At 62.4% G+C, this 49032-nt stretch carries 45 protein-coding genes and 1 tRNA gene; 24 read left to right on the top strand and 22 right to left on the bottom strand.

The genetic code is table 11. The annotated features are described in order from the left end of the window. Positions 1–137 precede the first annotated feature (137 nt). Positions 138–2756, bottom strand: coding sequence for an ATP-dependent chaperone ClpB (clpB, locus tag GY725_11615; GenBank protein ID MCP4004834.1), 2619 nt, complete (start codon positions 2754–2756; stop codon positions 138–140). 207 nt (positions 2757–2963) lie between these two features. Between clpB and GY725_11610 the strand changes: the two genes are divergently transcribed. Together GY725_11610 and GY725_11605 are read left to right on the top strand one after the other, a co-directional pair. After that, positions 2964–3040 (top strand) — tRNA-His (locus GY725_11610). A 179-nt stretch (positions 3041–3219) separates the two neighbouring features. After that, on the top strand, positions 3220–4008 hold the full coding sequence (locus tag GY725_11605) for an SDR family oxidoreductase (GenBank protein MCP4004833.1): 789 nt from the start codon (positions 3220–3222) through the stop codon (positions 4006–4008). 85 nt (positions 4009–4093) lie between these two features. Here GY725_11605 and GY725_11600 read toward each other — a convergent pair whose 3' ends face one another. Next, a complete protein-coding gene (locus GY725_11600; GenBank protein ID MCP4004832.1) occupies positions 4094–5764 on the bottom strand; it encodes a formate--tetrahydrofolate ligase in 1671 nt (556 codons plus the stop codon). A gap of 167 nt (positions 5765–5931) precedes the next feature. Here GY725_11600 and GY725_11595 point away from each other — a divergent pair, with 167 nt between their 5' ends. The 4 genes from GY725_11595 (at position 5932) to GY725_11580 (ending at position 8060) form a co-directional block, all read left to right on the top strand. Beyond that, positions 5932–6393: a Spy/CpxP family protein refolding chaperone gene (locus GY725_11595; GenBank protein MCP4004831.1), complete on the top strand. Its 462-nt coding sequence runs from the start codon at positions 5932–5934 to the stop codon at positions 6391–6393. Positions 6394–6544: 151 nt separating this feature from the next. Continuing rightward, on the top strand, positions 6545–7111 hold the full coding sequence (locus GY725_11590) for an RNA polymerase sigma factor (protein MCP4004830.1): 567 nt from the start codon (positions 6545–6547) through the stop codon (positions 7109–7111). After that, positions 7104–7502: a hypothetical protein gene (locus GY725_11585; GenBank protein ID MCP4004829.1), complete on the top strand. Its 399-nt coding sequence runs from the start codon at positions 7104–7106 to the stop codon at positions 7500–7502. The genes GY725_11590 and GY725_11585 overlap by 8 nt, the downstream gene beginning before the upstream one ends. 27 nt (positions 7503–7529) lie before the next feature. Further along, positions 7530–8060: a periplasmic heavy metal sensor gene (locus GY725_11580; protein MCP4004828.1), complete on the top strand. Its 531-nt coding sequence runs from the start codon at positions 7530–7532 to the stop codon at positions 8058–8060. Between the two features lie 10 nt (positions 8061–8070). Here GY725_11580 and GY725_11575 read toward each other — a convergent pair whose 3' ends face one another. The 4 genes from GY725_11575 to GY725_11560 all read right to left on the bottom strand — a co-directional run bounded on the left by GY725_11575 (position 8071) and on the right by GY725_11560 (position 14039). After that, positions 8071–9543, bottom strand: coding sequence for an acetyl-CoA acetyltransferase (locus GY725_11575; protein MCP4004827.1), 1473 nt, complete (start codon positions 9541–9543; stop codon positions 8071–8073). A gap of 90 nt (positions 9544–9633) precedes the next feature. After that, entirely contained in the window at positions 9634–11940 is a 2307-nt protein-coding gene (locus tag GY725_11570) for a hypothetical protein (GenBank protein ID MCP4004826.1), read from the bottom strand. A gap of 50 nt (positions 11941–11990) precedes the next feature. Then, entirely contained in the window at positions 11991–13067 is a 1077-nt protein-coding gene (locus GY725_11565; protein ID MCP4004825.1) for a dihydrodipicolinate reductase, read from the bottom strand. Positions 13068–13277: 210 nt separating this feature from the next. Further along, the gene (locus GY725_11560; protein ID MCP4004824.1) at positions 13278–14039 is read right to left on the bottom strand and encodes a hypothetical protein; all 762 of its coding nucleotides are present in this window, start codon (positions 14037–14039) and stop codon (positions 13278–13280) included. 78 nt (positions 14040–14117) lie between these two features. Between GY725_11560 and GY725_11555 the strand changes: the two genes are divergently transcribed. Beyond that, positions 14118–15605 (top strand): hypothetical protein, encoded by a 1488-nt coding sequence (locus GY725_11555; GenBank protein ID MCP4004823.1) that lies wholly within the window; start codon positions 14118–14120, stop codon positions 15603–15605. Here the strand turns inward: GY725_11555 and GY725_11550 are convergent. Next, positions 15594–16370 carry a tyrosine-protein phosphatase gene (locus GY725_11550; protein ID MCP4004822.1) on the bottom strand — a complete coding sequence of 259 codons (777 nt, stop codon included), beginning with the start codon at positions 16368–16370 and terminating at the stop codon, positions 15594–15596. The genes GY725_11555 and GY725_11550 overlap by 12 nt on opposite strands. A gap of 248 nt (positions 16371–16618) precedes the next feature. On the opposite strand from GY725_11550, the gene GY725_11545 reads away from it, so the two are divergent. The 3 genes from GY725_11545 (at position 16619) to GY725_11535 (ending at position 20754) form a co-directional block, all read left to right on the top strand. Next, positions 16619–17917 (top strand): FAD-dependent oxidoreductase, encoded by a 1299-nt coding sequence (locus GY725_11545; protein MCP4004821.1) that lies wholly within the window; start codon positions 16619–16621, stop codon positions 17915–17917. After that, a complete protein-coding gene (locus GY725_11540) occupies positions 17671–18861 on the top strand; it encodes a sigma-70 family RNA polymerase sigma factor (GenBank protein MCP4004820.1) in 1191 nt (396 codons plus the stop codon). The genes GY725_11545 and GY725_11540 overlap by 247 nt, the downstream gene beginning before the upstream one ends. A gap of 96 nt (positions 18862–18957) precedes the next feature. After that, a complete protein-coding gene (locus GY725_11535) occupies positions 18958–20754 on the top strand; it encodes a DUF885 domain-containing protein (protein MCP4004819.1) in 1797 nt (598 codons plus the stop codon). Positions 20755–20763: 9 nt separating this feature from the next. Here the strand turns inward: GY725_11535 and GY725_11530 are convergent, their stop codons facing one another. The 4 genes from GY725_11530 to GY725_11515 all read right to left on the bottom strand — a co-directional run bounded on the left by GY725_11530 (position 20764) and on the right by GY725_11515 (position 25099). After that, a complete protein-coding gene (locus tag GY725_11530) occupies positions 20764–21393 on the bottom strand; it encodes a VOC family protein (protein ID MCP4004818.1) in 630 nt (209 codons plus the stop codon). A 13-nt stretch (positions 21394–21406) separates the two neighbouring features. Next, entirely contained in the window at positions 21407–22267 is an 861-nt protein-coding gene (locus GY725_11525) for an SDR family oxidoreductase (GenBank protein ID MCP4004817.1), read from the bottom strand. 61 nt (positions 22268–22328) lie between these two features. Further along, entirely contained in the window at positions 22329–23660 is a 1332-nt protein-coding gene (locus tag GY725_11520; GenBank protein ID MCP4004816.1) for an alkaline phosphatase family protein, read from the bottom strand. After that, on the bottom strand, positions 23657–25099 hold the full coding sequence (locus GY725_11515) for an MFS transporter (protein ID MCP4004815.1): 1443 nt from the start codon (positions 25097–25099) through the stop codon (positions 23657–23659). The genes GY725_11520 and GY725_11515 overlap by 4 nt, the downstream gene beginning before the upstream one ends. Before the next feature lie 148 nt (positions 25100–25247). Between GY725_11515 and GY725_11510 the strand changes: the two genes are divergently transcribed. From GY725_11510 to GY725_11500, 3 genes are all read left to right on the top strand, one after another. Continuing rightward, positions 25248–25397, top strand: coding sequence for a hypothetical protein (locus GY725_11510; protein MCP4004814.1), 150 nt, complete (start codon positions 25248–25250; stop codon positions 25395–25397). Positions 25398–25519: 122 nt separating this feature from the next. After that, positions 25520–26401: a MoxR family ATPase gene (locus GY725_11505; GenBank protein MCP4004813.1), complete on the top strand. Its 882-nt coding sequence runs from the start codon at positions 25520–25522 to the stop codon at positions 26399–26401. Positions 26402–26462: 61 nt separating this feature from the next. Beyond that, the gene (locus GY725_11500) at positions 26463–27656 is read left to right on the top strand and encodes a VWA domain-containing protein (GenBank protein MCP4004812.1); all 1194 of its coding nucleotides are present in this window, start codon (positions 26463–26465) and stop codon (positions 27654–27656) included. A gap of 55 nt (positions 27657–27711) precedes the next feature. Here the strand turns inward: GY725_11500 and GY725_11495 are convergent, their stop codons facing one another. Continuing rightward, positions 27712–29517, bottom strand: a complete 1806-nt coding sequence (locus GY725_11495; protein ID MCP4004811.1) for a hypothetical protein — start codon at positions 29515–29517, stop codon at positions 27712–27714. Between the two features lie 129 nt (positions 29518–29646). Beyond that, a complete protein-coding gene (locus GY725_11490) occupies positions 29647–29922 on the bottom strand; it encodes a hypothetical protein (protein ID MCP4004810.1) in 276 nt (91 codons plus the stop codon). Between the two features lie 184 nt (positions 29923–30106). Between GY725_11490 and GY725_11485 the strand changes: the two genes are divergently transcribed. The 3 genes from GY725_11485 to GY725_11475 are packed head-to-tail and all read left to right on the top strand — an operon-like array spanning position 30107 to position 33912. Next, positions 30107–32104: an MBL fold metallo-hydrolase gene (locus GY725_11485; GenBank protein MCP4004809.1), complete on the top strand. Its 1998-nt coding sequence runs from the start codon at positions 30107–30109 to the stop codon at positions 32102–32104. Positions 32105–32149: 45 nt separating this feature from the next. Continuing rightward, the gene (locus GY725_11480; GenBank protein MCP4004808.1) at positions 32150–33175 is read left to right on the top strand and encodes a GHMP kinase; all 1026 of its coding nucleotides are present in this window, start codon (positions 32150–32152) and stop codon (positions 33173–33175) included. Further along, a complete protein-coding gene (locus GY725_11475; GenBank protein ID MCP4004807.1) occupies positions 33172–33912 on the top strand; it encodes a nucleotidyltransferase family protein in 741 nt (246 codons plus the stop codon). The genes GY725_11480 and GY725_11475 overlap by 4 nt, the downstream gene beginning before the upstream one ends. Before the next feature lie 22 nt (positions 33913–33934). Here the strand turns inward: GY725_11475 and GY725_11470 are convergent, their stop codons facing one another. Genes GY725_11470 through GY725_11460 form a run of 3 tightly spaced genes read right to left on the bottom strand, consistent with a single transcriptional unit; the run spans position 33935 to position 35589 of the window. Then, on the bottom strand, positions 33935–34153 hold the full coding sequence (locus GY725_11470; protein MCP4004806.1) for a hypothetical protein: 219 nt from the start codon (positions 34151–34153) through the stop codon (positions 33935–33937). A 21-nt stretch (positions 34154–34174) separates the two neighbouring features. Continuing rightward, positions 34175–34453 carry a hypothetical protein gene (locus tag GY725_11465; GenBank protein ID MCP4004805.1) on the bottom strand — a complete coding sequence of 93 codons (279 nt, stop codon included), beginning with the start codon at positions 34451–34453 and terminating at the stop codon, positions 34175–34177. Between the two features lie 50 nt (positions 34454–34503). Continuing rightward, entirely contained in the window at positions 34504–35589 is a 1086-nt protein-coding gene (locus GY725_11460; GenBank protein ID MCP4004804.1) for a Zn-dependent alcohol dehydrogenase, read from the bottom strand. A gap of 193 nt (positions 35590–35782) precedes the next feature. On the opposite strand from GY725_11460, the gene GY725_11455 reads away from it, so the two are divergent. Together GY725_11455 and GY725_11450 are read left to right on the top strand one after the other, a co-directional pair. Next, on the top strand, positions 35783–36373 hold the full coding sequence (locus GY725_11455; protein ID MCP4004803.1) for a uracil-DNA glycosylase: 591 nt from the start codon (positions 35783–35785) through the stop codon (positions 36371–36373). Further along, positions 36370–37251: an alpha/beta hydrolase gene (locus GY725_11450; protein ID MCP4004802.1), complete on the top strand. Its 882-nt coding sequence runs from the start codon at positions 36370–36372 to the stop codon at positions 37249–37251. The genes GY725_11455 and GY725_11450 overlap by 4 nt, the downstream gene beginning before the upstream one ends. Before the next feature lie 22 nt (positions 37252–37273). On the opposite strand, the gene GY725_11445 is transcribed toward GY725_11450, so the two are convergent. The 3 genes from GY725_11445 to GY725_11435 are packed head-to-tail and all read right to left on the bottom strand — an operon-like array spanning position 37274 to position 39810. Then, a complete protein-coding gene (locus GY725_11445; protein MCP4004801.1) occupies positions 37274–37837 on the bottom strand; it encodes a class I SAM-dependent methyltransferase in 564 nt (187 codons plus the stop codon). Between the two features lie 2 nt (positions 37838–37839). Next, positions 37840–38649 carry a crotonase/enoyl-CoA hydratase family protein gene (locus tag GY725_11440; protein MCP4004800.1) on the bottom strand — a complete coding sequence of 270 codons (810 nt, stop codon included), beginning with the start codon at positions 38647–38649 and terminating at the stop codon, positions 37840–37842. A gap of 3 nt (positions 38650–38652) precedes the next feature. After that, positions 38653–39810 (bottom strand): phosphoribosylaminoimidazolecarboxamide formyltransferase, encoded by a 1158-nt coding sequence (locus tag GY725_11435; GenBank protein ID MCP4004799.1) that lies wholly within the window; start codon positions 39808–39810, stop codon positions 38653–38655. A 395-nt stretch (positions 39811–40205) separates the two neighbouring features. Between GY725_11435 and GY725_11430 the strand changes: the two genes are divergently transcribed. Continuing rightward, positions 40206–40346: a hypothetical protein gene (locus tag GY725_11430; GenBank protein MCP4004798.1), complete on the top strand. Its 141-nt coding sequence runs from the start codon at positions 40206–40208 to the stop codon at positions 40344–40346. Positions 40347–40399: 53 nt separating this feature from the next. Here GY725_11430 and GY725_11425 read toward each other — a convergent pair whose 3' ends face one another. Beyond that, positions 40400–40687, bottom strand: a complete 288-nt coding sequence (locus GY725_11425) for a PilZ domain-containing protein (GenBank protein ID MCP4004797.1) — start codon at positions 40685–40687, stop codon at positions 40400–40402. 160 nt (positions 40688–40847) lie between these two features. Between GY725_11425 and GY725_11420 the strand changes: the two genes are divergently transcribed. Further along, positions 40848–41288 (top strand): hypothetical protein, encoded by a 441-nt coding sequence (locus GY725_11420; GenBank protein ID MCP4004796.1) that lies wholly within the window; start codon positions 40848–40850, stop codon positions 41286–41288. Here the strand turns inward: GY725_11420 and GY725_11415 are convergent. Then, a complete protein-coding gene (locus GY725_11415; protein MCP4004795.1) occupies positions 41285–41791 on the bottom strand; it encodes an N-acetyltransferase in 507 nt (168 codons plus the stop codon). The genes GY725_11420 and GY725_11415 overlap by 4 nt on opposite strands. 58 nt (positions 41792–41849) lie before the next feature. On the opposite strand from GY725_11415, the gene GY725_11410 reads away from it, so the two are divergent. From GY725_11410 to GY725_11395, 4 genes are all read left to right on the top strand, one after another. After that, positions 41850–43232 (top strand): phosphatidylserine/phosphatidylglycerophosphate/cardiolipin synthase family protein, encoded by a 1383-nt coding sequence (locus tag GY725_11410; GenBank protein MCP4004794.1) that lies wholly within the window; start codon positions 41850–41852, stop codon positions 43230–43232. Between the two features lie 104 nt (positions 43233–43336). After that, positions 43337–44083: a rhomboid family intramembrane serine protease gene (locus GY725_11405; protein MCP4004793.1), complete on the top strand. Its 747-nt coding sequence runs from the start codon at positions 43337–43339 to the stop codon at positions 44081–44083. A gap of 72 nt (positions 44084–44155) precedes the next feature. Next, on the top strand, positions 44156–45061 hold the full coding sequence (locus GY725_11400) for a hypothetical protein (GenBank protein MCP4004792.1): 906 nt from the start codon (positions 44156–44158) through the stop codon (positions 45059–45061). Between the two features lie 106 nt (positions 45062–45167). Next, complete coding sequence (locus tag GY725_11395) at positions 45168–46259, top strand: hypothetical protein (GenBank protein MCP4004791.1); 1092 nt, start codon at positions 45168–45170, stop codon at positions 46257–46259. Positions 46260–46287: 28 nt separating this feature from the next. On the opposite strand, the gene GY725_11390 is transcribed toward GY725_11395, so the two are convergent. Next, a partial coding sequence (locus GY725_11390; protein MCP4004790.1) for a hypothetical protein occupies positions 46288–49032 on the bottom strand: 2745 nt, incomplete at its 5' end.

Here is a 49032-nt window from a genome sequence, read left to right as displayed (position 1 = left end):
GGGTCGCACGCAGGCCTTGCTCACCGGAGCTTGGGTTTCACCCAAGTGAGGATGAGCGCGGTCGAGTACGACCGCGAAGCGCGTGCTCGGGCGCGAGCCGAAGGCGGTTTTCGCCGAGGCGGTAGGACGGATCAGGGCTAGACCTCGGCCTTCGTGATCTCAACGACGAGGTGCCCATCTCTGGCATCGACGTGCACCTGGGCGCCGTCGACCGCATCGCCGGCGATCAGCGAGCGGGCCAGCCGGGTTTCCACCTCTCGCTGAATGAAGCGGCGCAGAGGACGCGCTCCGTACACCGGATCAAAGCCCTCGCGCGCCACCAGCTCGCGGGCCGCGTCGCTCAGTTCGAGCTTGATCTTGCGCTCATCGAGTCGGCGCCGCAGGTCGGCGACCAGCAGGTCCACGATCTGCTCGATCTCTTCGAGTCGAAGGGGCTTGAATAGCACGGTGTCGTCCACGCGATTCAGGAACTCCGGCCGGAAATGTCCGCGGAGTTCGCCCATCACCGCATCGCGCACATCGGGGGCGAGTTCGCCCGTCGCGCTGAGCCCTTCGAGCATCAACGGAGAGCCGATGTTGCTCGTCATGATGATGACCGTATTTCGGAAATTGACCGTTCGGCCCTGCGAATCCGTCAAGCGGCCGTCGTCGAGAATCTGCAGGAGCACGTTGAAGACGTCGTGGTGGGCCTTCTCGATCTCGTCGAACAGGATCACCGAGAATGGCTTGCGACGCACAGCTTCGGTCAGCTGACCGCCCTCCTCGTAGCCGATGTATCCCGGAGGTGCGCCGATCAGTCGAGAAACGGCGTGCTTTTCCATGTATTCGCTCATGTCGATGCGAACCATGTTCTCTTCCGAGTCGAATAGCGACGCGGCGAGGGTCTTCGCGAGCTCGGTCTTGCCGACTCCGGTGGGTCCCAGGAAGATGAAGGAACCGACGGGGCGATTTGGATCCTGGACTCCGGCTCGCGCCCGCAGGATCGCATCCGCGACGGCCTGCACCGCCTCGTCCTGGCCGATGACCCGCTCGTGCAGCACCTGGTCCAGACGCAGAAGCTTGGCGCGCTCGGTCTCCACGAGCTTGGACACCGGGATACCGGTCCAGCTCGACACTATGTCGGCAATCTCGGATTCGGTCACCTCTTCGCGCAGGAGTCGTTTGCCTTCATTGGCGGATTCGAGCTTGGCCGTTTCCTCTGCCAGTTCGCGCTGCAGACGCGGCAGGTCGCCGTGCTTGAGTTCGGCCACGCGGTTCAGATCGTAGGCGCGTTCGGCCGCCTCGATCTCGTGACTGGTCTTCTCGATCGTTTCGCGCAGCGTCTGCAGTTTGCCGAGTTCGGACTTCTCTGCTTCCCACCGGGCCTTGAACGCATCACGACGCTCGCGGTTTTCCGCCAGCTCGCGACGCAGGTCTTCCAGACGCTCCTTCGAAGCCGCGTCGGTCTCCTTCGCGAGTGCCGTCTCTTCGATCTCCAGTTGCAGTACGCGCCGGTTGGTCTGATCCAGCTCGGAGGGCATGGAGTCGATCTCGGTGCGGATGGTCGCGCACGCTTCGTCGACCAGGTCGATGGCCTTATCGGGCAGGAAGCGGTCGGTGATATAGCGATCCGAAAGCCCGGCGGCGGCGACGATCGCGCCGTCCTGGATGCGCACGCCGTGGTGCAACTCGAAACGCTCGCGCAGGCCGCGCAGAATCGAAACGGCGTCTTCCACACTGGGGGGCTCGACCAGTACGGTCTGGAAGCGACGCTCGAGTGCGGCGTCCTTTTCGATGTGCTTGCGGTACTCGTCGAGCGTTGTGGCGCCGATGCAATGCAGTTCGCCGCGCGCCAGCATGGGCTTGAGCAGATTGCCCGCATCCATGGCGCCTTCGGCCGCACCCGCCCCCACGATCGTGTGCAATTCGTCGATGAACAGGAGAATCTGCCCATCGCTCTCGGTGACTTCGTGCAGGACAGCCTTGAGTCGCTCTTCGAATTCCCCGCGGAATTTTGCACCGGCGATCAACGCACCCATGTCGAGCGCGAACACGCGCTTGTTCTTCAGTCCTTCGGGTACGTCGCCGCGCACGATGCGTTGCGCCAGGCCTTCGACGATGGCCGTCTTGCCCACACCCGGTTCACCGATCAGGACCGGATTGTTCTTCGTGCGACGCGACAGAATGCGAATCGCCCGCAAGATCTCGTCGTCGCGTCCGATCACCGGATCGAGCTTGCCTTCGCTCGCCATCGCGACCAGGTCGCGCCCGTACTTGGTCAGCGCTTCGTAGGTGCTCTCCGGGTCCTGACTCGTCACGCGTTGTTTCCCTCGCACTTCTCCGAGTGCGGCCAGCAGGCGATCGTCATCTACGCCAAACTCCGCGAGTACGCGACCGGCTGCCGTGTCCTTTCCTTCGGACAGAAACGCGAGCAATAGATGCTCGACCGAGACGAACTCGTCGGTCAGTTGCGTCGCGTGGTCCTGCGCGGTCGTCAGAAGACGCTGCAGGCGCTGAGTGACGTAGATCTTCCCCTGCTCCAGGCCCGGCCCGGAAACGCGCGGCTTGCGCTCGAGTTCCTGATCGACGCGTTTGAGCACGGGTGCGACGGGGATGTCCATCTTCTCGAAAAGGCGCGAAGCCAGACCCCCGTCCTGGGACAGAAGGGAGTGCAGCAAGTGCTCGGCATCGACTTCGGTATGCCCATAGCGAGCCGCGGTGCTCTGGGCGGTCTGCATCGCTTCCTGACTCTTCTGCGTCAACCGGCTCAAATCCATGAAAATCCCTTTCCGCAACGTTTTCCAACACTTGCCGCTGCCTAAAGTCTGGGCACGGACTCTGATCTGTCAAATCGTCGCCGCCGCGCAGCCGGATCGAAAGTCGGCGAAAACTTACATTGCGGCATTCGGGGCGTAGCCCTAAGATGGTCTTCCCGTGTCCACCGGGAAGCGCCCCGGCGCAGAACAACGGACACATTCCTCGCGGTGGGCGTAGCTCAGTTGGTTAGAGCGCCGGGTTGTGGTCTCGGAAGTCGGGGGTTCGAATCCCCTCGTCCACCCCAGGAGTCCGGCGTAGAACCCGGTCGATCCGAATGACCGGCAAGATCACATGCAGGTCCGGAACCGATCCGCGTAAGAGGCTCCGGGCGGGCGTAAGAGGTTCTGTCGCCCGCCTTGTCGAGGCCCCTGCTGATCTTGGCTCCGCAGGCAATTCCATCGCTCCCCGAAGAAAGGGCTTGATATGACTGACGGAGCTTTAGGTGTTGAAGGCAAGACCATTCTTGTGACCGGCGCAGGAGCGGGAATTGGTCAGGCCCTCGCAAGAGGGTTCGCTGCCGATGGTGCCAATGTCGTCGCGTGCGACATGAACGAAGCCGGGCTTGCGGAAACGGTCACCGAGCACGAAGGCACATTTCTGGTACAGCGCTGCGACGTCGCCAATGCAGAAGATGTTCACGGCCTTGTACGCGCTGCCATGGATCGCTTCGGCTCCATCGACATCCTCATCAATAATGCAGGCATCGCGTGGCAGGCGCCCTTTCACGAGGTGGACTTCGACAAGTGGCAACGGGTCATTGATGTCAATCTGATCGGCCTTGCACGTCTCACTCATGCGGTCTTGCCGCATATGATCCAGGTTGGTTTTGGCCGTATCATCAATGTTATTTCGCGCGCCGCAGAGGGCACAGCGCCCGGGACGTCACCCTATGGCACCTCCAAGGCGGGTGCAGTCATCCTGACGCGCACGGTGGCCAATGAAATGCGGGCGCTCGATCTCGATATCTTGTGCAATGGCATCATTCCCGGCATGACAAACTCGAGTATCTGGGGGCGCGACATGCTCCATATGCAGCCTTGCGAAGCGGTCTATCCGCACGCGAAGTTTGTGGCGACACTGCCAAAGGGCGGCCCCACCGGCCTGACCTACTGGAACTCACACCCCTACCCAATTTTCAAACATTTCTCTCGAGAGGTTGAGTGGGACAGGGCCTGGGAAGAAGGCGGCAACGCGGGTATGCCGAAGGGGTAGAGTGTTCACCTCAACCCTGTCATCCCGAACAGTGCCTCACCCAGAAGCACTATGAAAAAGCGGACCCAAGACTCCGGTTCCTCGGCTAGGAGAGACCTTCGATGCGACCGTTTCGCACGTCGATGCTCTCGGCCAGTGGACGACCCGGCAGTCCCGGCATGCGCATGATGTCGCCGGTCAGGACTACGAGAAAACCGGCGCCCGCGTTCACCCGGATACCTCGAACCGTGATGTTGAAATCGCGGGGCCGCCCGCGAAGCCTGGCGTCGTCCGAGAGTGAACCCGGGATCTTGGCGATGCACACGGGCAGTCCCGCGAAACCGAGGGACTCGATCTCTCGCAGGTCCCGTTTGGCGTTCTTCGTGTACGAAACCGCATCGGCGCCGTACATCGCCTGGGCGACGGCCGAGATCTTGTCTTCGACGGCATCGCTCCAGTCGTAGAGCGGGCGAAAGGCTTCACCCGTCGTCTCCGCGTGTTGCACGAGGGTTCGGGCCAGACCTTCCGCCCCTTCGCCGCCACGTGCGTGGTGATCGGTGGCGGCCACGGGAACTCCTAGCGCCTCACAACACTCGCGCACGACGGCAACCTCCTCAGCCGTGTCCTGGGCAAATCGGTTGATGGCGACGACCGGGCGCTCACCGAAACAGGCAATACTCTCGAGGTGCTTCTCCAGATTGGGAAGGCCGCGACGTACCGCGTCGGGATCGATTTCGCCCAGTTCACTGCGCTTGCGCCCGCCGTGCATCTTGAGTGCGCGAATCGTGGCCACCAGAACGACCGCTGCGGTGTCGAGTCCGGCACTCTGACACTTGATGTCGAAGAACTTCTCTGCGCCGAGATCGAAACCGAACCCGGCTTCGGTCACGCACCAGTCGGCCGTGTGCAATGCCATTCGCGTGGCGAACACGCTATTGCAGCCGTGGGCGATATTGGCGAAGGGTCCGCCGTGAATGAGCGCGGGTGTGCCTTCGAGGGTCTGGACCAGATTGGGTCGCAGAGCTTCGTGAAGCAAGGCGTGCATTGCTCCACTCGCGCCGAGATCCCGCGCGGTGATCGGGTTTCCCGTACGACTAAACGCGATGAGTGTGCGATCTAGGCGCTCGCGCAGGTCGTCGGCATCCTTTGCGAGGCAGAGGATCGCCATCACTTCCGAAGCCGCCGTGATATCGAAGCCCGCCTCACGTGGGACGCCGTGTGTCGGGCCGCCCAGACCCACGATCGCGTGACGCAAGGCCCGATCGTTGACGTCGAGCACTCGTCGCCAGAGAATCCGGCGCACGTCGATGTCGAGGCCATTGCCCTGGTGGATGTGGTTGTCGAGCATCGCAGAGAGCAGATTGTTGGCCGCAGTGATGGCGTGAAAATCTCCGGTGAAATGCAGGTTGATGCGCTCCATCGGAATCACCTGGCTATGGCCCCCGCCCGCAGCGCCGCCCTTGACTCCCATGCACGGCCCCAACGAAGGCTCGCGCAGGGCCAGACACACCGACTCTCCAATCCGTGAGAGCGCATCGGCCAGCCCGATGCTGGTTGTCGTCTTGCCCTCGCCCGCTGGCGTTGGCGTGATGGCCGATACCAGCACGAGCCGCGACGCACTCTTGCGTCGTCGCGGACGATCGAGAACATCGAGGTCGATTTTCGCGACGTCCCGGCCGTAGTGGTGCAGATCGTCTTCGCCGAGTCCGAGTTCCTGCGCAACTTCGCTGATCGGCCTCGGTGTAGCCGCTCTGGCAATTTCAACATCGGTCTTCATCGGGCCCCCTTCAGATTCCAAGCTCACGCGAAGATAGCATCGAGCCCGCGGAAGAAATGTCACGAGCGATTGTAGGCAAGCGGGCTTTGGGCCTGACCTGCGGTAATCCGAACCGGACTCATCGGGTTCCAAGTAGACGAGTCCAAAATCTTTCCAGGAGAACACCCATGATCCCTTTCCCTTCCAAGATCGGCTTCACGGCACTCGCAGTTGCGACGTTGATCGTCCTGCCCCTGGTCGCTTCCGCGCGGCCCGGCGGAGGCCACGGCATGGAGCAGGCCATCGAGCAACTCGGCCTCGATGAGCAGACGCGCACATCCGTATTCGAAATCCTCGACAGTTCGCGCACCGAGGGACGAAACCTGCGCCAGAAGGTGCGCGAAGCCGAAGATCAGATGCGCAGCCTGCTCGAGGCCGATACCCCCGACGAGGCTGCCGTGATGGCGGCCGCCGATGAAGTCGGTCTATTGAAGACGGCCGCCAATAAGCAACGCCTGCGCACGATGCTGGCCGTATCGGCGCTACTCACCCCTGAACAGCGCGCTCAGCTCCGCGAACAGCACGAGCAGAAGCGCGCTCAGCGAGGCGAGCGGGGAGAGCGGGGCAAAGGACCGCGCCGGGACTTCTGACCCCTCCCCCCCCCCCGGGGACCCTCCCTGGCCTCCCAGATAATACTCCCGGCGCTCTGCGCCGGGAGTATTATCCTGATCCCAGACGGGAATGCCGTGCAACCCGAACCGGCTCCTGACGGTTCAAACAGGTATGGGAGCGGCAACGCAGGTGGCCAGGAGCCAGATCGATGCAAAAGAGCCAGCGGGCACGAGAACCGCGCAGGAGCGGCAATTCGACGACCTGGTCGCCACGCAACGCGACCCCGCGGTCCGGCTTGCGTGGCGCCTGCTCGGTGGGGATGGCAGCGCGGCAGAGGACGTCGTCCAGGAAGCCTTCGTCCGCGCCCATCGCGGGCTTCGCCGCTTCCGCGGCGAAGCCAAACTATCGACCTGGTTCCATCGCATCCTCCTGCGCGAAGTCGCGCGTCATCGCCGCTGGCAGGCCATTCGCCTGCGGGTCGCAGGAGCCATGCCGGATGAGAGCGCGGATCCAAACCCGGCCGCACCGAGCGATCACGGGCTGCAACGCCGCATCGCCGCCGCTCTCGAAAAACTACCGCGCGGCCAACGCGAGGCTTTCGTATTGATCCACATAGAAGGATTCACTGTCTCGGAAACCGCAGAGATCGCTGGACGCGCACCGGGCACGATCAAGAGTCATCTGCACCGCGCCTTGCGCGCGTTGCGAAAGGAACTGGCGGACCTGCAACCCACCTCGGGAGAGAACCTTGAGTGACGAAAACCCTCTAAACGAACTCACGCCGGAAGAAGCCGCGTTCGTTGAGCGGCTGCGCGGGGGCTACACGCCCGAGCCGATGTCCCCGGCGCGGCGCGTCACCTTTCGCGAGGAACTCGACGCGCGTCTCACTCGTCGTACCCTTGGCTGGCGCGCACCTCTCGGTGCAGTGCTTGCGGCCAGCGCTGCACTCGCACTCTGGTTTGCGGTTCCGAACGTCATCGAACAGCCCGGCCTCGGCGCGCCGCTTTCGGAAACGGCAAGCGCGCAATCAATCGAAGAAGTGCTTCTGACTCTGTCCGCTTCGGCCCTGGACGAGACGGAGTCGGACAATGCCGAGCTACCGGATGACTACGCGGCGATCGCAAGCTTGCTGCTCGACGGTGTATAAGCCCGGAAGCTTGGAGGAATGAAAGACATGAACCTGACCCGAATCGAGCGCATCTCCGCAGTCCTGCTGCTGATCGCGCCGATCCTGCTGGCGAACATCGCCAGAGCAGAGCCGCCGGGACGCGGACAGGGGAGACACCGAGGACCGCCCCCACTCGAGCGTGTGCTGGAAAAACACGCAGACCGGCTGAAGCTCGATGAAACAACTCTGGCTCAGGTCAGCGAACTGGCGAAGGCTTCGCGAACGCAGAGCCGCGAGTCGCGTGAGCAGATCCACACCATCGAGCGCGAAATCCGCAAGCTACTCGAGAAAGAACGACCCGACGAAGCGGCCATCATGGAACGGGTCGGCGCGCTCGGCGAACTGAAGACTGCGGAGCACAAACACCGACTGCGCTCGATGCTACAGATCCGCGCACTGCTCACACCCGAGCAGCGCGAGGAACTGGTGCGCATCCGTGAAGAAAACCGCCCGCGCGGAGGGCGGAGGCCACCACCTGGCGGACCGCCTCACGACGGACCTCCGCCCGATGGCCCCCCGCCGTTCGAAGAACGCTAGCCCGCTTTTCTCAAGACCTGAGAGCGATCTCTTCTCGCTCGTCCAGCCTGGCCGGGCGACCGCAGAATTCCTCGGTTTGCATCGCCTGCAGGAGGTCGCGGTCTTTCGTGTTCGCCCAGACGCGCTGACCTTCATGCGTCAGACACGAAAAGTGCCCGATCGACGGTCCGTCTGGCGAGAACATGACGGTATAGGACTCGATCGTGACATCGCCCTTATACGCTGGCAGGCATTCGCGAGCCGGAAGGGCATCGATCTCCGCCTGGACATTGGCAAACCGGAAGTCCCGCTCCGGGGGCGCACTCGAGTAGACGCCGTGCGCGTGCTTGTAGAGATTTCCGCCGTTGGCCGTGATCAGCCCGCGGGCGCCGGGGTTCACGCGCAATAACTCCACCATGCGCGCAATGCTGTGCATGACATAGTTGTTGAGGGGCCCCCCACCGAAGGTCAGCCCCCCAGTCACGGTCAACGGATCTTCTTGCGACAGACCGAGTTCATCGGCGGCCACCTGTACTGCCGAGGGGAAACAGCTGTACAGGTCCACGAATGCGAGATCACCCACTTCTATCTGCGCGAGATCGAGCACGCGCGCGCCCGTAATTCGAATACCGGGCGAGGTGTAGAAGTTATCGCGAACCGACGCGGAGAAGTGATCGTAGCCTTGCGCTCCGGCGAGCGGATAGATCCACCGGTTCGAGTCGATCCCGAGTTGCTTTGCCTTGCCGACCGAACACATGATCAGCGCCGCGCCCATATCGACCATCATATTGGCGTTCATGAGCTTCGTGTACGGAAAGCTGATCGCGCGATTGCCCGACGACGGCGTGCGAATCTGCTCGGCCGACACGTTCTGGCGCACCCACGCGTGCGGATTGGCCTGCGCCACGTCATTGAAGCGCGACCAGAGTTCCGACACGCGCTCCAGATGTCCGGACAAGGTCTCACCGCGCTGAAAGCGGATTGCATTCTCGTACATCGGATAGATCTGGATCGGACTTTGAATACCCTTGGCGAGTTCGTACCGGTGGTGTTCGGGTTTCTGGGAACCGATCAAGAGATCGTAATCACCCGGAGCCGATGTTCTGGCCAGATCGACGCCCGCCTTGCGAGCCTTGCTGGCGCTGTAACCGTTCTCCGCACCGGTGATCAGCACCAGATCCAGTTCACCGCCGAGAATTTCCAACGCCGTGTGATTGATGATGGCCTGGTTCTGGTTGCCTCCGAAGAGTGTGCCTACAGTCTGCGCGCCGTGCGCGCCGACGCGCTCTGCGATATGGGCGGCCGGGTTCTCGTAGCCCCAGATACCGCGAATCACGCGCACCGATTGAATCTGCTTCAGCACCCCAGAGGCGCCCGTGTCTCGCTCGGCCAAGGCACTTGCACGGAACATCATCTCGACGGGCTCGAGAGCTTCGTCGAGTGCTTCGATGCGATTGAGAAGTTGAGCCACACCCACCAGAACGGGCGTATTCGGATTCAGCATCGGGTGCGCCGATCTTCAGCAGTGGAGCACCGCATCATAAACGGCCCGGGAGCGATTCGAAACCGGGACCGCGCAGCGACTCGTTTGCGATCACTCGAGGGATCTCAACGTCAAGATCAAAGACTCCGCAGCTTCGAGCTTCAGCGCTATCTCATCACCCGCTGCGACGCTTTCGCGCAGCCGCTCACTGGCACCGGAGCGGGGATCCCAGCGCCTCAACTCACCCCCTGCCCGCACGAAGCGAAGTCGGGCAACGTGGGACGACCAGGATTCGTTCACCAGCAGAAGCGTGTCGCCCGCTTCAATGCGCCGCCTGTCGAGGGAGACAGCCAGGTTCTCTCCGGAAACGGGCTCGACCAACCCGGGTCTTACATGCTTTTTGAGGAGGGCTTCGAGCGAATCGGTCTGACCGACCCGAAGCACGCGCGCAGAAAGCGCCTCGAGCGCGGCGCGGACCCGCGCATCGCGCATCTTGGCGTCGCGAAATCCCGTAGCTCGCTCGGGTAACGCGCCCAACGCGAGCACGGGAATCCCCGCCTCGGCGATGCGGACCAGACGCTCGACGAGCGCGGGTGTCGCGACCTCGACTGGGTCCAGGAGCACGGCACGATACGTCTGCGCTCCGATCCTCACCCTTCCCTGTTCCACTCGGGCCGCTGCGAGCATTCGCCGACTGACGCGATCGTGAACCAGACCGCGCGCGCGCAACGCCCGGGTCGTCTCGGACTCGCCGTCCCGCGCCGTGATGCGGCCGAACTGGAAGCTGGCCGCGTCGGGATAGATCGGATCGGAGCGCAACCAGGCGAGATCTGCAGCGGGTTCGCCGCGACTCATCGCAACGGACATTCGCGCCAGGAAGCGAGTAAAATCGTGTAGTGTCGCGAGCGTCGCAGCATCGATCTGCGATGACATCGGCAGAGGACCCGCCAGAATGCGGCCAAACCCGCCGCTGAACGGGTACCAGATGCCAGCGTCGGCCCTTTGGTAGGGATAGGGAACGCCGTGAAACGCCAGGCGGTTGATGCCCGCCGAGTAGGCGCGCCCGGCCAACAGGCGCATCTCGTCCTCGGACAGATGGGTTCCGAAGATCCGCAAGGTGATGAAAGCTTCCGAAGAAGCCCAGCGACGGCCAGCTACATGCGCTGCGGAAGCGGCGAGCTTCAGAAAGTCGAAACTTCCACCGCCAAACAAGCCTTCGGACTCCGGCACGTCGGCGATCGCATAGGTATCCAGATAGTCTCCGTAGCCTCCGTGCGCTTGAAGCCGAAGCCGGAGTTTGCGCGCTCGCGCCCAATCCGAGAAACGTCGCACGAACTGCTCTTCGAACAGACTTCGCCGCACCTCTTCGTAGTCTTCGCGAATCCGTTCGGCTTGACCGGAGTGCTCTGCCAAGTAGAGCGGCCCCCCGTTTCGACCCAGCAGATCCATCATCTCCCCGTACTTGGATTCGCCTCCCTTGCGAAACAACAACGGCAGGTGAGGCGTGAGGTCGTAACCCATGCGGGTCTTGAACGCGTCCCGGAAGCCACTCGCAAACGGTAACTCGCCCATGAGTTCGAAACTGTCGACGAAGACCTCTCGCACCTGGCCGGACCCGATCGCATCGATCAACGGGCTCGCGTAACCCTCTAGCAGAGCATCTGCACCCCGCTGCGATAGATGATCCACGACCCGCGCGTCGGCCTCCTCACCCGGAAAAGCCCCGCCCATGACGAAGTGTTCGGTCGAACTCGAGTAGAAGACGAACACGCGCCACGCCCCCTCGGGCACGCGCCAGTCAAGACGGCCTCCGGTTGCCCGGCTCGTGATGTCGCGAACCTCTCGCAGCGTCGGCACGCCTCCGCGTGCCGGTCCGAGATGCCCCGCAAGCACGACGAAGAGTGCAGCTTCGGTGTCCGGCGGACCCAGAACATCGAGTACCCACTCCACCGCTCGTCGGTAGCTTTGATCCGGTGGCGAGGGGAGCGCGCCTTCGAAGTGAAGCGGTCCAGAGACGTCGAAGCTCGTCATTCTGAGTTCGCGTTCTGCGTTCTGCTTTCCTGTGGGAAGACCGCCCGGCCATCCGCTGCCCAGCGTCAGATCGAAGTCGAGCCCGAGTCGCGCGGCGGACGCCGCGGCAGTCGCGACGCGCGTGCGAAACCTCGCCTGGCCCACGCTGCGCAGCTCGGGATCCGCGGCCAGATCATCGGCACCGAGTCCAAGCAGTAGAGGCTGGAGTTCGACTGCACCGAAGCCCGCGTCCTTGATCTGCCGAAGATGACTCTCGATCCGCTCGGACTCGACGCTACCCCCGGGCCACCACCAACGCGCGACGGGAAGCGTATCCCGAGGGGGAGCCCGCCAGGCTGCCAGGGGAATGACCTCTTCCGCTGCGCTCGCCGACCCGGTTCCCAGCACGATCCACTGAACCGGAATAAGTAACGCAAGCGCGAACAGAGTCGCGGCGTTCAGTTGCGTACCTTCAGATTGCGCGATGGCATGTAGGGTAGATCGAGGCAGCTCACCAGACCTGCAGTGTGCTCACAGACCGCGGGAATCGCGTTGATCACGCGCATCGCGGTCGCCTGAACACCACCGGTGTTGTGGTCTCCATCCTCGCCGGTCAGGAAGCATTCCAGCTGAACGCCGGGATTGCCTTTCACGATACAACGATGCACACCCCGTCGACCTTCAGGTGGAGCGGGCCAGTCCGGCGCAATGTCGTTGCCCAAGCGATTTACATGCTCGGTGACGACAACAGCCCGCCCCGCGACCCTCCCTTCCAGAACGAAACGCACCGCAGCACAGGTGCCCTTTTCCACGTGCATCATCGGAGTGTCGAAGGATTCTTCTGCGTAGTGGCGATCGAAACTCTCGTGGATTTCATCGAGTTCGATCCCGAGATCATCGGCGATGAGCTGCACCATTCCGCCCCAACCCGCCCGTAGCGAACCGGCCAGGGCGAGTGGCGGAGTGTAGTCAGCGGGACGCCCAAATCCGAAACTCACGCCCGTAAACTCGGGATCTTCGTACGTCGAGTAGTCGCAGAATTCCTGTACGCGGATCTCTTCGACCTGATCCGAGAGCTGCAAAGCGGTCAAAGGCAGAACGTCGCCCGAAAATCCGGGATCCACGCCGTTGACGAAGAGAGTAGTTCGACCGGTCTGGCAGGCCTTTTCGAGCGGATCGCGCAGGGATGCGTGAGCGTGCTGAGGATATATCAGGAAGATCATCGCCGTCGACACGACGTTGGCGCCCGAGGAGAGAATCCGCTCGAGTTCCGGGATGACATCTCGAGGGCGCGTCTCCCCCTTCACCGTGTAGACCACGGCGTCGGCCTCGAGTGCCAGCAGGGCATCGACATCGCTGGTCGCGATGATGCCGGTGTCCTCCGAAAGCCCGCACAACGCCGCGGCATCTCTGCCGATCTTGTCCGGGTTGTGCGCATGAACTCCGGCCAGTTCAAGTTCGGGGTGAGCGATGATGTGGCGCAGGCTGTGGAAACCCACATTGCCCGTACCCCATTGAATAACTCGATGACTCAAAGCACGACCTCCGAGGCTCTGGACCGAAACCGCGTTCACCAATCTCCCACAGCCGCTACCGGCGGGTCAATCGAGTGATTGAAAAATCCTCTCGACCACTGTTTGCAGGGCCGATGCCCAGAGCCGATTTCGCAAAACATCTTTTCGGGCACAGTCCGCGCAATCCGGGAGCGCGCGCGATGAAGGTACCCGTCGCCCCGCTCTGAACGGCTACGCCGCCACGGACATGCTGATCAGTCGGCCGATCCAATAGGTAACACCCGCAGCCGCCACGCCGAAGGCCAACTGGCGCAGAGCTCCCTTCACCGGGCTGAGCCCCGTCACTTTCGTCACTCCCCCGCCCACGAGCAACAACGCCACCGCCGAAAGCCCCATCGAAACGACGACTGCCTCGGACAGGAAGAACCAGGGGAGCAACGGCACCAGGGCTCCGATCACGAAGGCGAGGAAAGACGACAGAGCGGCGCCAACGGGAGAACCCATGGTGGTGGGATGGATCCCCAGTTCGAAGCGAGCGTGAAAATCCACGGCCGGGTCGATGTTCGCGTGCACCTGCGCGGCCACCCGCAGCGCATCTTCTTCGCTGAGACCATTCTGTTGCAACAGTTCGACCAGGTGGGCTTCTTCCTCTTCCGGATGGTTGAGGATGTGCTCCCGCTCCAGGCGCAACTCGCGCTCCAGCACTTCGCGCTGCGTGCGCATCGACACGTACTCGCCCGCGGCCATGGAAAAACCACCGGCCAGCAGTCCCGCCGTACCAGCCAGGATGACCGCCTCGGGGTCGGAGGTTCCCCCGGCCACCCCCATCACCAGAGCGAGGTTCGAAACCAGGCCGTCCGAAGCCCCGAAGATCCCCGCTCGCAGGATGCCACTGGAGGTATCTTCGAGGTGGTTGTCCTGGAATTCGGCGGGCTGAGGTTCCACGTCGTGCTCTTCATCCGGCGCCTGCTGCCCACTCTTTTCCTGGCTCATGGCCAGAGACTACCCCGCCCTCCTGCTTTCGGGCCACCTCTGCGGTGTCACTCGAGAATCGCGTAGTATGGAGGGCTCATGAGTCAGCCCTCCGCCCACGTATCGGTATCCACCAAGATCGGCTTCGGCATCGGTGAGTTCGCAACTGCGACCAAGGGCTATTCGATGCACGTCTTCCTGCTGTTCTACTACACGCAGGTACTCGGACTCGACGGTTGGTTGACGGGACTGGCGCTGGGCATCGCGATCGTCTTCGATGCGATCAATGATCCGATGATCGGTTCGCTCTCCGATAACTGGCGCTCGAGAAACGGGCGCCGCCATCCTTTCATGTGGATGTCGGGAGTGCCCCTGTGCATCTCCTTCTACTACCTCTGGACACCCATCGACGGACTTTCCGAGTACGAGCTTTTCGGATGGCTCACGTTCTTTGCGATCCTGGCTCGCTCATTCATGACCTTCTTCCAGATCCCGCATAACGCGTTCGGAGCCGAACTCTCGCCGGATTACAGCGAGCGCAGTCGCATCTGGGGTTACGCCCACCTGTTTGGCTGGCTCGGCGGCGGAAGCTTCGCCCTGATCGCGTACACGGCCATCTTCCAGAAGAGCGAAGCCTTCGAGAACGGACTGCTCAATCCGGACGCCTATCCGCATCTGGCCGCAGTCGGCGTGGTCTACATCTTCGTCGGGATCTTTCTGTCGACCGCGCTGACCCAGCGTGCAGCACGCCGACTGCCCGAACCGCCAGACGTGAAGGAAGGCTTCAGCTTCGCGCGCGTGTTTCGGGAACTCACCCAGGCGCTGCACAATCGCAACTTCCGCTTGATGTTCATCGGCACGGTGATCGGAGGAGCGCTCGGAGGGATCGGAGGCACGCTTGCCCTGCACATGCAGACCTACTTCTGGGGCCTGCTGCCGGCCCAGATCAAGTACTTCATCTTCGCCGGATTCACAGTCAACCTTCTGGCGTTTGCGATCGTCCAGGGAATCGCCGGTCGTTTCGAGAAAAAGCACGTCCTGATCACACTGGCAACCTTCGCGGCCTTCGACTCGATCACCATGATCAGCCTGCGACTCCTCGACGTGTTGCCGGACAACGGAAATCCCTGGCTGCTTCCCATGATCGTGACCAGTTACGGCCTGGGGACAGGCGCAGGCGCGATCGTGGGTGTAATCGCGCGCTCGATGATCACGGACGTCGTCGATGAGGAGGAGATCCGCACCGGAGAGCGTCAAGAAGGCATCTTCTTTTCAGCACTGGCGTTCTCGGGCAAGGCCGTCTCGGGACTGGGAACGATGCTGGGCGGCCTGGTGCTCTCGTTCATCGAGTTCCCGGCAAACGTGGATGCAGTCGGCGTCGCACCCGAGGTCGTCTTCCGCATGGGCGTCTTCATGGGACCGGTCCTGGGCACGCTACACATGATCCCGATCGCACTCTTCGCGTTCTACAGCCTCGATCGCAAACGCCATGCCGAGATCCGAACCCAACTCGACGGCTTGCGTTCGGCTCGCAGTCCATCTCCGTCCGTGAGCGAACCGCTACCGAGCGAGCTTCTACTCGAGTAGACGCGCACGCAGTCGTTCGCGGGTGGCGGCATCCAGGCCCAGCGCCTGTTCGATGTAGTGCTCGACGTCGTTGAACTCCGCCTCGATTGCATCGTAGGCGGCCTTCAGATACTCGGGTCGTACCCCGGCCAGAGCCATGATCGACTCGCGTTCCGGAACTTCCTTCTGATCGTAGCGAGCCAGTACACGGGGCAGGATGAAACCCTCGTAGTCCATGACTTCGTTGGTGAGAAGATAGTCCTCGAAAACGGTCTCTTCCGGTACACCGAGCGCGTGGAGCACCAGGGCGCAGGCGAAACCGGTGCGATCCTTTCCCGCCGAGCAGTGCACGAGAAAAGCTCCCTCCTGCATCTCCACCAGGTATTCGAACATGCGCGCGTAGTCATCGATGTGATCTCGTGCCAACTCGCGGTTGATCCCGACCATGAATCCGATTCGCTCCTCGAAGCCCAGATCCAGAACGCCGTCGGCCAGGCTCTCGCGCAGACCGACCGCACTGCCGGGATCGATGGAAATCTCGGCTCGACGGGGTGCGTCTGGTGGAAACGGTGTGGGTTCTTCGATCCTTTCTTCGGATCGTCTCAGATCACAGATCAATCCCACTTCCAGAGCTTCAAAAGCTTCTCGTCCCTCGTCGGACAGATGAGCAAGCGTACCGGAGCGATAGAGTTTGCGGCGCTTGACTCGCCTTCCATCCGTGGTGGCATAGCCACCAAAGTCTCGCAGGTTGACGGCACCATCGAGCACCGGAGTCCTGTCGCGCATCGCTCTACCCTGTGTGGCCAGATCGAGTCCCGCCCGAACTCGAGTGTTGGTATCGCAACCACTCGCCTGGGCGAGATACGTCCGGTACGGACGCATTCGCAACGAGCCGACCAGCTATCCGCCGGTAACGTAACGGCTTTTGGGGTTCTGATCCATGCGTCGGCTGATGCAGTTCGGGCTTTTCTCGCAGGACGTGTCACGAATCCGGGTCCTGAATCGTGTTAACGGGAAACGGAAAAGGAGAGACCATGTCTGATGCTAATCGGGTTGCAATCGTCGGTGGCGGGCTCGCAGGTCTCGCCGCGGCGTGCTACGCGGCGCGTGCAGGAGCGAGTGTCCAGGTATTCGAATCTCTGTCACAGCCAGGGGGCCGCGCCCGCACCCGGGACGACGGGGGATATCTCTTCAACATGGGCCCCCACGCACTCTACCTGGGTTCGTGCGGGAAACCCGTTCTCGACGAACTGGGTGTCGAATTGAGCGGAGGCTCACCCGAATTGTCCAGCAGTCTCGCGCGCCTGAACGGTGAACTTCATGTACTGCCAACCGGCTTCGTATCCTTGATCACGAGCGGATTGCTGGGACTGGGAGGAAAGCTGGAGATCGGCCGCCTGTTGGCTTCGCTTCCCCGCCTGGACACTTCGCCTCTGAACGGTGTATCGCTTGCTGAGGCACTGGATCGCATGCTGAGTAACGAGCGCGCGCGGCAGCTGGTGCGGGGACTCGTGCGCCTGGCGAGCTATACGAACGCACCCGACATCCAGAGTGCAGGTAGCGCCCTCGATCAGCTGCGAACTGCACTCGACGGCGTGCTGTATCTCGACGGTGGCTGGCAATCGCTCGTCGATGGACTCGTCTCGTCGGCACTCGAATCAGGCGTAAAGATCCATAGAGGAAGACGCGTTCGGAGCGTCGTGCTCGATGCTGGCGTGCGCGGCCTCTCACTCGACGATGGGGACATCGAGGCCGATGCCGTCGTGCTCGCGATGGGACCCGGCGAAGCCAGCGCATTGGTCGCGTCCGGATCGGATCCGACACTGTGCGAATGGGCCGAAAGCAGCATCCCCGTTCGCGCCGCGTCTCTGGAGATTGCCCTGACCCATTTACCCGTTCCGCGCAAACGCTTCTGCCTCGGCATCGACGAGCCTTTCTACTTCTCTGTTCACTCGGGAGCATGCAAGCTCGCGCCGGAGGGAGGTGTAGTGCTCCATGTCGCGCGCTACCTTGAGCCGGGAGAAAAACCCGAACGCACCGCGCTCGAAGCCCAACTCGAAAGTGTCATGGACAGCATGCAACCCGGATGGCGCGAAGCCCTGGTCGCAAAGAAGCTGCTGAACGATCTGCGCGTCAGCCACGCCGTGGTCAGCGCAGGCAAGGGCGGTCTCTCTGGGCGGCCGGGACCTGCCGTCGAGCACATGAACGGACTTTACGTGGCTGGCGACTGGGTCGGAAACGAAGGTCAGCTCGCCGATGCCTCGCTGGCAAGCGGAAAGCGCGCGGGTCTCGCAGCGGCAGCTTCAGCTGTCGCAGGTACGCGAGCGGCGTGAGCGGCGTGAGCGACCTATCGCGAGAAAGTGATCTCAGCGAGGCCTACATCGCCCATCAGCGCACGATCTGGGGACTCTGCTATCGCATGACTGGATCGGCCAGTGACGCCGAAGATCTCGTCCAGGAGACCTTCGCGCGCGCATTGGATCGCCCTCCTCGCGATACCTCGCGCGACTGGCGGCCTTGGCTGATGCGCGTAGCGACCAACCTCAGCCGCGATCACCTGCGCCGACGCCAGGCCGCTCCGTACATCGGACCGTGGCTCCCCGAACCGATCGACACCAGCGACTGGCCGGAAGAAGAACGTGCCTACGAACCGCCTTCGACTGAGAACAACTACGCGCTACTCGAGTCGGTGTCCTACGCCTTTTTGGTGGCCCTGGAACAGCTGAATCCGAATCAACGCGCGGTCTTGTTATTGCGAGATGTGTTTGAGTACTCCGCGGCCGAGACAGCAGAAGCTCTCGATCTTCAGGAATCCAATGTACGGCAGATCCATCGCCGCGCGCGCGCCACGATGGCCGATTACGACGCAAATCGCGTGCCGTTCAACGACGCTCTGCGAGCGCGCACGGGCGACGTGCTGTCGCGATTCCTGCTGCACATGGTGCAACGCGATCCCGCCGCGATGGAGAAGCTCCTGGCCGAGGACGTGCGAGTCCTCAACGACGGCGGGGGCCGCTTCTTCGCGGCGCGCAGACCCGTCACCGGAGTCCGCCGGGTGGCCCGCTTCCACGTCAGACTCCTGCGGGATGCACAGCCCGAAGTCGAACTCCGCGAACTCAATGGACTTCCGGCATTCGTGGGTCGCAACGAGGATCCCCGTCCGGGTTACGCCCCCGAATTCGCCAGTCTTGGAGGACTCGATCGCGACGGTCGATTGATCCTGTTGAGCACGATCATCGCTCCGGGGAAGCTCGACGCTCTGCGCGTGCGGGGCTGATCTAGATGTTGAGCGGATCATCGACCGACTGCTATAAGGGTGGCCGCCGGCGGGCTTCCATCGTCCCCGAATTTGGTCATGCTGAAGAGGTCCTAGATGATTCGAGTGCTCCAGATCGGCGCCGTCGGCCTCGTCGCGGCCCTGGTGTTCCTGATTCCGACACTCTGGGGCACGCCCTGGTCGATTGACCACTTCTTTCTGCGCAGCCTGGTCACGGCTGTCGCCGAACATCCAGCACTGCTGTCGTACGCCCGGCCACTCGAGGCGTACGGTCTGGATTTCTACTCGGATGATCTCGAGGACTATTCGGTCGCAGGCGACGAAGCGATCTTCGATCGGGTCGACCAGATCCGATCGGGTCTGCACGCCTATGACCGCGCCGAACTTTCTGCCGAACAACAGTTGTCCTACGACGTCTTGGATTGGTTGCTCAGCACTCAGCAGGCGGGGCGCGCATTTCTGTACCACACCTACCCACTCAATCAGTTCCAGGGTTCGCAGAGCGGACTCCCGGACTTCATGGTCAATATTCACCAGGTGAATGATGAACGGGACGCGCGAAACTTCCTGGCCCGCGTCGGAAAGTTCGAAATCGCACTCGAGCAGATGCGCGAAGCCGTTCTCGCGCGCGCCGAGCGTGGATTCCTGCCACCGCGATTCGTCCTCGAGGCGGTGGAACGCGAGGCCGCGAGTTTCGCCAGCACTCCGACCGAGCAGAACGTTCTCTACAGCAAGCTCGCGAGCGCCCTCGACGAGATCTCCGAGATCTCGCCCGACACGCGCGAAGCTCTTCTGCAGGAGTTGCGCGAACAGATCGAGGAAATCGTTCAGCCGGGATATCGACGCCTTGCCGCGACGAGTGCGGAACTCGCCGCACGAGCCAATGACGACGACGGCGTGTGGAAGCATCCCGATGGCGAGGCCTACTACCGCTGGGCACTTCGCTGGCACACGACGACGGACAAGACGCCCGACGAGATCCACCGGATCGGGCTGGCCGAAATCGAACGCATCCACGGCGAGATGAGCCGCATCCTCGCCGCCCAGGGACTGCGTTCCGACAAGCCGATCGAAGCTCTGCTTCAACTCAATCGCGAACCCCGCTTCCTGTACCCCGACACGGACGAGGGACGCGCGGAAATTCTGCGCGACTATCGCGGGATCATCGCTGAAGTAGGCAAACGCCTACCCGAAATGTTTGGCCGCCTTCCCGAAGCGCCCGTCGAGGTAGAGCGCGTGCCCGTCTTCAAGGAAGCGGGCTCTGCGGGCGCCTACTACCAGCCTCCCTCTCTCGACGGATCGAGACCGGGCGTTTTCTTCGCCAACCTCCGCGATGTCTCAGAGGTACAGCGCTTCCGCATGCGCACACTGAGCTTTCACGAAGCGGTTCCGGGACACCATCTGCAGATCGCCCTGGCGATGGAAACGAGTGACTTGCCCCACTTCCGCCGCTTCATGCCGATGACGGCCTTCATCGAGGGATGGGCTTTGTACGCCGAGCGGATCGCCATGGAGGCGGGATTGCACAAAACGGCTTTTGATGAACTCGGCGGACTTTCGGCGGAACTCTTCCGCGCCGTGCGACTCGTCGTGGACACCGGCATTCACGCCAAACGCTGGACTCGCGAGCGGGCGATCGAGTTCATGATCGAGAACGCGGGCCTGCCCCGCGGTGACGCGACGGCCGAGATCGAACGCTACATCGTCCTCCCCGGTCAAGCCTGCGCCTACAAGATCGGCCAACTGAAGATCCTGGAACTCAGAGAACGCGCCCGCACGAGACTGGGCGATGAGTTCGATCTGCGCGCTTTCAACGACGCCATCCTGGCCAACGGGTCTTTGCCACTCAAAGTGCTCGACGACGTATTGATGGGCTGGATCGAAGCGCGGTAGGCGACGCGATCAGCGGAGTTGGACCCGGCCAGCAGGTGTCTCCAGTTCAACGACGAGCACTGCTCGCGCAGCGCGTTGGACGGGCAGCGATGCTCCGAGAGCCTCGAGGTCGGCGAGCACCTGCGCAGGTTCGGGATGCTCTGCGCGCAACCCGACCAGCTTGCAGCCCGATGCGGCCGCACTCGCAGGGTGCGGCGTCGTTCCCCAGTCGATCAGAAACGGAACCAGCCCATCGCCCGCGAATTCGCTTCGAATGGTGAGACGCCACTCGAGCAGTGCACCTTCCGGTGTCCGCCGGCTGAGCGGGAGCACCAGACCGGTGTCGAAACCCGCCCGCTTCGCCTGCGCGATACTCGCGTCGAGATCTTCAGACCGCGCAGCCCAGGTCACGATGCGCGCAGAAGTCAGTGAGTCGATGCCGAACGGACGCGGATTGGCAGGTTCGGGCTGCTCGGAGTCGGGACCGACCACTTCGAGGTAGGCATCTTCGGAAAGCGCGAGCAGAGCGTTATGCGTCCCGAGACCTTCGTGTTTGCCACCCGCACTGGGCCGCACACCGAGTCGCTTCTCCAGGTCGTCGACCGCGGCCGGGAGGTCGGGAACCGCGTAGACGATGTGGTCAAGTCTCAGCGATTTCACCTGACTCAAGGGATCACTCTTCCGACTTGCCTTGGCGAGCAGCGGCGCCCGCCTTCTGCATCGCGATGCGCGTGTCGCGCATGCCTTCGGGAGAAGCGGCCTTCGCCTTGTCGATGTCTTCGATTCCGTCGGGCACGTACCAGTGCATGCGCGGATCGCCCTCGTAGCAGCGCCACACGGCCTCGGCAACCATGTCGGGTGAAACCAGGCGGAACGGACCTTCCTTGGGTGCGTCGGCGCCTACCATGCGACCTTCCGTGGGCTGCTTCTTGCCATCGATGTAGAGCGGAGATTCGCTGAGGATCGGTGTGTCGATGAGCCCGGGCAGCACGTCTGCAACCCGAACGCCACAACGCGAAAGCTCGACGGCCAGCGCCTCGGTCAAGCCCTTCACCGCGAACTTGGTCGCCGCGTAGACGGCGAGATGGGGTGCACCATAGGTGGCCGCCGACGATGAGGTGCTGAAGCACAAGCTGTTGGGCGTGGCCTTGAGCAGCGGCAACGCGGCGTAGATCCCGTTGATGACGCCGATGAGATTGACATCGACGATCTTCAGGCTCACCTCGATCGGAACATCCTCGAAGAATCCGCCAGCACCGATCCCGGCGTTGTTGTAGAGCAGATCGAGTTGGCCACCCGTCTCGTCGGCGAGCTCGGCGACGACTGCGTCGTAGGCCGACTTGTCGGTTACGTCCAGCTTCCAGGTTCGGCAATTGTCCTTGCCGAGCACTTCGCGCAGCTTTTCGAGGCCTTCAGTGTTCAGATCCGCGGCACCAATCCACCAACCTTGCGCAGCGAAGCATTCGGCCGTGGCCCGCCCGATCCCACTCGCGGCACCTGTGATGAAAGCAATCTTCCGGTCTTTGACACTCATCGATACACCTCGGCGACTTGTTCGATCTGTCAGTCTAACAGCTCGCCAGCCAGCAGCGGGATCAGAGCCCTCTTGCGATTTCGCTGTGCGCGCGACCGTCGATCGGCGAACCGGGCTGGATTCCGAGCAGGAAGGTCACGGTTGGATGCACGTCGATACTGCGCATCTCCTGCAACTCGATACCCGGGGGCACTTGAGCTCCCCAGGCGTAGAAAACAGATCGAACACCGGGAACCTTTTCGGGATCGTAACCGTGCATGCCCTTGAAGCGTTCGCTTTCAATCAGCTCACCACTCACATAGCTCGCCCAACGCAAGAACCAGGGAAAGTGAGCCAGATCAGCCAGCCAGTAACCTTCGTCGGGTACGATCACCAGATCACCCAGACGAGAGTGGTGGCCAATCCGCGCATAGCTGGGCGGATTCGTCGGGTCCAGGACCGTGTAGTGCTCGCCACCTGCAAGCGCCTGCCGGGCCGATTCCCGTTCTTCTGGATCGTCGAGATAGAGATGTCCCATGACACCCTCGCCGACCACGCGCGCCTTGACGCCCGCCTCGCGCACGATGCCGTCCACATTGAGCATGCCTTTGACGTCGACCATGCCGTGATCCGTCGTCACGATCAGGCTGACCCGTTGACTCAGACCGCGCTCCTCGATGGCCGCGAGCACGCGCCCGATCTGTGCATCCACCTGATGTGCCATTTCGAGCGTGGCCTGCCCCGTCGGTCCGTCGGAGTGGGCCGTTGAATCGGGTTCCGTGACATAAGCGGCGATGAGACCCGGCGAGAGATCCGCATCGAGTTGCGCGATGATCGCATCCGCTTGCTGCTCCGGACTTGGCACGGGCACGCGGAACGGTTCGGCAATACTCGCGAGTTGACCGCGACTGGAGGATGTATTGCCAACCCAGCCAAACACTGCGGAACGAATCCCCTGCCGTTCGGCCACCACGTGCAGGGGTTCGCACTCGAGGATCCAATCCGCATCGCCTTTGACACCGTAGAAGCCGCGTTCCGGATCGTGGAAGTGATTGGAAACGATCCCGTGACGAGCCGGATAACAGCCCGTGGAAAGCGTGAAGTGATTGGGCAGCGAAAGGCTGGGAAACACCGGCATCATCTCGTGTGTGTGCGCACCTTCCCTCGCCATCCTGTCGAGGTGGGGAGTATCCGCCGCCGCGACGGTGGCGGGAGACAGACCGTCGAACACGAATACGATGACCCTGCGGCCATCGTTCTGGCGGGTGGGCACCTCGACCTGGAAGGGTCTTCCTGTTTGCAGGAGGCGCGATTCCGGCAGGTCATAGGGTGCGATCGCGGTATAGGCGAACCAGAGCACGGCGAGAAGCAGGACTGAAAGCACTGAGACGAGCACTCGACGAAACAGACTCATGATGCGTTTTGCTCCCTTTCGATCCGCGCGCGAGTTTCGGCCTGGACCTCGCGCGTCAACGGGTAGCGCCAGAGAAGCGGCAGGGCGATGCAGGCCAGTCCGGCCGGTACCACACTGTACAGGTAGGCAACGGCCATTCGCGCGGTCGCGTCGTTGGTCTCACTCGACGGGTCGAACCCGAACCAGGCCACACCATTGGTGGCGATGAGCACGCCGAGGGCGACGGCCGCCTTGTTGAACATGCCCCAGATCGAGAAGTACAGACCCGTGCGCTGCTCGCCGGTTTGCAGGGTGTCGAGATCCACGATATCGGCCGCCATCGACGTGGGCAGGAAAGCCAGGGCGCCGATCGACGAGCCCTTGAGCAGCATGAGGACGAAGAAGATCCAGAAGTCGCCCGGACCGAGCAGCGGAATGAAAGCGCTCCACAGCGAGAGCCAGCCGATCCCAAGCACCACCGTGCGGTGCTTACCCAGTCGTGCAGAGATGCGCAGCCAGATTGGTATGGCGAGCGTGCTCGAAAGATAGTAGGCCAGAATGAAGAAGGCGTAGCGATCGAACGGCTCCAGCATCACCCGGCGCACGAAGAAGAACGACAGCGAAGCCGTCATGCTGATCGCAGCCACGAAGAAGAGCAGGCAGATCACCAGACGACGAAACGGTTCGTTGCGCCACACGATGCGAAGCCCCTCGATCGTGCCCACGCGTTCGGAGCGAACGGGCTCGGAGTCTGGCTCCTTCACGAACATCAGCGCGGGCGCGGTCAGGATCGGCATCAGAATCACGACCGCGACCGCCACACCAAACAGCGCATTCGACGCCCCGGGTCGCTCGAAGGCGAACGCCAGCAAGAGCGGAATGATCAACGACATCAGCGTGCCGCAGTAACCGAACGCCTCGCGCCAGCCGGTCACGCGCGAACGACCGTCGTAATCGCTGGACAGTTCCGCACCCCAGGCCCGATAGGGCAGATCGACGAGTGTGAAACCCAGATAGAGCGCGCTGATCCAGACGAAGAAATAGATATTGCTGATGCCACCCGAGGGGTCGCCGCCCAGACCACTCCAGATTGCGTGCGCAAAGCGACTGTCGGGTACGAAGAGCATCCACAACGCCAGGAGCTTGAGCGGAGTTCCGCAGAGCATCCACGGCTTGCGCCTTCCGAAGCGCGTGTTCCAGTTGTCGGAAAGCGTTCCGATCAAGGGATCGGTCAACACATCCGTCAGGCGAGACAACGCGATGAGCCCACCTACGGCGGCGAGCGAGAGACCCAGATTCTCCGAATAGAAGGCCGGGATGTAGAGCGCAATCGGCAACCCGACCACGGAGGTCGGTAGGTTGACCGCGCCGTAGAGTGCGATCTGGCCGCTCGCGAGTTCGAGCCGACCCGCCCGCGGGGATTCGGGATCGCCATCGTTTCTGCGCGCGGCCTCCGTCATCCTGCCATCTTGCGCCGATCGCCGGGAGATTTCAGGCTTGGCGCCGGGCGCCTTCGGGCCCGGAAGACGGGCGGCGGGCCAGCTCGAACTCCGGATTCAGGTCAGACTCGTCGCAGCCTGCTAGAGTCCTGCGAAAGAGGGAGATTTTATGAGACACGATGCGTGCTACCGTGCTAGCGACGGCAGTCGCGCGGAATCGGCCTGGCTGCTGGCCAGCATCGGAAACGATAAACTACCGACCTACCCCGTAACGGTCAGCGACGGCAGGATTTTCGTCGAGTTGGCAGGGGGCCCGTAGAGCAGGTCGACCGAAGCGGATCTACTGGAGATCCACTTCCCCGACGCGAAAGCGTGTCGGAATACTCTTCGATCTCGCGCGCGAAGTCGCCCGCGAGATCACTGACCAGGAGCCGAATAGAGATGCCCGAAGAATCTGACTTCAATAAGTTCACAGGCACCGAGGGATATGTGGTCTCAGGACCGCTCGTAGAGGCCGTGAACTGCGCGATCGCGCTCGAGCGTCCGTTGCTAATCAAAGGCGAACCGGGCACGGGCAAGACCCTTCTGGCGAGACACGTCTCCGAGGGACTCGGTCTACCGATGGAATCCTGGCATATCAAGTCCACCTCGAAGACCTCGGACGGACTCTACGTCTACGACACGGTACAGCGCCTCAACGATGCCCGCTTCGGAGACGGCACGGTTTCGGACATCCGTTCCTACATCAAGCTGGGACCGCTCGGACGAGTTTTCAAATCGGAAGACCGCCATGTCCTTTTGATCGATGAGATCGACAAGGCCGACCTCGAGTTCCCCAATGACATCCTGCTGGAACTCGATGAGATGCGCTTCACCGTCATGGAGACCGGAGACGAGATCAAGGCCAGCCAGCGCCCTGTCGTGATCATCACGTCGAATAACGAAAAAGAGCTGCCGGATGCCTTCCTGAGACGCTGCGTGTTTCACTTCATCGATTTCCCCGAGAGAGATCTCATGAAGAAGATCATCGATGTCCACCATCCGAATCTCGACGTCACCCTGCTCGATCAGGTCCTGATCAAGTTCTACTGGCTTCGCGAGATCTCCGATCTGCGCAAGAGACCCTCGACCTCTGAACTGATCGACTGGATCTCGGCTTTGCTGCGCTCTGGAATCTCGGTCGAGCAGGTCCGGCAGCAGATCCCCTTCCTGGGATCCTTGCTCAAGAACGAGCAGGACACCGAGGCTCTGACGGAGTTCAACTCCCGCGGCGGCGTGTTGCCCAAAGACTGGAGTGAACTAGGCCCCAAGTACAACCAGTAGACTGTGCAACGAGTAGGACTGAGCGATCGGGCAGAGAAGCCCGAAACCACGGAGGCAGAGCATGTTCCTTGATCTCTTCTACGGACTGCGGGACGAAGGTGTCCCGGTCGGTCTGCAGGAATGGAAAATGCTCATGGACGCGATCGCCCAGGGGCTACACGGCTCCGATCTGCTGCGCTTCTACAATCTGGCGCGCGCCTGCCTGATCAAGAGCGAGACCTACTACGACGCCTTCGACCGCGTCTTCGCGCGGGTCTACAAGGGAGTCGAAGGCGAGCTTTCAATCGAAGACGAAGTCCTGGAATGGCTGCGGGATCCGAAGAACTTCAAAGAACTCACCGATGAGCAGCGCGAGATGCTCGAGCACCTGACGAGCGATGAATTGATGCGGCGCTTCCTGGAGACCCTGGCGGAGCAGGACGAGCGCCACGATGGCGGTGGCAAGTGGGTCGGGACGGGCGGCCGTTCACCCTACGGGCACGGCGGAGAACATCCCACTGGGATTCGCGTGGGCGGTGAGAGTCGCAATCGCTCCGCGATGAAGATCGCGGAAGACCGCAAGTTCCAGGACTATCGCACCGACTCGACCCTCGACCTGCGCAGCACGAAGCTGGCACTGAAACGCCTGCGTCAATTGACCCGAGTCGGCCCCGAGGACGAACTCGATCTCGACGAATCCATCGAAGAGACCTGCAAGAACGCGGGCGAGATCGAACTGGTCTTCCGCCCGGAGCGCAGGAACAATGTGCGCCTATTGCTGCTCATGGATGTAGGGGGAACCATGGATCCCTACTACGAACCGATGAGTCGCCTGCTGACCGCGCTATACGAAGAGCGCGGACTGCGCGAGTTTCGTTCCTACTATTTTCACAACTGCATCTACGAACAGGTGTGCACGAATGCGAGTCTCCTGCTCCGGGATTCGATCCCGACCGGCGATCTCTTCCGACGTTACGACGAGCGCTGGAAGGTCGTCATCGTCGGTGACGCGGCCATGCACCCCTCGGAGCTGCTTTCGAGACGGGGCAATATCAACCCGCGACTGGAGTCGGATACCCCGGGAATCGACTGGCTGCGGCGCATCGACAATCACTTCCTGCGCAAGGTCTGGCTGAACCCGGACCCCCGATCGACCTGGCAGAGCAGTCGCACCTGCCGCGTCGTCGAAGATGTCTTCCCGATGTACCCGCTCAGCGTGGACGGCATCGCCGCGGCCGTAAAGTCCCTCGTGGGAGCTCGACAGGCCGCAGCCTAGCGCGCGTTTCTCACCAGGACATGTAGCGACGCGACACCGTCGCAGCAAATACAGGCTAGGCGGGTAATGCGATCGCTTCGACGTCGGCCGTGAGTTCGTCCAGGTCAGTGCGGAAGGCGGTGCGCTCATTCGAGGGAAGCGTGTCGGAAAAATCCCGGTAGTAGCGAATGCCCTCGAGTAGATTTGCGTGAAACTCCTGCAGGTACTTCGGCTTGAGTTCAGACACGCCCTGCCCCGCCCGCTCGCACTCTTCGCGCAGATAGTCCCGGTAGAGACCGAGCTCGCAGTTGAAGACGTGCTGCCGGTCGGGGCTGGTACTGAGCGAGGCTTCGCCGTAGATGTGCCGGAGCATTTCCTCCAACGTGGCCACGCGAGAATAGTCGCGAATACTCGGACCCGGGCAGATCGCCGTCTTGGCATCGGAATCAATTCCGAGCTTGCTCGTCGCGGCACCGGCCAGATCACAACAGATACACGACTTGGCCAGCAACTTCTCGATCTCGCGTTCTCGAGCAGCATCGCTCAGGTCCTGCTTCTCCAGCGCCAGTAGCTTCGGCTTCTGAAAAGCGCGCGAAGACAGACACTCCGGCACGTCGCGGAACTCCGTGGTCGTGGCGACGTAGCCGTTCGGGCAGGCACTACCCGGTCGTCCGGCCGCGATGCGCTCGCGCCGCGCCCGCTCGCTCGCCGAAGTACGCAGGTTCCAGAACCGGATCGAAAGCGGAGACGCCTCGGACAGGAAGACATCGCTATCGCTGGCGTTGCACAGTAGTTCCAGATGTTCATCGTCGAGGTTGGTGACCTCGGGGACCAAAAGGAAAGGCGATCCCCAGCCGACCGAGTTCGCGCCAAAGTGATCCAGCATCAACGCGTGCTCCGCGGCCGTACCGATGCCTCCCTGCACCGTAACGCGCACCTCGCGCGGCGCTGCGGGAATCTCTCGCCCAGCGGCTTCGAGCGCGGCGCAATAGAGCTTGTGCAGTGTTTCCTGCAACGCCCCGCGCTGGGCCTTGAATTCCTCCAGAATCGGCCCGAGCAGAACCCCCTTCGTCGGAAACGCGTGTCCACCGCAGTTCAGACCGGATTCGATACGGAACTCGGAAACCCAGATGCCCTTCTTGGCCAGCACCTTGCCCTGCACCAGGGCCGAGCGATAGTCGCTGACCTTGATCACGATCTGCTTTTCGAGTTCGCCTTCTTCGTTTGGCGCAAAACCCTCATGGCTCGCGAGATAACTGAAAAGGCGCGGATTCATTCCCGCCGACAGCACGAGCGAAGAACTCACCCCGCTGTTGGCATAGCCTCGTGCAGCGGCCAGCGCGTCACTCGAGTCCGGGCCGTATTCAGTCCCATCGGGGGCCACGCTGCGATCGACCTTCGTCATGATGTTGACGTCGATCGTTCCGGGTACGACCCTGCGGCGCAGCTCGTCCTGCAACTCGTGCTTCTCGGGACCGTCGGCCAGCTCGAGCGTTCCGCGGTACGCCTTCTTGAGCGGTCCCTCCGGAAGAAGCTCGTAATAGCGCGTGATCTCGCTGCCAGGCTCGAATGCACTGGCCTGCAGCGCCTCGACCTGGCGTTGGATCAATAAGTCCAGAAGATCGAGATAGGCTGTGATCCGACGGGCGCGCCGATCCTGATCCTTGTGACCGATCTCCTGGTAGAACTCACCACTTTGCTCGCTGTGATAGCGGCGCATCTTCTCGATGAGTCCGTCGTCGACCAGTGAGATGACCGATGAGATGCCATAACGCGCAACGCGAAGCGGCGAGTCGATCGTGAATCCGGTTCCCATGATGGGCACATGCAGACTGTGCCCGGTCCGCTCGCTGGCCTCGTCGAGTTCCCGTCGGATATCCATACGCTCGAGTCCCCCTCTGGACCTGTCAGTTCCCGTCTCCATGCGTGTCGGACTATGACCTCGCTCATGAGCGAAGTCCAATCCTGACAGGGGTTTCAGCTCGAAAGTGGCGGAGTCAGGAGAACCCGATCACTCGAAATAGCCGAGATCCCGACCGAAAAAGAAAAGTGCAATCAGAATCGCCGGGCCCGCGTTCATGATGAACATGACCAGCAGGATCTTGACCCAGAAACGTCTCTGGGTGCCGTCTCGTTCGATGAAGGAATAGAGCATTTCGATGGCCCAATCCTCGAGCCTCGCCAGTTTCCCCTGGAGAACCTGGCCCTGCGGATCCCCGACCCTCTGGTAGTCCTCGAGGTTTGCGACGTCTGGCTCCGGGGGATTATCTGTGTCGTCCTGTGCCATCCCGGCCTTCCTCAGCGATTGCACGGCGATTTTACCACGCGTTCAGGACCTCGCACGTGGAAGCCCCGAGGAGAACGACAGGATGTTGCATTTAGTCACGAAAATCAGGACGCTTGACGCTCCCGCCCACCCAGGAGTCCGCATCTCCTAGAATGGCAGGCCATTCGCCATCCAGGAGACTCCTATGACCCACCCGTGCATCCGCTTCCTGCTCTGCGCAGTCTTCATTCTCAGCGGCTGCACCGCCGAGGAACCGAAGCCGCCGGCCGCGCCCTGGTCTCCCGATGCCGATGCCCAAGGGCATAGCGCCCCGACCAAGTACACCGTGCGAGCAAACGCCGAGATCGGCAAGCAATTGCCGATCTCGGATCAACGGGATTTCGAAAACGCTAGGCGCGGGCTGGTCGCCGCCGAGAAGGACGCACGGGTCTACAGATCCAGCGAGCGCACTCTCTGGGATACCGCCGCGTACGATTTCCTGAAGGACGAGGCTCCCGCCAGCGTGCACCCGAGCCTGTGGCGGCAAGCGCAACTCAATTTGATCCACGGACTCTTCGAAGTGGTGGACGGCGTCTACCAGGTGCGCGGTTATGACCTGTCCAATATGAGTCTGATCGAGGGCAAGTCCGGCTGGATCGTGGTAGACCCGCTGACCGCATCCGAAACAGCGAGCGCGGCGTTGGCTCTCGCAAACCAGCACCTCGGGAAACGCAGAGTTTCGGCCGTGATCATCACCCACAGCCACATCGACCACTTCGGCGGCATCGCAGGTCTATTCGCCGATCCCAAGGACGCCGAAGGCGTAGCGATCATCGCACCCGACGGATTCATGCACGAAGCCACCAGCGAGAACGTGCTCGCGGGTGTGCCGATGTCGCGTCGCGCCACCTATATGTTCGGTATGCCGTTGGCCCGGACGCCGCGTGGACACGTCGATTCAGGGCTCGGCAAGGCACCTGCCCGCGGCGGCATCGGAATCATGGCACCCACAATCATCGTCGACCGGACTCCCCAGCCGATCGAAGTCGACGGACTGGAGTTCGTCTTTCAGTACGCGCCGGAGTCCGAAGCACCGTCCGAACTCATGTTCTACCTGCCCGATCGCAAGGCGTTTTGCGGCGCCGAAGTCGTTTCGCACGTCATGCACAATCTCTACACCTTGCGCGGTGCCAAGGTACGCGACGCCTTGCGCTGGAGCGGCGCGATCCAGCAGTCAATCGATCTGTTCGGGGACGTCGAAGTCGTGTTCGCAAGTCACCACTGGCCTACCTGGGGAAATTCCCAGGTACTCGACTACCTGAAGAAGCAACGCGACACGTACAAGTACATCCACGATCAGACCGTGCGCCTGGCCAGCTCAGGAGCGACGCCACGCGAGATCGCAGAAGAACTCGAACTGCCGGACTCGCTGGCTCTCAGCTTCGCCAATCGAGGCTACTACGGAACAGTGCGCCACAACTCCAAGGCGGTGTATCAGGGCTACTTCGGCTGGTACGACGGCAATCCGGTGAATCTGGACCCACTTCCGCCAGCAGATGCAGGTGTCCGTTACGTCGAGAGCATGGGCGGCGCGGCTGAAGTGCGACGCAAGGCCAAAGAGGCTTTTGATCGCGGCGAGTACCGCTGGGTCGCGATGATGCTCAACCATCTCGTATTCGCCGAGCCCAACGATGTAGAAGCGCGCGAACTCCTGGCCCAGAGCTACGACCAACTCGGCTATCGGGCCGAGTCGGGGCCCTGGCGTGACGTGTATCTGACCGGAGCGCACGAACTACGCCACGGCGTAACCGACGGCGGTGTGGATCTGGCGGGGGCGATCGACCTGCTGCAACAGGTTCCACTGGAGCGCTTTTTCGAATCGATGGCGGCCCGTCTAGATGGTCCGAGAGCCGCCGATAACGCGACGAAACTGAACTTCATCTTCAGCGATCTCGGAGAGACACACGTGCTGTGGCTGGAGAACTCCGTGCTACATCATCAGAAGCGCGCGGCCGACCCCGATGCGGATGCAACCGTGAAGCTGACACACGATTTCTTCTTGCGTCTGGTGCTGCGCACGATCGGCCTGCGCGAAGCCATCTTCTCCGACGATCTGGACATCGACGGCAGTCGCATCGCATTGTTGTCGTTCTTCCGTCTGCTGGATCAGCCAAACCCGAGCTTCAATATCGTGACGCCCTAGCACGACAAACCCCACAAACGACCCGGACTACCAGGAGCCACATTCTTGGCGAGCATGAAGACGACGACCGGCAAGGCGCATGCGCGGGTGGGGCTTCTGGGCAATCCCTCGGATGGATACGAGGGCCAGGCGATCGCCTTTTGCACGTCCGATTTCGCCGCCAGAGTCACACTCGAGACGGCCGGCCGCTTCGAAATCGTTCCGGGTCCCGACGACGAGTTTGACGCGCCCAGCGTGCAGGCCCTGAGCCGAGGCCTGGCGTTGCGTGGCTGCGATGGCGGCGTACGACTTTTGCGCGCGGCAATCCGACGCTTCGCGATTCACTGGCCCGAACTCGAGCGGCTTGGCGAAGACGACCCGCGCCTGCGTTTCCGCATGCGTTACGAGACCAGTATTCCGCGCCAGGTCGGGTTGGCCGGCTCCAGTGCCATCGTGATCGCCGCATTGCGCGCGTTGCTCGAGTGGTTCGATGTCGGCGCCGAAGCCCATGAACTCGCGGAACTCGCGCTCGCCGCCGAGGTCGATGACCTGGGCATCGCGGCGGGCCCCATGGATCGTGTAGCCCAGGCCTACGAGGACGTCTTGCACATGGACTTCGCGCCTCCCCGAACGCCGGCTTCCTACGCCCGGCTCGACCCGAAGCTACTGCCGGTGATGTACATCGCCTGGGATCCACGCGGCGGAGAGGTCTCCGGTCGCGTGCACTCGGACGTGCGCAGTCGCTGGACTTCGGGCGACCCGCAAGTGCTCGAGGCCATGCGAAGGTTCCGAGAACTCGTGGACGAAGGAATCGATTGCCTGCAGAAACGCGATCTGGCCGGGTTCCGCCAATGCGTGGACCGGAATTTCGACATGCGCGCGACGATCTGGAAGCTGACGGATCGCGATCAGCAACTCGTCGCGATCGGCCGCTCTCAGGGATCCGCCGTCAAGTTCTGTGGTTCAGGAGGTTCAGTGATCGGTGTGCCGGGAGATGCCAGCGAACTTCCGGCGATCGAACGCGCCTATCGAGATGCCGGTTACGAGCTGATTCGACCCAGCGTACTCCCGACAACCACGAGTCGCGCGTGAAGATCTTCGTCCTGGGCGCGGGCTACGCCACGCGACTCTACCCACTGACACGCGAGCGCGCGAAGCCACTGCTCGAAGTCGGCGGTCAGGCGATCCTGACGCGCATTCTGCGCCGTCTGACCGGACTGCCTGAGATTTCAGAGGTGATCGTCATCTCCAATGCGCGCTTCGCCGAGGCCTTCGAAGACTGGGCCCGAGATTTCGATCCCGGAATCCGCATTCTGAACGACGGATCGACCGACGAAGACAATCGCCTGGGAGCGATCGGCGACCTGGCCTTTGCACTGCAAGAGGTCCCGCTCGATGGCGAAGACTGGCTGGTGGTCGCTGGAGACAATCTGCTGGAGTTCGATCCGAGTCCGGCCTACGAGACGTTCCGCGCCAAGGGAACACCCCTGGTCGTCGTGCGCGAAGTCGAAGACCCGGACTCGCTGCGCCCGTACAACGAAATCACCCTGAACTCCGCAGGCGACGTGGCGAGTTTCGTCGAGAAGCCCGCGAACCCACAGTCGAGGCTCGCTGCGATCGCGTTGTACTTCTTTCCCTGTTCCGTCGCCGGTGACGTCGAACGCTACCTGCGGGAAGGCGGCAACCCGGACGCTCCCGGCCACTTCATGGCCTGGCTGGTGCAACACTCACAAGTCGCGTGCGAACGCCTGGACGGACGCTGGTTCGACATCGGCAGCCTCGAGACGCTCGAAGCCGCGCGCGCGGCCTTCGCAGGTGAACGAAGCTGACGCGATCCGCTGGGCTTCCGCTTCAACCGGCGACGAGCGCAGCCACAATTTCGCCGAACACCCGATCGGCGATGGCGATCATCTCGTCATCGGTGCGGTCCTGGATCGGATGCTCCACGTAGATGCCGGCGGTTTCCGCGCCGAGCGAATTCGATTGCACATCTGCGCCTTCGACAAACTGCTCGGTCGCAATGAACACGCCCGGCAGGCCTCGCGCCTCCAGATCCACCGTGTCGTGCACACTGCACGACGTACAACTGCCTCAATCCGCGAGCGCTTCGATCACCGCAGTACAACGCGTGGCGATTTCGTGGCGCAGATCGACGGGTGCGGGCTTTGTGAAGGTGGGTTTGGAGAAACGAAGCACCTCCGCGCCCGAATCTTTAAGACGCGCTTCGATCCGGCCAAGAAACACATCGCCGCGCGGTTTGGAGATATCGAGCAAACCGACCGTGGCACCCGCGAGCTTGGAGAGACGCGGCGCCCTGGGCCGGCGCGTCGGTTTCCGTTCACTACTGGGATCGAGAAAGACCTGACTCATGATTTCTTCCTCCCGGTCGGCTGCGCTCGATTCACTGCGTCGTCGCCCCTCTACTGATCCATCACGATGACACTGCGGGCGACTTCACCTGACTTGAGAGCTTCGAAGCCCGCCTGGAGTTCATCGAGCTTCAAGCGACGCGAAACCAGATCGTCCAGGTTCAGCTTGCCATTCAGATACATGTCCACGTACCTGGGCATGTCGACCCTGAAGCGATTCGAGCCCATGGTCGAACCCTGAATGCGCTTTTCGGCCAGGAAGTCGACACCGTGCAGTTCGATCTTCGTCCCGATCGGAATCATGCCGATGATCGTCGCCGTTCCGCCTGGGCGCAGCATTTCCCAGCACTGCTCGGTCGTCACTTTGAGACCAATTGCTTCAAAGGAATACTCGACACCGCCGCCGGTCAGTTCCCGGACCTGTGCGACGGGATCTCCAGCACTTGCGTTCACCACATCGGTAGCGCCGAACCGACGGGCCGTTTCGAGTTTCGCATCCGACATATCGACCGCGATCACGCGTCCGGCGCCGGCGATCGCCGCACCCTGTACGGCGTTGAGACCCACGCCTCCGCAACCGACGACTGCGACCGTCGAACCGGGCTCGACTTTCGCGGTATTGAAGACCGCGCCCACGCCAGTGGTCACGCCGCACCCGATCAGCGCAGCGCGATCCAACGGGATGTCCTTGGTCACCTTGACCAGAGCGTTCTCGTGCACGAGCAACTGCTCCGCGTACGACGAGAGATCCAGGAACTGGTGGATCGGCTCACCGTTCTGACTGAGGCGCGGAGCTTCTTCGGGACCGCGACGCAGACCTTCCTTGGTGCACAGTGCGGGGCGGCCGGTCATGCAGTACTCGCAGTAGCCGCAGAAGACCGACAGGCAGGAGATGACGTGATCGCCCTTCTCCAGGTAGGTGACCTGCGAGCCGACCTGTTCGACCACACCCGCGGACTCGTGCCCGAGCACGCAGGGCATGGGATACATATAGTCGCCCGTCTGGAAATGCAGATCGCTGTGACACACACCCGCGGCCGCCGTGCGCACGAGCACTTCGCGGGGACCGGGCTTGCTGACACTGACGTCTTCGATCGAAACAGGCTGATTGATTCCGCGGAGGACGGCGGCCTTCATGCTGATCTCCTGAGGTTGTCCGCTGGGTCCCATCGGGGCCTCGAGCGGGACGAAAAAGCGTTGGTCCAGCGGGACTGTCCCGACGGACCGGAACCATTCTGGATCCGCGTCGCCCCGAGGTCAACACGGACTGAAGCGGCGCCGGATCGAGGCGGTTATAGTGCCGCCCGTGACCCAGGCCCAGGAATCAGGATTGAAGCTCCTCCACGATCAGATGCGCGATTGCCGTCAGTGCAGCGCTGCGGGTCACGATGCAACTCCACCCGTGGTGTTTTCGGGCAAGGCGAAAGCGCGCGCCCTGCTGGTCGGGCAGGCACCGGGTTCGCAGGAAGCCGAAGACGGCCTGCCTTTTCAGGGCAAGTCCGGTCAACGCCTGTTCACCTGGCTCGAAAAGGCCGGTTTCTCGGAGGAAGGCTTTCGCGAAGAGCACTACATCACGGCGGTGACCCGCTGCTATCCGGGTGCGGCGGCGAGCGGTCGCGGCGATCGCGCACCCAGCGCCGAGGAAATCGCCCTGTGCTGGCCGTTTCTGGAGCGCGAACTGCAACTGGTCTCACCGCTGCTGGTCGTGCCCGTCGGGCGAATGGCGATCAAGGTCTTTCTGGGGGGCCGCCCGCTGAATGAAGCGGTGGGCTTTGCACATCAAGACGATCTTGGGCGCTGGATCGTTCCCCTGCCCCATCCGTCGGGTGCGAGTTCCTGGCTGAACGCTCCCGAAAATGCGGACGCGATGGAGCGCGCCATCCGTCACCTGTATCGACTGCGGAGAAAGCTGCGTCTTTGAGCGACGATCCGACGGAACGCATCGTCGCGCTCCCGAAACGCGAAGTCGACCTGGCGGTACTCGACTGGGGAGGCTCGGGTCCGGTGGCCCTCCTGGCTCACGCCAATGGGTTCTGCGCGGGACTGTTCGATCCGGTGGCCCGGGGTCTGACCCAGAACTTCCGCGTTCTCGGCTTCGACTCGCGCGGCCACGGCGCATCGTCCCGCCCCCCGGTGCCCGAGGGCTACCAGTGGGGCGAGTTCGTCGAGGATCTGATCGCGATTTCCGAGACCTTGCTTGAAGAACTCGGCGCGAAGCGCATCGCGCTCGCGGTCGGTCACTCCTTTGGCGGCACGACCACACTCGTGGCTGCGGCGCGCCGGTCCGACATCTTCGATCGCGTCGCATTGCTCGACCCGGTAGTGATTCCGCAAGACCTGGAACTCGAAATGCTCCGAAATCGGGCCGGTGGAGTTCATCCGATGGCCGAAATCGCACGCAAGCGTCGCGACAGGTTCGAAAGTCGCGAAACCGCGCGGGCGTCCTGGCAGGGTCGCGGGCCCTTTGCCGACTGGACCCCGCACGCCCTGGACCTGTATCTGCGCTACGGATTGCGCGATCGACCCGAGGGCGGTGTCGAACTCTCGTGCCCGCGCGAGGTCGAGGCCGCAGTCTTCGACGCCGGTCCCAGTATCGACACGTTTGCTGAAGCAGCCGAGTACCGCGGCGAAGGGCTGCTCCTGCGAGCGGCGCAGGGGAACTTCCCGCGACAGGTGTACGAACGCCTGGTCGAGATCGCCCCCAGCATCGAACTCGACGAGATCGATGCCGGACACCTGCTGCCGATGATCGTCCCGGATCAGGTCACGGCCCGACTGCTCGAATTCGGCACGGGTTAGCAGAGGATTCTTCTACGAACCTTCAGGCTCGTCTACGCGCCACGATCCGGGTGAGCGCGCGGTCGTCGATCCAGTCTTCTTCGTGGTGTTCGATGTCGAGCGGAGCGCAAAGGCGCGGAAGCTCGTCCGGCTCCAGAAGGAAGTGCGCGGACGGTTTCTCGTGTCGTTCCAGATTCAGGACCGTCTTGTGTTCGCAGATCAGCACGCCGCCGTGCGCGAGTCGCTCGACCAACTGCGGAAAGAGTTCTCGCTGCAGGTAGTGGAAGCAGGTGATCACATCGAAGGGGCCTTCGGGCGGCGGCGTCTGTTCGAGATCACGGCACAGCGTTTCGATGGATACGCGATCTCTCTCGGCGCGTTCGCGGGCCAGGCGCAATCCCTGTTGCGAAACATCGACGGCCAGCACGTTCAGACCCTGTGCGGCCAGCCAGCAGGCAATGCGACCCGTACCGCTGGCCACATCGAGTGCACGTCCCTGCTCCGGAAACTGCGCAGTAAACCTCGCGAGCCACTCGGGTGCGTCGCCACCGATGTGCAGACCCTTGCCGTAAGCGCGATCCCAGCGCTCGCGGTCTGCATCGGCCAAGCTCAGCGACCCTTCCAGACGGGTGCACGCTTTTCCACGAAAGCCTGCTGGGCTTCCCGGGCATCTTCCGTCTTGCGCAAAGGACTGCCCAACTGTTCCTGACGCTCGTATGCGTTCGCCAGATCCATCCCCAGCAGTTCGCGCACACCGCGCCGGGTTTCGCGAACGGCCAGAGGTGCATTCGCGGCGATCGTGCTCGCGGCGCGCAAGGCCGTTTCGAGCAGAGCGTCGCGCGGCACGATCTCATTGATCAACCCGATGGAGCGCGCTCGTTCGGCGTCGATCGGTTGCGCACACAAGAGCAGTTCCTGCGCGTGTACCCAGCCGATCTGGCGCGGCAGTAGCACGGTCGCATTCCCGGTCGGGTACAGGCCGAGCGCCACTTCTTCGAGCGCGAATGTGGCTTCGGGGACCGCGTAGCGCATCTCACTGGCCAGCATCAGATCGAAACCACCGGCGCGCGCGTGCCCGTTGATCGCGCAGATCAGGGGCGTCTTCAGATCAAACCCCGCAAGCAACGCTTTACCGACATTGCGCAACCCATCGAAATCGTGGGGATCGATGCGCTCTCCGCGGGCCAGAGCCTGGGACACGGGGATGGTCTCGCGCATGTCCATACCCGAACAGAACACCCGTTCTCCGCTGCCGCTCAGGACGGCACAGCGAATCTCGTCGTCGTCGGCGATGCGTTGCCAGGCCGCGGCAAGTTCTCTTAGAGCCAGTGGATTGAGCGAGTTGCCTCGCTCGGGTCGATCCAGCGTCACCAATGCGACGTGTGGGTATTCGCGCGGAAACTCGATACGGACGCTCATGGCTCAGTGGTGGAACAGGCGCAGATGTGTGTGGACCATCGCCATGCCGTACTCCTGACACGCGGCCTCGATGTCGGCGTCGCGCGTCGACCCTCCGGGCTGCGCGATGAACTTCACACCGTGACGTGCCGCGTGGTCGATGTTGTCGCGGAAGGGAATGAAGCCGTCCGAACTCAGCGAAACGCCGTCGACCTGCCCCAGAAATTCCCGCTTCTCGTCTGCGCCAAGCGGTTCCAGCTTGCCTTCGATCACTTCTTGCATGGCCTGCGTCTCGCCGCTAGTCAGATCCCCTTCGATGAAACGCACGCGCCAGTTGATGCGGTCCTGCCGCTTCACACCCTTTTTGAACGCAAGCCCGAGCACCCGCGGGTGTCGGCCCAGGTTCCACACATCGGCTTTGGCCCCCGCGAGCTTCGTGCAGTCGACCCGGGATTGCTGGCCAGCACCGATGCCAATCATCTGCCCGTCGAGCGCGTACCCCACGGAGTTGGACTGGGTGTATTTGAGCGCGATCATGCCCAGAACCAGATCGCGCCTGGCCGCTTCGGTCAGGCTTCCGCACACGACATCGTCCAGATCCGATAATTCGATCGCGCGGTTGTTGCGATCCTGCACGAGCTTCATTCCGAACACCTCGCGCTCCTCGCGCTCGGGCGGCTCGAAACTCGCGTCCGCCTTCAGCACGATGAAAGAGCCACCCTTTTTCGCGGACAACGTCTTGAGCGCATCCGTTTCGTAATCGGGTGCGATGATGCCATCGGACACGACGCCCTTCAGAAAGTCAGCGGTCGCCTGATCGACCGGATCTGAAAGCGCGACGAAGTCGCCAAAGCTGCACTTGGGATCGGCGCCGCGCGCGCGCACATAGGCGATCGCTGCAGGCGTGAGCTCGCGCCCCGCCACCTCGTAGGCGCGCGCCAGATCGTCGGGAAGATCCACCGCTACCGCCGCACCAGCAGGAGACACGTGCTTGAAACTCGCCGCCGCCGGCAAGCCGAGGGCCTGGCGCGCCTCCGCTACCAACTGCCAGGCATTGAGCGCGTCCAGAAGATTGATGATCGAGGGCGTGCCGTTGAGCAGACTGAGCGGCGCGGTACCCGCTTCGATCGCTTCGAGCGACGCAAAGGCCTGGTGAGGGTTGCATCCATATTTTAGGCGCATGGGGTCTCCAGCAGAATCTCAGAGAGTGGGATGGCGACTCCCGGCCCCCCGGCCGGCCAGCACTGCGTGGGGCAGCGATGGGGTCGCGAGGGCAAACATGAACCAACCCGAAGAATTCCTCAACACTCCAGCGGTGGTCCGAAGAATGGGTCTGTGCCGAGAGGCCGGAAATGGGAACAAAAGGCCTCTGCGAGGGACGCATTTCGGCCCTCTCCCCGGGTCCCAGCACCTCAGATGGGTCCAAGCCCATTCTTCAGACCACAACCTTTGTGAAGCCGGAGTGTTGCGGGGCGGGTTGGTGGGCTGCAGCCAGACCTTGCCAGAGGCGTATTCTCGGCCTTTGAGGCCTGGCACTTGCCTTGCAGTTGCACATGGGCATGGCAAGGAGATCCATCGTGACGACTTCGAACACGCATCATGCCCGGTTCTCGGAAGCTCACCTGCCGACCCAACGGCTGTTGGGGCGAGCGCTGGCCGCTCTGTTCTGGGGTGTCCTGGTGCTTCTGGTCGCCGGATCTGCGGCGCTATTGGGCTGAGGACTGGCGGCTCCCGCGACCGGGTTGGACCGAATTCCGGTGCTTCCTGGCGGCTACTGCTGCTCGTCTGGCAGGAAGCGAATCGCGAAACCGCCGGGGGTCGAGCGGACCATTTCGCCGACCAGAAGATTCTGGGATTGCCGACCGGGCATCTGGTAGTGGATCTTCACGATCGCTCCCGGTTCGACAGGCAGGGTCGTTTCGACCCGCGCCCCCGCCGAGGAGATGTCGGTGATCACGGCTTCGACTTCCTTGCCGCCAGCGCATAACTTCACCGAAACACGCGACACAAAACGGTGCGCGTCTCGAGAATCGTCCGGGCTTTTCTCTTCGGGCTGCATGGGGAGAGCTCCAGATGAGGGACCTTCCATCCATCGGCCCTCGCCGTGTCGCACTTGACAGTGGGACCTCGGGAACTGCGTGTTGTTTGCGCGTGAACTGCGCACCCCCCCCCCCAACACTGAGTCAGAGGCGTATGATCGTTGTTGCAGGGAGGCGATCATGCGGAACGGCGGGCCCGGCTTCGGAAACCTGATGCTCTTGGTAATCATCTGCGCATGGCAGATGGGCTGCACTGCTCGCCCGCCTGCGGGTAGACCTGCGGACCCGATCCCCCCGATTGCAGGTCAGCTGCCAGCAGTCGGCGCCGGAGCGATTCTCGACGCCTTTCCAGTCATGCCGGGAGGTTTCCGCCGGGTGCGGGGAGCCAGCGTGCAGGGACACACACAAGAAAAGCTCGACGGGGTTTCGCTGGTCGAGTGCGCACTCGCCTGTAGGGTTTCGAAAGACTTCGCGTGCCGGTCCTTTGATTACGACTCTCGCGTGCGGATCTGCCAACTCAGCGAGCACACCGCCGAGGAGATTGGCGGACTTGAGAACGTCGCCGACGACCTCCCCACCCTCGAACACTACGAGCGTCATCCCGGAAACCCGACCGACTAGCCGTCGAACTTCTTTTCCAGCCACTGCACGCTCCAGTAGCGCCCGAACTTCCTGCCGACCTCGTCATAGAAGCCAGCCGCGCGAAATCCGAAGCGTTCGTGTAGCGCGAGTGACGCCTGGTTGGGCAGCGTCACGCCCGCGTAGGCCCGATGCACATCCTGGCCCGATAGGGAGTCGAATAATGCGCGATAGAGACCCGTTCCGAGTCCTCGGGTCTGAACATCGGGGCGCAGATACACGGTGACTTCGACCGAGACATCGTAGGCCGCCTTCGGGCGGAAGCGCATCGATCCCGCGTAGCCGAGAATCCGGCTTGCTTCTTCGGCCACCCACAGGCGGAAACGTCCGGTTTCGGCGAACTGTTCCAGCCAGACTGCGCGCTGCTCGACGCTAAACGGCTCGATGTCGAAAGTGATCGGCGTTTCGAGCACATAGTGGTTGTAGATCTCGGTCAGCTGCGGAAGATCTTCGGCCCTTGCAGGTCGGATCTGGACGTCGCTCATGTATAGTTCTCACTGACTGGGGGTAGAATCGGCCTTCCACGCCGATCCCGGAGGACTCATGGAACGCCACGCCGATTACATCCCATTCGTGCGCTCGGGAACTTATCCGATTCGCTCGGGAAACACAGTCCGGCCATTGGTCGACGGCGAGCCTGCATTCGGCCGCATCTGCGAGGCCGTCGAATCGGCGCAATCGAGCGCGTGGATCACCGTCGCGTTCATCGACCGCGACGTGCAGATGCCCGGAGGTCGCGGAGGATTCTTCGACGTACTCGACGCAGCCGTCAAACGCGGTGTGGATGTACGGGTGCTGTTCTGGCGCTCCCCTGAACTCGAAGAAGAAACACCGGGAGAGCACTTCTCGGGCACCGCCGAAGAGCGCGAGTGGTTGGCAGAGCGCGGTGCGCGCTTCCTGGCCAGATGGGACTATCTCCCCGAGAAACTCTGTCACCACCAGAAGAGCTGGCTGGTCGACGCGGGCCGACCGAGCGAGATCGCCTTCGTGGGTGGAATCAATCTGGGACAGTCCTCGGTAGTGGCCAGCGGGCATCCGCACCGAGACGGCGGCAACATCCACGACGTGTACGTAGAAGTTCGCGGCCCCTCGGGCACGGACGTGCACCACAACTTCGTCCAGCGCTGGAACGAAGCGTCTGAACACCAGGCGGAAGATGGATTCTGGCCCCCTGAAGGCGACGGTGGAAACCTGGAGTTCCCGGTGGAGATCTCGGCGGTCGCCGGTGAGATCCCGGTACAGATCACGCGCACCGTTTCCAAGGACCGCTACCGGAATACACAGCCGTCACCGGGTGCGGACCCACATCCGATCCACGAGGGCGAGAGGAGCATCCTCGATCAGTACCACGCGGCGCTCTCGGCCGCGAAGCGCACCATCTACATCGAGGACCAGGCGATCGGCTCGCCCGGGATCGTCGGGCAGTTGCACGCCGCACTCGAGCGCGGTGTCGAGGTCGCCTTCCTGGTGCCGGGAAACGCCCATTCCGAGTATGTGCGCGCGCTCAAGAATCCCAAGCTCCAGCCCTTCTTCGACCTCGTGGGTCGACTGAAGGAGCACCCCCACTTCGTACTCGCAGGCATCGCGTCGCATGCGGGACCCCAGAGCTACGGCGATATCTACGTGCACGCGAAGATTGCTCTGGTTGACGATGGCTGGGCGACGATCGGGTCGACCAACGTGGCCGAGCGGTCCTTCCACGGAGATACCGAGTTGAACGCATCGTTCTGGCATGAGCCGACGGTTCGCAGTCTGCGCAATGAACTCTTCCAGGAACACACCGGTCGCGACGTCTCACACCTTGATGACCGGGGTGCTTTCGCGTTGTTTCGCGATGTGGCCCGCAAGAACGCGGCGCGACGCGCTTCCGGAGAGCGACTCGAGGGACTGGTATTCGAAATCGACCCGGTCGAGTACGGGCGCTGAGACCGATCCGCAGCAGCCAGCGACGACGAGATGTCGACGCGTGGGCGCTCGTCCTTGCTTCGCAGCGCATCTCACACGGCGTGCGCCGGGCTGAGGAAGGCTGGTTGCTCTGGATCGAAGACGCCGACGTCGAACGCGCATCCTGGGCTCTCGACAGCTACGACCGCGAGAACGCGGAAAGAGCCAGGCCCCAGCCCAAGCTGGTCGAACACGGCCCGAGCAATGCCGGTTTCATCACGGCGCTCGGACTCGTGTTGTTTCACATTCTGGTCAACGAAACCGGCCCGACCTGGTACGAGGAAGGCAGAGCCCACTCTTTCCTGATCCTGTCGGGCGAGGTGTGGCGCGTCGTCACGGCGCTCACCCTGCATTCCGGCCTGCCCCACCTGCTCGGAAACACGGCTTCGTGCGTGATCTTCGTCACCGCGCTGTGTCGCTGGATCGGACCTGGACCCGGTCTGAGCCTGACGCTGACATCGGGTGCTCTGGGCAACTGGATCAACGCATGGGCTCAGTCGGGTCCGCATGTTTCTGTGGGAGCGTCGACCGCGTTGTTCGGGTCGATCGGCGTATTGTCGGGAATGGCCTTCGTCTACCGACGCGAACTCCCATTGCGACGAGGTCGCGCGTGGATTCCACTTGCTGGGGGACTCGGATTGCTGGCCATGCTGGGAACCGGCGGCGAGAACACGGATGTGAGCGCTCATCTGTTCGGCCTGGCCTCCGGTAGCGCACTCGGAATCGCCTGGGGTTACGGAGTGCCGAAGATCGTCGCCGCGCCCGGACAAGCCGCTCTTGGCATCGGCTCACTCGCTGTGCTTTCGCTGTGCTGGTTCATCGCACTGGCTTGAACCCGCGCTGGCCGAGTTGTGATACCGTCGAATAGCGTCGAAACGGAGTAATCGACCCGAGGAAGGACCGCGATGACCAGCTACGCGGTTCTACTCATTCTTGCATCGGCGATCCTGCACGTGAGCTGGAACGCGCTCGGCAAGCAACGAAATCCATCGGCGGGCTTCTTGCTGGTAGCCAATAGCTTCGGCGGGTTTTGTCTCCTTCTGCTTTTCCTGCTCTTTTTCGAACTGCCGCGCATCCCCGGAATCATCGTCTGGATTCTGGTCGGCGCCGGGTTTGCGCAGGCCTTCTACTACGCGAATCTCGCTTCCGCCTATCGTGTCGGAGATCTGTCCATCGCGTATCCGATCGCGCGCTCGGCCCCTCCGGTATTCGTGGTGTTGGTGTCCCTCTTGCTCGGGCGTTCGGACCAGATCAGCACCCAGTGCATGATCGGAATCGCGGGGATCGTGTGCGGGGGTGTGATCCTGCCGCTTCAGCGCTTTTCGGATCTGAACTGGAACAATTTCCGAAATGCCTGTGCCGGTTTCGCGTTACTCGCTGCAATGGGTACGGCTACCTACTCATTGCTCGACGATCACGGCCTGCGCTTGTTGCGCGAGACGCCCGATCTCTCGATGAGCGCGGTTCACGCGGTCATGTTCTACGCGCCGATGGAAGCACTGACGGCTTCGATTTTCCTCGGATTCTGGGTCGCAATCCGCAGGGAGGAGCGAGTGGCACTTCGAGAAGTCTTGAGCGAGCACAAAATCGCCGCCGCATTTACGGGATGCGGCATCTACGCCTCGTATACGCTGGTTCTGACGGCCATGGCCTACGCGGATGACGTCAGTTACGTGGTGGGACTGCGACAGATCAGCGTGCCACTGGGAGCGCTCGTAGGCATTCGCCTGCTCGGAGAAGCCTCGAGTACACCCAAGTGGACCGGGGTCGCGTTCACCTTCGTCGGGTTGACGCTGGTCGCAACGGGCTAGTTGCAGGACCTATGCAAATACACTCGAGCATGTCAGAGTGTCGATATGACGGATACCGGACTCAACTGAAGTGGATCTCCTTAAATTCGAGCGCAGACGACACCTGTTGGTTCCAACAATATTCGGTGTCTTTGCGTATGCGATCTTGTGGGTGGGCATCGCGGGATCGGCAGACGCCCAGGTTCTGGTCGCGAACGATGACGAGTTCGGGATCCCCTGGGGCCTGACTCTGGTTGTCGAGGAGCCCGGGGTTCTGGAGAACGACACCCTCGATGGTGAAAACGCCGGAGAGAGCGGAGCCACGGCCGAGCTCGTCTCTGACGCAAGCCACGGCACGCTCGTCCTGGCATCTGATGGCTCCTTTACCTACTCGCCCGGACCGAGTTTCAACGGCAGCGATAGCTTCATCTATCGAGCGCTTGCGAGTCCCGCGACGCCCGTCGAAGCCACTGTTTCGCTCACTGCATGTTGGGGTGGCCCGCAGGTTTTTACCTGCTGGAATGAATCGGCTTTCCGAGCCAAGATCGCAGAGCTCGGTCACCCGAGTTTCGACGAGAGCTTCGAGGACGACGCCACATGGGGAGCATCGCGCCACCCGAGCAGCTCTCTGAGCGTGATCAGCCAGGGGATCGAGTGGCGTGCAAACGACTTTGACCCCACTCATACCGACCCACCCGCTCCGACTCCACCCGCGCCCAATACGGTGCAGACCGGACCCGGTGCGAACCGCACCGGATCGTGGGGGGTCTGGGACGGGCAACACGGCTACGCGTGGGGAACGGCTGGGACCTGTGACGTGGACACGCCCCCTGCCCACTGTGTTCACCACGACGGAATCACCTTGCAGCGCGTCCCCGGCCTCAATCCCATTTTCGGCGCCGGAGGATATTTCACGGGAATCCACGGGGCCAACATGGGGTTCGTGCTGGACGGCGATTACCAGAATCCGATCGACGGCGGAAAGATATGGGTGGGGCCCCACGTGTTCTTCGGTATCGTCGATGCGGGACCGGTGGGCTTTAGCGAAATTCAGTTCCGTGAGCTCGACGGCAAGATCGGCCAGGCGCTATACGTGTGGGCCGACGACTTTACGATCGTCGCCGATCCCCTGGCCGTGCCCGTTCCCACGCTATCCCCCGTCTGGCTGCTGGGTCTCGTCCTTGTGATCGCAGTCGCGGGCTGTTCAATCCGTGCTTGACGGTCTGTGAGTCTGCGAATGTTGTGTTTCAGGGAGTGCAGGCGTCGCCTTCGCATTCCAGTGGGCAGGCGGAACACTGCTCGAGCGTGGGATCGAGACCGATCATGTTCTTGAACGCCTCGATGTCGAACCCGTTGATCGCGATCATGTATCCGGAACGATTCCCGTCCGCGTCGTAGAGCTCGCAGGCTGTCGAACCACCCTTGTCTGCAACCGCGGGACAGGTGTCGGAATCGACGGTCTTGTTGATCGCGCCCTTGAACAAGGCGATGTCGCTGGCATCCACGCTCGTATGAGATGCTGAGCGCGCTGCGAACTGCACGTCGCACGCATTTCCCAGACCGTCGGCATCGTCATCGGGCTGGCCGCCCGTCGTGGTCTGTGTGCTGCCCGGTGCGAGCGCGATGCGCGGGTTGTAGATATTGATGCAGTTGTCGCATGCGCTACCCACGCCATCGCCGTCCGGGTCTGCTTGATCGATGTTCGCGATCGTGGGGCAGTTGTCGATATCACCGGGTCGGCCGTCTGCATCCGGATCCGAGCCCGCCGGAAGCGCGCCGCCGTGCCAGATGAATCCGTAGTTCCCCGGCGACTGCTCTCCGACCCTCAGCATCCAGCTCTGCAGTGAACGACAGAAGACCGGCGAGCGCGGCGGTAGGCCATCGGGAAAGGCGGTGGCGAATTTCGCAGTGCCGGGCGCCTCGTCTGCGAAAGCGGGCTCGAACTGAATCGGATCCTGGAACAGATCGCCGGGAATGCCACTGCCGCAGAAGGGGTTGTTCACGCCCATCGGACCCGGCGTGAAATCGTCGGCTCCGTCGTGGATGCCGTCGTTGTCGCGATCCATATCGGTGATGCCATCACCGTCTATGTCCAGACCCGTATAGCTCGAGGATTGACTCCCCAGGAGGTTGAGCGCGTCGATCTGGACCTCGGTGGTCCCTGCCGCTCCGAGACCGAGGACGGAGTTCGGAACCTCCACATAGTGACCCGGGTCGTCGTTCAGCAGACCGTAGAACGCAAGTGGATCCACCAGCTCGAGGGCCAGTAAGTTGATGCGAAGCGAATTCCCAATGGGGTCGCTGGCACCGTAGGAAAGCGGCGTGGCTGCGGCGATTCGGTCCGTCGTATTGCCGAATTCGGCCATCGCGTTGGTGACTTCCAATATGCACAGAGCCGTGTTCGTACAGTCATTGACCGGGTCGTAAGCGAGCACGAAAGCCCGCGCCTCGTCGCGGGCGATCGCGGGGTCGGCGCTATAGCCACCTGCAGGCATATCGAGTTCACGGCCCGCCGGGTTGCGTGCCGTGACCACGACGGCATCCTTGACCGCGCGACCGACGAACTCGCCGTTGAAGATGCGCGCGTTGTAGGCGAACAGACCGTCGGGGCCGGAAATCGGGTCTGCCGTCATTCCGCCCGCAAAACCGACCAGTGCCGCCTGTAGCTCGGCGATGGTCTCGTAGGCGTCGAACGTCCGCGCCGGTCCAACGATCTCCTGCGCGATCAGGATGCGTTCGAAGTTCGCCGAGATCGTCTCGAGCGCGCTGCAGCCGACGGAGAAGGGATTGGGGCCAAACCACTCACCGCAGTACTCGCCGCCCGTCGAGTTGAAGATGTTCAAAGGACCGCTCACCGGATCGTTGGGATCAGCCTGCAAAAGGATGACACCACGGGCCTCCCAGAACGGATCCAGACGCCACGGGAATTCCTCGATCCAGCCGTCGGTCTCACGAGACTGCGCGAGTGCCGCGAGATCGGCCTCGCTCAGCGCCGAAATCTCGGCGGGCGACCTGTCGAGAAAGCCGGTCAAGCCATTCGGATCAGCGAATCGCGTCAGATTGATTCCCGGCAAGAACTGGCGACCAGCCGCTGTCAGATGGGTTCCGACCAGAGTACCCGCCCGGGTCGCCTTCACCATCGCGAATTCAGACGTCCACACATCACCGGCCGCGTTCATCGCGTCGATGCCGCCGGGGAGTTCAGATAGCTTCACGCCGGGAGTGCTCAGATCGCGGTCGATCGTGCTCTCGATCACGGGGTCGTTAACCCAGGAAACCTGCTGATTTGAATGGCAAGCCGAGGCCTCGAGCTGTCCGCAACCGTAGATCGCCTGTTGCTCCGGAATCAGCGAAACAGCCAGATTTTGAAACACGACACTGTCGCGTGCCGTCGGATCGGCCAATGCGAACTGACCCAGCGTGATCACATCGTCCAGCTTCATGAGATTATTGCCTGCTCGGGGAAGGCGGATCGTCTCGATTCCCGGTATCGCCAACCCGGTGAGCGCCCCGAAGCCTGACAGGAGGTCCGTAGTAAGGAAGAACGTCCACGGTGTGTTAAAACTATCACCCGCGCACACTCCGTAGTCTTCATCGAAGCCCAACGTACACAGGGTGTGGAACAAGGTCTGGTCGGCTGTGTGACCGATGGCGATCGGATCCTCGGAGCGGAGGAACTGTCGACCATCGGCACCCGGCGGACCCCAGAGCAGGCAGTCACCTGCACTGGGGAAGATGTCATCGGTGTCTCCCGCGATACCGTTCGGTCCAATGCGTGTGTCCGTTGCATCCGTGCGATACGTGCACGACGTGCCACCAGCGAGCATCGGGGCACCGGTATTGGGATCGACGAGTCGCTCGAAAGGAGGCGTGTTGGGAAAGAGGATGGTTCCGGTCGGGCTCTTGGGTCGCGCGATCGGTGCGCCCGGCCCCGTGACCAGATCGGTCAGGTTCGTCGGCTCCAGGGACGCACCTGCGGGACGGAAGCGCGT

The organism is bacterium, from assembly GCA_024226335.1.
GTDB lineage: Bacteria > Myxococcota_A > UBA9160 > SZUA-336 > SZUA-336 > JAAELY01.
Note: the sequence above shows the minus strand (reverse complement) of the source record. Positions and strands in the feature narration are given on the sequence as shown.

Excerpts from the sequence above, each read along its gene's own strand:
- GY725_11440 (MCP4004800.1), bottom strand. The coding sequence starts at position 38,649 with ATGAGCGTCCGTATCGAGTTTCCGCGCGAATACCCACACGTCGCATTG.
- GY725_11460 (MCP4004804.1), bottom strand. The coding sequence starts at position 35,589 with ATGAAGGCCGCCGTCCTCCGCGGAATCAATCAGCCTGTTTCGATCGAA.
- GY725_11555 (MCP4004823.1), top strand. The coding sequence starts at position 14,118 with ATGAGTCAGCCCTCCGCCCACGTATCGGTATCCACCAAGATCGGCTTC.
- GY725_11505 (MCP4004813.1), top strand. The coding sequence starts at position 25,520 with ATGCCCGAAGAATCTGACTTCAATAAGTTCACAGGCACCGAGGGATAT.
- GY725_11485 (MCP4004809.1), top strand. The coding sequence starts at position 30,107 with ATGACCCACCCGTGCATCCGCTTCCTGCTCTGCGCAGTCTTCATTCTC.
- GY725_11545 (MCP4004821.1), top strand. The coding sequence starts at position 16,619 with ATGTCTGATGCTAATCGGGTTGCAATCGTCGGTGGCGGGCTCGCAGGT.
- GY725_11495 (MCP4004811.1), bottom strand. The coding sequence starts at position 29,517 with ATGGATATCCGACGGGAACTCGACGAGGCCAGCGAGCGGACCGGGCAC.
- GY725_11410 (MCP4004794.1), top strand. The coding sequence starts at position 41,850 with ATGGAACGCCACGCCGATTACATCCCATTCGTGCGCTCGGGAACTTAT.
- GY725_11465 (MCP4004805.1), bottom strand. The coding sequence starts at position 34,453 with ATGAGTCAGGTCTTTCTCGATCCCAGTAGTGAACGGAAACCGACGCGC.
- GY725_11575 (MCP4004827.1), bottom strand. The coding sequence starts at position 9,543 with ATGCTGAATCCGAATACGCCCGTTCTGGTGGGTGTGGCTCAACTTCTC.
- GY725_11510 (MCP4004814.1), top strand. The coding sequence starts at position 25,248 with ATGAGACACGATGCGTGCTACCGTGCTAGCGACGGCAGTCGCGCGGAA.
- GY725_11435 (MCP4004799.1), bottom strand. The coding sequence starts at position 39,810 with ATGCGCCTAAAATATGGATGCAACCCTCACCAGGCCTTTGCGTCGCTC.
- GY725_11525 (MCP4004817.1), bottom strand. The coding sequence starts at position 22,267 with ATGAGTGTCAAAGACCGGAAGATTGCTTTCATCACAGGTGCCGCGAGT.
- GY725_11490 (MCP4004810.1), bottom strand. The coding sequence starts at position 29,922 with ATGGCACAGGACGACACAGATAATCCCCCGGAGCCAGACGTCGCAAAC.
- GY725_11580 (MCP4004828.1), top strand. The coding sequence starts at position 7,530 with ATGAACCTGACCCGAATCGAGCGCATCTCCGCAGTCCTGCTGCTGATC.
- GY725_11420 (MCP4004796.1), top strand. The coding sequence starts at position 40,848 with ATGCGGAACGGCGGGCCCGGCTTCGGAAACCTGATGCTCTTGGTAATC.
- GY725_11520 (MCP4004816.1), bottom strand. The coding sequence starts at position 23,660 with ATGAGTCTGTTTCGTCGAGTGCTCGTCTCAGTGCTTTCAGTCCTGCTT.
- clpB (MCP4004834.1), bottom strand. The coding sequence starts at position 2,756 with ATGGATTTGAGCCGGTTGACGCAGAAGAGTCAGGAAGCGATGCAGACC.
- GY725_11595 (MCP4004831.1), top strand. The coding sequence starts at position 5,932 with ATGATCCCTTTCCCTTCCAAGATCGGCTTCACGGCACTCGCAGTTGCG.
- GY725_11415 (MCP4004795.1), bottom strand. The coding sequence starts at position 41,791 with ATGAGCGACGTCCAGATCCGACCTGCAAGGGCCGAAGATCTTCCGCAG.
- GY725_11425 (MCP4004797.1), bottom strand. The coding sequence starts at position 40,687 with ATGCAGCCCGAAGAGAAAAGCCCGGACGATTCTCGAGACGCGCACCGT.
- GY725_11500 (MCP4004812.1), top strand. The coding sequence starts at position 26,463 with ATGTTCCTTGATCTCTTCTACGGACTGCGGGACGAAGGTGTCCCGGTC.
- GY725_11535 (MCP4004819.1), top strand. The coding sequence starts at position 18,958 with ATGATTCGAGTGCTCCAGATCGGCGCCGTCGGCCTCGTCGCGGCCCTG.
- GY725_11600 (MCP4004832.1), bottom strand. The coding sequence starts at position 5,764 with ATGAAGACCGATGTTGAAATTGCCAGAGCGGCTACACCGAGGCCGATC.
- GY725_11540 (MCP4004820.1), top strand. The coding sequence starts at position 17,671 with ATGGCGCGAAGCCCTGGTCGCAAAGAAGCTGCTGAACGATCTGCGCGT.
- GY725_11560 (MCP4004824.1), bottom strand. The coding sequence starts at position 14,039 with ATGAGCCAGGAAAAGAGTGGGCAGCAGGCGCCGGATGAAGAGCACGAC.
- GY725_11550 (MCP4004822.1), bottom strand. The coding sequence starts at position 16,370 with ATGCGCGACAGGACTCCGGTGCTCGATGGTGCCGTCAACCTGCGAGAC.
- GY725_11515 (MCP4004815.1), bottom strand. The coding sequence starts at position 25,099 with ATGACGGAGGCCGCGCGCAGAAACGATGGCGATCCCGAATCCCCGCGG.
- GY725_11400 (MCP4004792.1), top strand. The coding sequence starts at position 44,156 with ATGACCAGCTACGCGGTTCTACTCATTCTTGCATCGGCGATCCTGCAC.
- GY725_11605 (MCP4004833.1), top strand. The coding sequence starts at position 3,220 with ATGACTGACGGAGCTTTAGGTGTTGAAGGCAAGACCATTCTTGTGACC.